This is a genomic window from Simplicispira sp. GW247-4R2A (assembly GCF_059424465.1).
This window is the reverse complement of sequence record NZ_JBWKZM010000017.1, coordinates 54895-100902: the sequence shown is the minus strand read 5'-3', so window position 1 is coordinate 100902 and position 46008 is coordinate 54895. Positions and strand designations below refer to the sequence as shown.

General features: G+C 59.9%; 56 protein-coding genes. 35 read left to right on the top strand and 21 right to left on the bottom strand.

All coding sequences use genetic code 11. The features are described 5' to 3' along the window. The 11 genes from AC07ZH_RS12880 to AC07ZH_RS12830 form a co-directional block, all read left to right on the top strand. On the top strand, positions 1 to 214 hold a 214-nt coding region (locus AC07ZH_RS12880), incomplete at its 5' end, for a hypothetical protein (RefSeq protein WP_495200094.1). A gap of 22 nt (positions 215 to 236) precedes the next feature. Beyond that, positions 237 to 770 carry a thermonuclease family protein gene (locus AC07ZH_RS12875; protein WP_495200093.1) on the top strand — a complete coding sequence of 178 codons (534 nt, stop codon included), beginning with the start codon at positions 237 to 239 and terminating at the stop codon, positions 768 to 770. An 81-nt stretch (positions 771 to 851) separates the two neighbouring features. Further along, positions 852 to 1163, top strand: a complete 312-nt coding sequence (locus AC07ZH_RS12870; RefSeq protein ID WP_495200092.1) for a hypothetical protein — start codon at positions 852 to 854, stop codon at positions 1161 to 1163. Between the two features lie 85 nt (positions 1164 to 1248). Further along, complete coding sequence (locus AC07ZH_RS12865) at positions 1249 to 1413, top strand: hypothetical protein (protein ID WP_495200091.1); 165 nt, start codon at positions 1249 to 1251, stop codon at positions 1411 to 1413. 37 nt (positions 1414 to 1450) lie between these two features. Continuing rightward, entirely contained in the window at positions 1451 to 1951 is a 501-nt protein-coding gene (locus AC07ZH_RS12860) for a hypothetical protein (protein ID WP_495200090.1), read from the top strand. Continuing rightward, positions 1948 to 2502 (top strand): hypothetical protein, encoded by a 555-nt coding sequence (locus AC07ZH_RS12855; RefSeq protein ID WP_495200089.1) that lies wholly within the window; start codon positions 1948 to 1950, stop codon positions 2500 to 2502. Before AC07ZH_RS12860 ends, AC07ZH_RS12855 begins: the two co-directional genes overlap by 4 nt. A gap of 1 nt (position 2503) precedes the next feature. Continuing rightward, positions 2504 to 2929, top strand: a complete 426-nt coding sequence (locus tag AC07ZH_RS12850; protein ID WP_495200088.1) for a glycine zipper 2TM domain-containing protein — start codon at positions 2504 to 2506, stop codon at positions 2927 to 2929. Between the two features lie 13 nt (positions 2930 to 2942). Then, positions 2943 to 3155 carry a DUF3717 domain-containing protein gene (locus tag AC07ZH_RS12845; RefSeq protein ID WP_495200087.1) on the top strand — a complete coding sequence of 71 codons (213 nt, stop codon included), beginning with the start codon at positions 2943 to 2945 and terminating at the stop codon, positions 3153 to 3155. Further along, complete coding sequence (locus tag AC07ZH_RS12840; RefSeq protein WP_495200086.1) at positions 3146 to 3553, top strand: DUF6283 family protein; 408 nt, start codon at positions 3146 to 3148, stop codon at positions 3551 to 3553. The genes AC07ZH_RS12845 and AC07ZH_RS12840 overlap by 10 nt, the downstream gene beginning before the upstream one ends. Then, on the top strand, positions 3474 to 3731 hold the full coding sequence (locus AC07ZH_RS12835; protein WP_495200085.1) for a WGR domain-containing protein: 258 nt from the start codon (positions 3474 to 3476) through the stop codon (positions 3729 to 3731). Before AC07ZH_RS12840 ends, AC07ZH_RS12835 begins: the two co-directional genes overlap by 80 nt. Beyond that, a complete protein-coding gene (locus tag AC07ZH_RS12830) occupies positions 3724 to 3954 on the top strand; it encodes a hypothetical protein (protein WP_495200084.1) in 231 nt (76 codons plus the stop codon). The genes AC07ZH_RS12835 and AC07ZH_RS12830 overlap by 8 nt, the downstream gene beginning before the upstream one ends. Before the next feature lie 15 nt (positions 3955 to 3969). Here the strand turns inward: AC07ZH_RS12830 and AC07ZH_RS12825 are convergent, their stop codons facing one another. Genes AC07ZH_RS12825 through AC07ZH_RS12815 form a run of 3 tightly spaced genes read right to left on the bottom strand, consistent with a single transcriptional unit; the run spans position 3970 to position 5618 of the window. Continuing rightward, on the bottom strand, positions 3970 to 4371 hold the full coding sequence (locus AC07ZH_RS12825; protein WP_495200083.1) for a type II toxin-antitoxin system MqsA family antitoxin: 402 nt from the start codon (positions 4369 to 4371) through the stop codon (positions 3970 to 3972). Positions 4372 to 4373: 2 nt separating this feature from the next. Further along, positions 4374 to 4676: a type II toxin-antitoxin system MqsR family toxin gene (locus tag AC07ZH_RS12820; protein ID WP_495200082.1), complete on the bottom strand. Its 303-nt coding sequence runs from the start codon at positions 4674 to 4676 to the stop codon at positions 4374 to 4376. A gap of 21 nt (positions 4677 to 4697) precedes the next feature. Then, positions 4698 to 5618, bottom strand: a complete 921-nt coding sequence (locus AC07ZH_RS12815; RefSeq protein ID WP_495200081.1) for a DUF6685 family protein — start codon at positions 5616 to 5618, stop codon at positions 4698 to 4700. A gap of 195 nt (positions 5619 to 5813) precedes the next feature. Here AC07ZH_RS12815 and AC07ZH_RS12810 point away from each other — a divergent pair, with 195 nt between their 5' ends. Beyond that, on the top strand, positions 5814 to 7178 hold the full coding sequence (locus tag AC07ZH_RS12810; RefSeq protein WP_144817099.1) for an IS1380 family transposase: 1365 nt from the start codon (positions 5814 to 5816) through the stop codon (positions 7176 to 7178). A 32-nt stretch (positions 7179 to 7210) separates the two neighbouring features. On the opposite strand, the gene AC07ZH_RS12805 is transcribed toward AC07ZH_RS12810, so the two are convergent. The 6 genes from AC07ZH_RS12805 to AC07ZH_RS12780 form a co-directional block, all read right to left on the bottom strand. Continuing rightward, complete coding sequence (locus AC07ZH_RS12805) at positions 7211 to 7801, bottom strand: hypothetical protein (RefSeq protein ID WP_495200080.1); 591 nt, start codon at positions 7799 to 7801, stop codon at positions 7211 to 7213. A 2-nt stretch (positions 7802 to 7803) separates the two neighbouring features. After that, positions 7804 to 8418 (bottom strand): YkgJ family cysteine cluster protein, encoded by a 615-nt coding sequence (locus tag AC07ZH_RS12800; protein WP_495200079.1) that lies wholly within the window; start codon positions 8416 to 8418, stop codon positions 7804 to 7806. Between the two features lie 4 nt (positions 8419 to 8422). Next, entirely contained in the window at positions 8423 to 9688 is a 1266-nt protein-coding gene (locus AC07ZH_RS12795; protein WP_495200078.1) for a hypothetical protein, read from the bottom strand. A 12-nt stretch (positions 9689 to 9700) separates the two neighbouring features. Further along, complete coding sequence (locus tag AC07ZH_RS12790) at positions 9701 to 10045, bottom strand: DUF7673 family protein (protein ID WP_495200077.1); 345 nt, start codon at positions 10043 to 10045, stop codon at positions 9701 to 9703. Positions 10046 to 10166: 121 nt separating this feature from the next. Beyond that, on the bottom strand, positions 10167 to 10721 hold the full coding sequence (locus tag AC07ZH_RS12785; protein ID WP_495200076.1) for a hypothetical protein: 555 nt from the start codon (positions 10719 to 10721) through the stop codon (positions 10167 to 10169). Between the two features lie 62 nt (positions 10722 to 10783). Then, positions 10784 to 13639 (bottom strand): DotA/TraY family protein, encoded by a 2856-nt coding sequence (locus AC07ZH_RS12780; protein WP_495200075.1) that lies wholly within the window; start codon positions 13637 to 13639, stop codon positions 10784 to 10786. Positions 13640 to 13763: 124 nt separating this feature from the next. On the opposite strand from AC07ZH_RS12780, the gene AC07ZH_RS12775 reads away from it, so the two are divergent. The 4 genes from AC07ZH_RS12775 to AC07ZH_RS12760 are packed head-to-tail and all read left to right on the top strand — an operon-like array spanning position 13764 to position 16038. After that, positions 13764 to 14171 (top strand): hypothetical protein, encoded by a 408-nt coding sequence (locus AC07ZH_RS12775; RefSeq protein WP_495200074.1) that lies wholly within the window; start codon positions 13764 to 13766, stop codon positions 14169 to 14171. Positions 14172 to 14182: 11 nt separating this feature from the next. Next, positions 14183 to 15043 (top strand): hypothetical protein, encoded by an 861-nt coding sequence (locus AC07ZH_RS12770; protein WP_495200073.1) that lies wholly within the window; start codon positions 14183 to 14185, stop codon positions 15041 to 15043. A 17-nt stretch (positions 15044 to 15060) separates the two neighbouring features. Continuing rightward, the gene (locus AC07ZH_RS12765; RefSeq protein WP_495200072.1) at positions 15061 to 15666 is read left to right on the top strand and encodes a hypothetical protein; all 606 of its coding nucleotides are present in this window, start codon (positions 15061 to 15063) and stop codon (positions 15664 to 15666) included. Between the two features lie 12 nt (positions 15667 to 15678). Continuing rightward, the gene (locus tag AC07ZH_RS12760; RefSeq protein WP_495200071.1) at positions 15679 to 16038 is read left to right on the top strand and encodes a hypothetical protein; all 360 of its coding nucleotides are present in this window, start codon (positions 15679 to 15681) and stop codon (positions 16036 to 16038) included. A 136-nt stretch (positions 16039 to 16174) separates the two neighbouring features. Here AC07ZH_RS12760 and AC07ZH_RS12755 read toward each other — a convergent pair whose 3' ends face one another. From AC07ZH_RS12755 to AC07ZH_RS12700, 12 genes are all read right to left on the bottom strand, one after another. Next, positions 16175 to 16744, bottom strand: coding sequence for a hypothetical protein (locus tag AC07ZH_RS12755; protein ID WP_495200070.1), 570 nt, complete (start codon positions 16742 to 16744; stop codon positions 16175 to 16177). Next, the gene (locus AC07ZH_RS12750; protein WP_495200069.1) at positions 16713 to 17756 is read right to left on the bottom strand and encodes a hypothetical protein; all 1044 of its coding nucleotides are present in this window, start codon (positions 17754 to 17756) and stop codon (positions 16713 to 16715) included. Before AC07ZH_RS12750 ends, AC07ZH_RS12755 begins: the two co-directional genes overlap by 32 nt. 315 nt (positions 17757 to 18071) lie before the next feature. After that, positions 18072 to 18854: a hypothetical protein gene (locus tag AC07ZH_RS12745; protein ID WP_495200068.1), complete on the bottom strand. Its 783-nt coding sequence runs from the start codon at positions 18852 to 18854 to the stop codon at positions 18072 to 18074. A 5-nt stretch (positions 18855 to 18859) separates the two neighbouring features. Further along, on the bottom strand, positions 18860 to 20119 hold the full coding sequence (locus tag AC07ZH_RS12740; RefSeq protein ID WP_495200067.1) for a thioredoxin domain-containing protein: 1260 nt from the start codon (positions 20117 to 20119) through the stop codon (positions 18860 to 18862). Between the two features lie 94 nt (positions 20120 to 20213). After that, positions 20214 to 21581: a secretion/conjugation apparatus DotM-related subunit gene (locus AC07ZH_RS12735; protein ID WP_495200066.1), complete on the bottom strand. Its 1368-nt coding sequence runs from the start codon at positions 21579 to 21581 to the stop codon at positions 20214 to 20216. Beyond that, entirely contained in the window at positions 21581 to 22048 is a 468-nt protein-coding gene (locus AC07ZH_RS12730; RefSeq protein WP_495200065.1) for a hypothetical protein, read from the bottom strand. The genes AC07ZH_RS12735 and AC07ZH_RS12730 overlap by 1 nt, the downstream gene beginning before the upstream one ends. Further along, a complete protein-coding gene (locus AC07ZH_RS12725) occupies positions 22035 to 22256 on the bottom strand; it encodes a hypothetical protein (RefSeq protein WP_495200064.1) in 222 nt (73 codons plus the stop codon). The genes AC07ZH_RS12730 and AC07ZH_RS12725 overlap by 14 nt, the downstream gene beginning before the upstream one ends. After that, positions 22253 to 23269 (bottom strand): plasmid segregation protein ParM domain-containing protein, encoded by a 1017-nt coding sequence (parM, locus tag AC07ZH_RS12720; protein ID WP_495200063.1) that lies wholly within the window; start codon positions 23267 to 23269, stop codon positions 22253 to 22255. Before parM ends, AC07ZH_RS12725 begins: the two co-directional genes overlap by 4 nt. Positions 23270 to 23305: 36 nt before the next feature. Continuing rightward, on the bottom strand, positions 23306 to 23560 hold the full coding sequence (icmT, locus tag AC07ZH_RS12715) for an IcmT/TraK family protein (RefSeq protein ID WP_495200062.1): 255 nt from the start codon (positions 23558 to 23560) through the stop codon (positions 23306 to 23308). Positions 23561 to 23811: 251 nt separating this feature from the next. Next, positions 23812 to 25044: an ATPase, T2SS/T4P/T4SS family gene (locus tag AC07ZH_RS12710; RefSeq protein WP_495200061.1), complete on the bottom strand. Its 1233-nt coding sequence runs from the start codon at positions 25042 to 25044 to the stop codon at positions 23812 to 23814. 1 nt (position 25045) lies between these two features. Continuing rightward, positions 25046 to 26005, bottom strand: a complete 960-nt coding sequence (locus AC07ZH_RS12705) for a type IV secretory system conjugative DNA transfer family protein (RefSeq protein ID WP_495200060.1) — start codon at positions 26003 to 26005, stop codon at positions 25046 to 25048. Positions 26006 to 26007: 2 nt separating this feature from the next. After that, positions 26008 to 26490, bottom strand: coding sequence for a DotD/TraH family lipoprotein (locus AC07ZH_RS12700; protein WP_495200059.1), 483 nt, complete (start codon positions 26488 to 26490; stop codon positions 26008 to 26010). Positions 26491 to 27390: 900 nt separating this feature from the next. Here AC07ZH_RS12700 and AC07ZH_RS12695 point away from each other — a divergent pair. The 19 genes from AC07ZH_RS12695 to AC07ZH_RS12605 all read left to right on the top strand — a co-directional run bounded on the left by AC07ZH_RS12695 (position 27391) and on the right by AC07ZH_RS12605 (position 45990). Further along, complete coding sequence (locus AC07ZH_RS12695) at positions 27391 to 27570, top strand: hypothetical protein (RefSeq protein ID WP_495200058.1); 180 nt, start codon at positions 27391 to 27393, stop codon at positions 27568 to 27570. A gap of 13 nt (positions 27571 to 27583) precedes the next feature. Next, positions 27584 to 28717 (top strand): site-specific integrase, encoded by a 1134-nt coding sequence (locus AC07ZH_RS12690; protein ID WP_495200057.1) that lies wholly within the window; start codon positions 27584 to 27586, stop codon positions 28715 to 28717. Positions 28718 to 29118: 401 nt separating this feature from the next. Next, positions 29119 to 29403 (top strand): hypothetical protein, encoded by a 285-nt coding sequence (locus AC07ZH_RS12685; protein WP_495200056.1) that lies wholly within the window; start codon positions 29119 to 29121, stop codon positions 29401 to 29403. Continuing rightward, a complete protein-coding gene (locus tag AC07ZH_RS12680; protein WP_495200055.1) occupies positions 29387 to 30175 on the top strand; it encodes a DotI/IcmL family type IV secretion protein in 789 nt (262 codons plus the stop codon). The genes AC07ZH_RS12685 and AC07ZH_RS12680 overlap by 17 nt, the downstream gene beginning before the upstream one ends. Positions 30176 to 30246: 71 nt before the next feature. Beyond that, the gene (locus tag AC07ZH_RS12675; protein ID WP_495200054.1) at positions 30247 to 31347 is read left to right on the top strand and encodes a DotH/IcmK family type IV secretion protein; all 1101 of its coding nucleotides are present in this window, start codon (positions 30247 to 30249) and stop codon (positions 31345 to 31347) included. 8 nt (positions 31348 to 31355) lie between these two features. Continuing rightward, positions 31356 to 33020, top strand: a complete 1665-nt coding sequence (locus AC07ZH_RS12670) for a DotG/IcmE/VirB10 family type IV secretion system protein (protein WP_495200053.1) — start codon at positions 31356 to 31358, stop codon at positions 33018 to 33020. A 20-nt stretch (positions 33021 to 33040) separates the two neighbouring features. After that, positions 33041 to 33697 (top strand): hypothetical protein, encoded by a 657-nt coding sequence (locus tag AC07ZH_RS12665; protein ID WP_495200052.1) that lies wholly within the window; start codon positions 33041 to 33043, stop codon positions 33695 to 33697. Positions 33698 to 33730: 33 nt separating this feature from the next. Further along, positions 33731 to 34321 carry a hypothetical protein gene (locus tag AC07ZH_RS12660; protein ID WP_495200051.1) on the top strand — a complete coding sequence of 197 codons (591 nt, stop codon included), beginning with the start codon at positions 33731 to 33733 and terminating at the stop codon, positions 34319 to 34321. Positions 34322 to 34357: 36 nt separating this feature from the next. Next, entirely contained in the window at positions 34358 to 34750 is a 393-nt protein-coding gene (locus tag AC07ZH_RS12655) for a hypothetical protein (RefSeq protein WP_495200050.1), read from the top strand. A 76-nt stretch (positions 34751 to 34826) separates the two neighbouring features. Next, entirely contained in the window at positions 34827 to 35555 is a 729-nt protein-coding gene (locus AC07ZH_RS12650; protein WP_495200049.1) for a hypothetical protein, read from the top strand. Positions 35556 to 35763: 208 nt separating this feature from the next. Next, positions 35764 to 36759 carry a hypothetical protein gene (locus AC07ZH_RS12645; protein ID WP_495200048.1) on the top strand — a complete coding sequence of 332 codons (996 nt, stop codon included), beginning with the start codon at positions 35764 to 35766 and terminating at the stop codon, positions 36757 to 36759. After that, complete coding sequence (locus tag AC07ZH_RS12640; RefSeq protein ID WP_495200047.1) at positions 36756 to 36953, top strand: hypothetical protein; 198 nt, start codon at positions 36756 to 36758, stop codon at positions 36951 to 36953. The genes AC07ZH_RS12645 and AC07ZH_RS12640 overlap by 4 nt, the downstream gene beginning before the upstream one ends. Further along, positions 36937 to 39999 carry a putative type IV secretion/conjugal transfer ATPase gene (locus tag AC07ZH_RS12635; RefSeq protein WP_495200046.1) on the top strand — a complete coding sequence of 1021 codons (3063 nt, stop codon included), beginning with the start codon at positions 36937 to 36939 and terminating at the stop codon, positions 39997 to 39999. Before AC07ZH_RS12640 ends, AC07ZH_RS12635 begins: the two co-directional genes overlap by 17 nt. Positions 40000 to 40026: 27 nt before the next feature. Next, positions 40027 to 42780, top strand: coding sequence for a TraM recognition domain-containing protein (locus tag AC07ZH_RS12630; protein WP_495200045.1), 2754 nt, complete (start codon positions 40027 to 40029; stop codon positions 42778 to 42780). Positions 42781 to 42850: 70 nt separating this feature from the next. Then, the gene (locus tag AC07ZH_RS12625) at positions 42851 to 43456 is read left to right on the top strand and encodes a hypothetical protein (protein WP_495200044.1); all 606 of its coding nucleotides are present in this window, start codon (positions 42851 to 42853) and stop codon (positions 43454 to 43456) included. Next, a complete protein-coding gene (locus tag AC07ZH_RS12620; protein WP_495200043.1) occupies positions 43437 to 43979 on the top strand; it encodes a transglycosylase SLT domain-containing protein in 543 nt (180 codons plus the stop codon). Before AC07ZH_RS12625 ends, AC07ZH_RS12620 begins: the two co-directional genes overlap by 20 nt. 17 nt (positions 43980 to 43996) lie before the next feature. After that, positions 43997 to 44446: a single-stranded DNA-binding protein gene (locus AC07ZH_RS12615; RefSeq protein ID WP_495200042.1), complete on the top strand. Its 450-nt coding sequence runs from the start codon at positions 43997 to 43999 to the stop codon at positions 44444 to 44446. 91 nt (positions 44447 to 44537) lie between these two features. Next, positions 44538 to 45179 (top strand): fused MFS/spermidine synthase, encoded by a 642-nt coding sequence (locus tag AC07ZH_RS12610; protein WP_495200041.1) that lies wholly within the window; start codon positions 44538 to 44540, stop codon positions 45177 to 45179. Then, on the top strand, positions 45172 to 45990 hold the full coding sequence (locus tag AC07ZH_RS12605; protein ID WP_495200040.1) for a spermidine synthase: 819 nt from the start codon (positions 45172 to 45174) through the stop codon (positions 45988 to 45990). Before AC07ZH_RS12610 ends, AC07ZH_RS12605 begins: the two co-directional genes overlap by 8 nt. The last annotated feature ends 18 nt before the right edge of the window (positions 45991 to 46008 follow it).

Sequence of the window (46008 nt, the reverse complement as noted above, 5' to 3'; positions counted from 1 at the left end):
AGATGAGGGGACTGTCGGAATGAGTATGGAGTGGGTGCGCAAGAACTACAGAGTCCCAGCCAAGCGCGGCGGCAGGATTGAGTACACCGGGGACGGTAAGAAGGAACTTGGCACGATTCGATCAGCCAGCGGGGCATACCTGATGATCCAGCTTGATGGTGTGAAGCACACGATGCCGTTCCACCCAACATGGGAGCTTCGCTTTGTCTCTTGACTTCTACCATGGAGTCAGAGCCGTGGGATGGATTGCTGCCCTGCTCCTGTGCTCCCAGCTCGCGCTTGCCGCGCAGCCCTGGCCCATGACAGGCAAGGTGATCCATGTTGAAGACGGGGACACCTTGACGATCCTGCAAAGCGATTTCTCCAAAGTGTCCGTGCGGCTGAGCGACATTGATGCCCCCGAAACCTCGCATGGACGCGGCAGGCCAGGACAACCGTATAGCCAAGCGTCCAAGCAGTCCCTTGCAGCGCTGGCCAGGGGCCAGCAGGCCACGGCGAATTGCTACGAACGCGACCGCTGGGAGCGGCCTGTCTGCACGGTGTTCGTCAACGGCCAGGACGTGAACGCTGAGCAGTTGCGGCGCGGCATGGCCTGGGTGAACCGGGTCAACCGCGCCTACGTGCGCAACGCCCAGTCTGTTGCAACCGAAGCCCAGGCGCAAGCCGCAGGCGTTGGCCTCTGGTCGGCTCATGGCCCAAAGCCGGTGCCGCCTTGGCAGTGGCGCCGGGATTGCTGGAAGAACCAGGCCTGCGAGGGTGCGGGTGAGTGAGGTTGAAATCATGCTCAATGTATGCCTTGAAACCGCTCAATTAGTGTGTATCATTAAGCGAGCAAAAGGAGCGTCCCTCGCATGGAAAAAGACCAAGTGATTCTCGATGATGGTGAATTCTTCATCGACCTGAACTGCAACTACGAGGCCAGCAATGCTCCGGGATTCTTGGAGCGGCGCTGTGCGTACAGCGCAACGACTCCTGGCGGTTTCGAGTGCATCGGTAGCTTCGACAAGGCGCCTGACGGGACGTGGAAGGCGGATGTGAATGCTCCCTATGATCCTGACACGGACGGGGATTGCCGCATCGTCGCCAAAGGCGTCTCTCGGATGGACGCGATTGCCGCGCTCTGGCGCGAGCGCCGCACCGCCCACGTCAAAACCTGGGTTTGAAATGGTAGAAAAAATCAGGCAACGCGCCCCAGGCGCTGGGAAACCAACAACCGATGGCGTTACGGTGGTCGAACGCCGGAACGTCATGATCGACCCCCCAGGCCTGGAGGTCTTGGAGAAGATTGGTGGCGGCAACTTGTCGCTGGGCGTGCGCGAGGCCGCGCGGCGACTGAAAGAGAGCGGCGACACGGCGAAGTTCTCCAAGAAGCGACACGATGGACGGCAAAAGGGCTTGCAAACCTCTAATTAGTGTGTATTATTAAGCCATGGACAAACAGGAGAACTCCATGGCTATCGAGCTTCCGACCATCACGATTGCCGAGCTGCACAAGCAGCTCCAGGCGTACATTGACCAAGGCTTGGGCGACGTGCCGGTGGTTGCGACTGACTGCCGTGGCCGCTATCCGTTTCAGGCCTACACGGTGCTCAACCAATCGGGCTACACGGATGCCTTCCTGCTCTATGTGCGCCCTGACGCGCATTTTGCGCAACGCGATCCGCTCCCCCTGAACTGGGGGCCGAGTCGCGTTGCGGAGTGGAACGCCGAAGCCGACCGCGTGAAAAGCGTCTGCGGTGCGTTCTATGGCATGGCTGGCCCCAAGCCCGCAGAAATCCGGCAGGCGCTGTCGCACTTGGCGGATGTGACGGAAGCACGCGAGCGTGCAGGCGATGACAGTGTGCCGGAGTGCTTGCGCAACCTGTCGAGCACCGAGGTGGCCGATACCGTTCTGCGCGCCCGCGCTGCGCTCGCGTTCGAGGCAACCGAGACAGCAGGAGCCGCCTCGTGAAGCCCTGGCGCGATCTGGATGCGGTGCTGATGCCCACGCGCATCTCACGCCTGCCGCGCGATCCACGCGGCTACCCCATCCCTGTCAACGTGCTCAACAGCAAAGGGGTACTGGACTTCCGAGCTACCGACCCCGCCAAGATGGCGCGGGTCATCGAGCTGCGCTGCTGTGCGCTGTGCGGCGAACCGCTGGGTGCCCGCATGGCGTTCGTGGGTGGCCCCAAGTCGATGGCAAGCCGCTATTTCACAGATGCTCCCATGCACCGCGACTGCGCGATCTACGCATTGCAAGTCTGCCCCTTCCTGGCCGCGCCCTCCTTCGGGTATCGCAAGAGTGTGCCCGAAGGGATGGGGGTGAATGAAGCGGTGTCCACCGAGCGGCCAGAGGTGTTTGGCCTGGGCATCTGCCGTGGCTACACGACTGGACTGATGGGCGGCGTGCATCTGGTGCTCCGCGCTGCCCCGTTCGAGAGCATTTCGTGGTGGACGGCGGGCGAGGAAACGACCGCGCCTGCTTCTGCCAACCAAAAAGCAATCCATGAAGGGAGTTGATATGCTGACCAAAATCCGTGCATGTGCATCCACACTGCTACTGGCCGCGTTCCTGGCGGGCTGTGCCTCGCCCTACCAGAACCTCCCGGTGCGCACTGGGACTGTCACCGAGACGCAGCAGTCGCTGCGCAAGGTATTCCAGCCCAGCGCGGGCGGTGCCGCAGCCGGTGCCGCCGTGGGTGGCGTGGTCGGCAACCAGATCGGCAAGGGCAGTGGGCGCAAGGTCGCCACGGCCCTGGGCGTGCTGGGCGGCGCGGCGGTAGGTGCTGCCGCCGCAGGCACGGAGAAGATGGTGCCCTATTCCATCGTTTCGTTCCGGGACAACGAGACGGGCCAGATGTTCGAGGCCGCGATTGACGGCCCCTGGCGTCCTGGCATGGCGATCCGCTATTCGCTGACCGAGGACGGCAAGCTGGTACTGCGCTGATCGGGAGGCCCGCATGGTGACATTCGAGACGGTCGATCAAGCGCTCAAACGCTGCATGGAGAGGCACCCGCCCTGCCCGCCCGAGTACCGGATGCACAGCGATGCCAACGCCATCGCTGACGTGTGGGCTGCCATGGTATGCGGGAGCGCCGAGACGATCCCGGCAGCAGAAGTCAGCGCGAAATCCCTTGAAGCCATCGAGCGCTGGAACAACCCATGCCAATAACGAAACGCCCTTGCTCGAATTGCCCGTTCCGATGTGACGATGACGCCATCGAGCTGCGCCCTGGGCGCCTGGAGGGCATCATCGCAGGCCTGCTGCGAAACGATATGAGCACGTTCGTGTGCCACAAGACGCTGGACACCCAGCGCATGACCTGTGCTGGTGCCGTAGCGGTGATGGCGAAGCTGGGCCGTCTCCCCGTGATAGCACGCCTTGGGCTGGTGCATGAGGTTATTACCAAGGCCGATATTGAAGCCAGCAAGCAGCTCGTGATCGAGCCGAGTGATTTGAACCTCAAGCTCGAACAGGGGAAAATCAGCCATGGTCAATCTCAGGCTAAAGGACGAGCGTTGGGAAAACCCCCTCAATGGCCGGTACTACGAGGCCAGGATCATGTGTAACCTATTTGGCGAGTGGGAATTACAGCGAGTTTGGGGCCGGATGGGAAGCAGGCTGGGGCGGATTCAGTATGAACAACACGCCTCTTTTGATGCCTGCGCATTGGCGCTGGAGAAAGTTCGCGCACGCCGACTGGCACGCGGATACTCCCCCCGCAATGAAGGCATCCTTCATGATTGAAACGTGGTTCCAATGGACGTGCAACGGCTGCGGGGAAGCCGAGAACTACCCGATGCCAAGCGTCCCGAAATCAGAGGTGCGCGAATACCTCGAAAAGCGCGGCTGGCAGCACTTCCCCGGCGACTTGGACTACTGCCCGCGCTGCGTGAAGAACGGCACCGCAAAGCGCCGCGACACCAGTATGGGCCTGGACATGCCCAATCCCGCCGCCCCTCGCTCTTGAAAGACGGCCAGGGGATCAGGCGGTCTTGACCTCATTGAGCAAGTCCGGGTGCCGATCCAACAACCTGAACAGCTTGACCAATGCCAGCGGTGGCTTGGTCTTGCCATTCTCGTAGCGTGAGAACGCATTGACGCCACCGCCGAACAGTTCAGCGGCTTGCCGCTGATCGAGGTCGAGCTTTCGGCGCACCTTGGCGATGTAGGCGGGATCGACGTAGGCGGCATTTACCTGACGTTGGAACAAACCGACCAACTCGCCGTAGCGGTCGCCGTCCTCACGGCTCAAGACGACTTCACCGCAGGCAGGGCAAAAATCACCTGTTACCGCTGGAATGGTGGTGGTTTCTCCCTTGTAGGTGTAGGGCATATCGCGCGTGTCGTGGATCAATTCCGCCGCGCCGCAGCATGGGCATTTCATGGTCACAGCTCCTTGAAGGAAACGATCAACACGTCATCAATGACGGTTAGTTTCAGGTACACCTCGTCGCCGCTTGCCGTCTTGGTGCGGTACACGTCCTGCCAGACACGGTGATCGGCATGCGTCGTCATGCTCTTGTAGAAATCGGCGGGTGTGAGCGCCAAGACAACGGCGCACATCCCGTCCAAGTCATTGATGCCCAGCTCAAGCGCCCCGTTGTAGGCCGTGGCTGTAGCCTTGACCTTCCCCGCTTCCACCAAGGCTTTGACGACTGGCAGCTTGCAATGAGGGGTGCCTTTTTCCATGCCCTATTTTAACCTAATACGTTAATTTGTCAAATAGGTTAATTGCCGAACGCACAGGGCCGCGAGGTGCGCGCCCAGGTCGGCAAAGCCTGCGCTGCGCAGCTCGGCGGCTACCCGCATCGAGCGGGCCTCGCTCCTGGGCAGCAAAACCACCCTGGCGCCCTCGTAGGGACGCGGCAGCGGGTGCCATAGCCACGTCGCCCGGAAGGCGCGCATGGCCTCGAAAAAGGCCTGTGCGCTCCCGGCATCTTCGTCGCTGATGACGAACATCTCGAAGTCGCGGCGCAAGGAGGCGACGGCGAGCGCGTTGAGCGAGTAGGTGTAGCGAGTGCCCTCCAGCGGCACGCGCTGGCCCAGGCGGGCCGAGAGGTACTTGGCGGCTGCGGTGTGGTGCGAGCCACCATCGTTCATGAGCCAGAGGCGCCCATCCCACAGGTATCTGGTGAAGTGGTCGCTGGTTCCAGGGGAATGGATGATGCGAATTTCGCTGTGTGCAAGGCTCTTGGCCAGCCGCTCCGGCGTGATCTCGGAGATCAGCCACTGGCACCGGGCTTCGGCCATGGCGTCAGTGCTGGAGAAGGCCCACAGGTCTGCTTTCGAGGCCGAGAAGCCGTCTATGTCGGCCACATCGCAGCACCAACCCTGCTCGATCTCGCAGTGGGCGATCTGCGCGTATTCGGTGCGGACGAGGTGGAAGCTCTGCCACCCCCCATCCGTGGCGTGCCAGCCCAGCAGAAAGCCGCGCTGGCGGCGCGGCCCGCCCAATGGGGGGTACGCCCCCAGCTCGTGCCAGCGAGGCACGCTGGCGGCGTGAATGCAGGGCGCAGCAACCTCCAGTGCGACCCGCATCTGCGGATGCGCGGCCAGCGCGCGGCAGAGACTGACCGGCTGGCCGCAGTCCTCGCGGATACTTTCAATAACGCGCTTGAGCAGTGCCTGCATATCTTCACCGCCCAAGTAGGGAGTAATGCTCTTTTTTATCGTGCAACTCCAATTTGAATTCCTCCTGAATCCGTGAGCCCAAGAGTGAAAGGGGCTCACCCTGCGGGTGCGTTCGATTTGAGGTAGTTTGGTAAACGCGAGACAGGTGTGGGGCGTTGATTGGCCTGTTGCAAACGCAGTACATGAGTTCTTCCAATGCGCCCCTTCATCGTCAAGCAGCTCGACTACGACCTCACCCCGGTAGCCGGTCTGGCGCTGGTCGGACATCACCTGAATCGACTCGCGCCAGTGTTCAAGCAACTCGATGCCGCCTTGCCCGTGAGAAATGGCGTTGCCAACAGCGACATCCTGCGCAGCTACCTGGGCCTGCTGGTGCAGGGCAAGAGCGACTTCGATGCGATTGAGAACTTCCGCGGCGATGCCTTCTTCAAGCAGGCGCTGGGCATCCAGCTGTTGCCCTCCAGCCCGACGCTGCGCCAGCGCATGGACACGCGCGCGGACGAGCTGTTTGACTTCCTGGCGACGCTGATCGAGAAGCTGCTGGACAGCACGCGGGTCGACTATGGCGTCTTGCCTTGTGGCTGGCTGCCGCTGGATGTCGACACGTTCGCCATGGACAACGGCGGCACCGCCAAGGACGGCGTAGGACGCACCTACACCGGCGTCGATGGCTACTGCCCGCTGGCCGCGTACCTGGGCTCGAACGGGTTCTGCCTGGAGTTGGCGCTGCGCCCTGGCGTGCAGCATTCGGCACGGGAGACGCAATTCAACTTCGAGCGGGTGATCCCGATGGCGCAGCGCCTGAGCGCGGCGGGTCCGAAGGCGCCGATCCTGGCACGCCTGGACTCTGGCTTCGACTCCACGGAGCTGGTGTGCGAGATGGAGTCGTATAACGCTGCAGGCGTGCCGCAACTGGACTGGCTGATCAAGTGGAACCCGCGCACGACCAACGTGGCGGCGCTGGCCGAGCGCCTTGATGGTGACACCGCCACGATCTGGGAGCATCCCCGCGCGGGCAAGCGCGTGACGCTGTGGGAAGAGGCGCTGCACATCGAAGGCATCGAGCGGCCACTGCGCCGCGTGCTGCGCCTGACTGAACGCACCATCGACGCGAAGGGCCAGTTGCTGATCGAGCCCAAGCTCACGCTGGACGGCTGGAGCACGAGCCTGAGCGCCAAACAGTTCGATGCTAAAGCCATCGTCGCGCTGTACGCCGACCACGGCACGCACGAGCAGTTCCACTCCGAGTTCAAGACCGACCTCGATCTGGAGCGGCTGCCCTCGGGCAAGTTCGATACCAATTACCTGGTGTGCGAGCTCGCGGCGCTGGCCATGAACATCCTTCGCCTGATGGGACAGGCCGGACTGCTGGGGCCCGATGCGCCGGTACGCCATGCGGCCAAGCGCCGGCGCATCAAGACCGTGATGCAGGAACTCATCTACCGCGCCGGGCGCCTCATCGAGCATGGCCGGCGCGTCATCCTCGGACTGGGCGCCAATGATCGCTCGGCCAAGGCCTTCCAGCGGCTGCACGGAGAACTCTTCGCTGCCTGCGGCTAAGCGCAGCTGGCCGATCACCGGCCTCACGAAACTCACGGATCCATAAAAATCGCCTGCCCGCGAGGTTGCGGCGTGGGGCAATTGCACGCCAACCCGAACAAGTCGCCCACCAACTCGCGATTCCGACGATCCAGTGCCATCGAGTTGGGTGATGTCATCTCCCAGGCTGTCAAATTGAACGGGCACGACGCAACAAAACAGACCAACCCGAGCATGCGTGCGCCTGGGCTCACGGATTCAGGTTCCTGCCCTTCCTCAAGTCTTCTAAGAGCGCCGCGCCTGACTGGCTCCGGCCCTATTTTCAGCCGCACCGTGTCCGCCTGAACCTCCACCTCCATCAAAGGCAGTCCAGCAGGCGTATATAGGCCCACAACTCTGGATTGGGCTTCGGCTTCGATCTGCTTTGCGATCCGCATGGCCGTCAGCGCGCCAGGATCATTCTGGTGCGCCTCAATCTTGTTGATGAGTTCCTTGGTCGCGGGAACATGCGGAAGCCTGCTCAAATAATCCGACACCTCGGCAAGCAACTCCAGTGTGTCACCAAGAACTGCCGCGAGATGATCCATGGTCTGGATCGGGTTTGGTGGGGTAAATGGAGCGATTCCATTCCAGGCTTCTTTCATTTTCATGCTCCCCGAGGAAACCATTCACGAATATCGGCGATGGGCTGGCCCATCCCGAGCGCGACAACGGCGGCGACATGGTGCGCCGTCAGATTCAGGTAGGGGACGCGGATGCCCTCCCCCTCGACCAACTGGCACAGCAGGTCATCGTCATCCATGTTGAGCTGGAGGCGACATGCGAGAGGCCTGTTGCGATAGATGCTGCAACGCCCTTCCTTGAGGAATGAGCACGGCACCCCTTGCCAATGAGCGGCGTTGCCGTCCTTGGCGTCTTCGGGGGGCAGCGGCGGCGGCTTTCCTGCCTCGCTGTTCACGTAGCAGCCCGTCTCTGCCGCGATTTGCAAGGCCTCGGCCTTTGTCACCACCACGGCGATGTGGCAGCAATGGGCGCATCCCTGGCGGCAAGCCGCGTGCGGCAGCGCCTGGGAGGCGACGGCATCGGCGGCACGGCGCAGCCACATGATTTTTTTGGCCTTGGTGCCGGATCGGATGGCCTGGGTCAGCAGTCGCTCTACGGCTCGCCCATCCAGGCCCAGGCTGGCAATCTTGCTGCCGATGCGCTGCTCCAGGCCTTCCCAGCGCTGAGCTACGCGCTCTGCATGGCTGGCACAGGCCATGGCCTTATGCCTCCCCTCTCGGCCATTCATCACCGAAACGAGCGAACGGCCCGAAGGGCAGCGGAAAACCTTCGGGAAGCACTACAAGGCCGAGGATCGGGATCAGGTCATCGCGGCCCAGCTCACGCTTCTCCAGCAGTGTGTCGGCAAGCTGCTTGAAGACCACTGCGTTGAGGTCAAAGAGGTTGCGCAGCAACGTCAACTGCTCGGCCTGCAACGCCTCCAGCTTGGCCTCGTTCTGCTCCTGCTCGAACTTGTTTTGCGGTTCGAGATAGAACATGCCGCGATAGTGGCTGGCGAGGTAGTTTCGGGCGGTGGCAAGCCATCGCATATGGTCGTTGGAACTTCCCAGCGTCGAGCTACCTTGCAAGGTCGCCTCGGCCAGCTTTCCGGCCAGGAGGACAAGCATGTACCACTCCGCGAACGACTTTTCTTCCAGGCGGTGCGGATTGCTGATGCCCGTCACGAATCCGAGAGCGCCCCGCTCATCGGCCTGCTCGTTGACGACCAGCCTCACGTCCGCAGGAAGACCGCCCAGGGCGGCATAGACCAGCGCATGTCCAGCCTCATGCGCGGCGATGTACCGGGTGTCGCGTGCCGTCGCTTTGCGGTGAATCGAGACGCCGGCAGCGGAGGTGCCCTCAAAGGCGATCACCTGGGTGGTTGCCGGGGGTGCGCCGAAGCGCAGGATGGCCCAGCAGATCACGGCAGAGACGATCACCACCATGGCCCCATTCGGATCGGCCATGGCGTAACGGTAGGCGTCGTCGCCCCACTCACCAATCAGCCACAGCGCGAGGGCATAGCCAGTGAAGCTCGCCACAGACCGGGAGATCGAGCTGCTGAGTGCATATTCGCTGCCCATGGAGAACACGGCGCTGAACACGGGAATCGCCACGATGACCAGCAAGCCCAGCGTCTCCACCAGCAGCAGCACCTGCTGTACGAACGGTTCGCCGGGGGCCTTGCGAGTGCTGTAGGCGAACACCATGACCACCAGCAGACACGCCATTCGGGTCGCTGCCGCCAGATTCATCGCCAGCCAGTTCTTCAACTGCTCGCGGTAGAGCTTGCGCGTTGTCTGATCGCTCAAGATCAAGGTGGCAACGGTGTACGAAACCACGCCCATGAGCACGCCCACAAAGACGGACTGCTCATGGCCGAGCCATAGCCGCACGAGGCTGATGCAGCCAACGATAGCCAGGGTCACGCTCACGCGCTTTGCCAGCGGGTGACGCACCCAGCGCCTCATCCATTCCATGATTGCCATAGAGAGCCACTTTCAGTTATCAGGCCATTCAAGGCCCCATGTTTTGCAGACAGCCAGGATGCGCCTCTCACCTTCCGGCACGAGTTTGTAGAGGTCAGCTCTCCCCCACCGCAGCGCATCGAGGCAGACCAGCATGTCGTCGCTGATCTCCACGTCCACGGTGCGGAGGTCGAAAGGATCGAGCGGGAAGGCTTGGCCGTTGAATGTGGATGCTATGAAGTACGCGACACGCCTGATCTGGCCGCTGTCGCGCGTTTCGGCAAGGCACAAAAGCCGTTCAAGTGCATGAGCGGCCTTGGCCTGGGCAAGCGTTGCACGTTCGGCCCACTCCCATGCCGTCTGATCCTGGTCTGTCATGTTCATCTCCATCTTGCGATGGCTTAATGATACACACTAATTAGACCAACTCCAAGCCAAACAACAGGCAAAAAAAACCAGCGGACGCGCCGCTGGTCAATGGGAGGGAGGCGAGGATTTCTTAGGTAGCAGGCTCGGCCTTGGACTCGGCTTCTTGGCGACGAAGTTGCTCGTAGGTCTGGCTAAAGACCTGATTGGCGATAGGCAGGTACTGCTGAACCAGCGGCTGGTTGTGCGGGAACCGATTGGCAGTCACGTACTCCCGAGACTGCAACTTGATCGCTTCCTCGCCATACTGGTAGAAAACTTGGCCGCGTTCATGCAGAGGCAGCTTTGCGACGGCCTTCATTGCGGGCCGAGCGATGGCGACGGCACCTTGGAACGCCTTGAACATCGCCTCGTACTCGGCTCGCAAGCTCTGCGCTTGCTCTTGCTGCAACTGGATGTGCTGTTTCAGTTGCGCGTTCTCCGCGCCAAGACGCTCGTTCGCGCCGTACAGTCGGTCGATGAGCTGGTCACGCTCTGCCAGCACGCGATTGCCATGCTCTGTGGCCTCGTTCCAACCGTGGGTATAACCTTCTTCTTGCCCAACAGCTAGGCCGTTTGCATAGCCGTTGTTGAGCCCGCTGGCGTACCCAACGGACTCTGCGAGATAGCTGCTCTCAAATCGGGACATGGCGTACTCCTTTCCACACGCTTATTAGTATGCACTAATTATCGCGCTTGTCTATAGGTAGCTCAGGCAGCAGCCGCACCCGGTTCCCCGGCGCTCCCTGACGGATTCGCCATATCGGCGTTCAAAAGGGCTTCGTCCGTCGATCCCGCTCCGATGCCGAGGTCTTGAGCGCGTCGCGCTGGACCGACTTCTTCCAGCCATTTGGCATGTGTTTCCTTCCATTGGGCCATCGTGTCGTCCAAACTGGGCGCCTGGACATTGGCCTCATTGTGCATCGGGCGATCATCGGTGTTTGTCGGTTCATACCCAGTGTCGTCGTCGCCGTTCTTCTTGGCGAGAGTGGCAGATGGAGTCTCAATCGCCTCGTCCTGGCCCTGCCCTGCGACAGCGCCGCTGGACATGACCGCAGCACCGGCGCCAACTGCTGCGCCCGCTGCCGCAGCAGCTCCAAAGCGCCGAGAACCTGCCTGAGCTGCTGGCCCACCACTTTTGACAGTGTTTCCAGGCACATGATCTGGGGTCTGGCTTACACCGGCTTGGCCCGTGTCGGAGAGTAGCCTATTGTCTGCTGCGGAGTCGCCCGACGCTCCGCCAGCTCGTCCACCTCCGCTACCTATAGCGGGGGATCGACCCGCCAATGCCGCATTGGTTCTCCGCCTTCCGTCTCCGGCTATTCCTTGCGCCGCACCGTGGCGCTCCATGCCACCGCGCATTTCCGAAAGGGCTTGCGTCTCACCAAGCGGTTTGATGCCAGCGCCAATCCACGTCAGGATCGCATCCGGGAGCGTATTCGTGAGGCCATAAATCATGTAAACCACGGGCAGCAAAATCATGCCGTACATGATGAGCCAATTCTTCCAAGTCAGGAATTGGACGTAAAACCCGATGGATTCTGCGCTCGACACGTTTGCGGTGCGCATAGCCCAAAATGCCTTGGAGACATACAGAATAATCGGATTCGCCAAAAGCATCGCCGCGAACAGCGCCGCGATGATAAGCACTGGCCGCATGAACAGCGAGAGGAACATCAGGTAGCCTTGGGTCTGGCTACCGACGAATGTGCGATCAGGCGTCATGTGCATGACCGCCCACAGCGGAGCTGCAAACACGGTCTGCAATACCGCCAGGAACCACCCAACAACTGCAATTATGAAAATCGTGTACGGAAGACTAGGCAGGAAGACACCGAAATAGAATGCAAGCAGATCAAGCCAGGGAACCATTGAGGCGATGGGCTCAATAATCAGAGACTCAACGAGCTTGATAACCGAGTCCACCACTTTTGACACCCCTCCAATTATTGGCACTCCAGACAACGCCCCTGCGCCTGCACTGACGGCACCAGAAGTCTTTTTCAGAAGATTGCTGATCGTGTGAAGCTGTGAATTGGCAACAGCAAGAATATCGCCAGTGGTCTTAATTCGGGCCATCGCATCCACATTACCATCGGCGCCAATGGCTGTATTAGTGACACTTTCGAGAAGATTCCCGATAAACGAGTTCATCACCTTGTTGCCACGGGAGCCCATCTGGTCAATGTCAACATCGTCAAAGTCAGTGGGAATGATGCTCGCCACGTTCGACGTGTCCGTGATCGACGTGGGGGTATGACCGGACGTATCAATCGCCTTGCGCGCGATGACGGACGGCATCGTTGTACTTTGCCTGACAAGGTTCCCCTTGGCATCGTCCGGCAACCAGCCGAGCGCTGGCTGAGTGACCTCGCCAGGGGATTCCGCATAGATTTTCCGCAGTTCTTCCCGGATGCCACTCAACCGCTGGTAATAGCCGCCAGCCATTGCCCAGCCGTCCTTTGTAATGTCGGTGGTGAATCTCTCCATCAAGGCTTTCAGCGTATTGTCCGAATTCAGCCGCGCCTTGAGATCAGAAAGCATCGTGGCCTGGGCATTATCGACAATGGTATTGAATTGGCCGACGCTAACCGCGCTCCAATCCTTATTCACGTCTGTAGGCCATGTATTCACCCAGCTATCAATGGATTGCATCATTGATTTGGTTGCGGTCAGCTTGGATGCGAGAATCGCATCGCGCAAAGCGCTAATGGCCTGATTGTTCGCATCGCGTGCAGCATCGTCGTAAACCGCAGAAAGCAGTCCACCAGTCCCCGGAGTGGGAATTGGGGTTATGTGCTGATATTCGTAGAGATTGACCGTGCCGCAAACCGCATTACCACCGGCCAGGGGTGCAACTGCATTCCGATCTTTGAATTCATAGGTGTAAACGGTTTTGACACCGGCTTCTGTCGCCGAACGGTCTGGCGTCCCGCCGACGCTTAGGGCGACGTTAGGCGGATTCAGGCCAGCAACAACTCCGTCGCCATACACGCTATTCAACGTCCTGGCGCAATACGCCGAATTCATGTATCCCGAAGCCATTTCCCGCATGTTGTAAAGCGGGAAATCCTTGTTCACGGTAGCGCCTGCACCAACCCCGATCTGCTGGCTGACGTTCTGCAATGAACCGGCAATGATCCCGTTCTCCACGCCAATTTTGAACGTGCCGTTGGCAAACCCTACGGCCCACAGCGAGAACATCATCACCACGAGCTGGATGAAGGAGTAGCCCGTGCCAGTCGGCAGCAGCACCGCAGCTCCCGAGACGATCCGCACCGGCGTCCAGAGGCTCGACCAGTTCCGTCCGAAGGCCTCCCCGTCGTTAGCGGTGTTGATGACGCCCACTACCGTCACGAAGCTGACGATCAGCGTGGCCACCGTCAACACGCCGCTATTGAAATAGCCCATCATGGTGGCAATGACGTTCACGACCGGATCGACCCCCGAGGGGTCGGTGCCAAGCGTGAGGTTCCGAATCACTGGCCCAAAGACCGTCTGCAAGATGTTTACCGTTACGTCTGTGCAGGGGTCAGAGGAACAGGGGGTGAAGGGCATGGTTGCCATGTAGTCCGTCCCGAAGTGTGTAGCCGAGTCCTGTTGATTCTCTCAGGATGCGCGTGTCTTTTCAATCTTAGCTGCACAATATAAACTGTCTGCTAGTCGCACCAACTAAGGAATCCTCAAAAATATGTCATTACGAGAATTGAATTACTCCCAGGGTGCTCAGTGGGTGCAGGCCCGGTGTACTGAGAAAACAACAGACAGTGAGGTATCCACTGCCCTCCAGGCGCTGGCTCACGCGGCAGCGCGTGCCGACGCCGACTGTGCCGTGGAGGGCCTGTTTCCAGGCTCTACGCTGGAGGTTCTGCTGTCGCGCGATCTGGACAGCAAAGACCCGAACATTCCTCCCCTGCCCGTCAAAGTTGAGCTGACGGCCATGCGCGCCATTGGCGAGGCCATCATGAAAGAGATGCAGGCGACCGCCACCAAGCTCCTCACGCTGCGCGTGGACGGCTGTGGTGAGATTGTTGTTTTCCTGCCGGAGATGCGCGAAACCGTTCTCTTGGGTACTCGAACCACCCTCTTGGACGCATAAGGGAGGACGCCATGACGCCCGACAAGCAGCCCGATGCCAGGTTCACGACCGCAACCGACTTCCTGAGTCAGCGATTGGCGCAAGAGCAAGAGCGCCCTGCCCGCTTGGCCGTGCGCACGGTGCTGAACTTGGCCCAGGCCCCAGGCAACATCGCCCAAATGCTGAGCGAAGCAGCGGCGGCTGTCGGCGAGAGGATGCAAGCCGCTTTCAAGCGACACGTCGCCAACATGACGGACGAATCACAGGCTATAGCCACCCGATTGACCTTTGCCGAGATCAACCGGGTTCCGCCCACGAAACAAGCCGAGATGATCCGGGACGGCAAGGACGCCACCGTCGTGTCAGAGGCCGCTGTGCGGCAGCGCCGATGCGCACCAGAAGTACAGGCCGCATTGGTTGAGCACTGCAAAGACCACTCGGCAAGCATGCGGATTCTGGCAGGCAGGCCTGATGCGACTCTGGACACACTGGCAGCGCTCACGGACAGCAAGGACTGGAGAACGCAGATGTATGTTGCGGAGGGTATCGGGGGCCGAATGAAGATCGAAGAAGCCAATGCTGCGGTCGCACACAAAAAAGCAGCTATTTTTGATGATCTAATCAAAGGTTATAAGAGCGATTACGCGCCCTACCTAGTACCAGTGTGCCGATCTTCGGAGCAAATTAGCGAGATGTTCGACAAGACCTCGAAGACCCTTGGAATGATTGAGGTCTTCGTGGAAAACCCTTACACGCCCGACAGCGTGCTCATAGAAATTGCATCGTCGCCGACAATGCAACTTGTGCGGCACGATGTTGCCCGTAGTGCAAGGGAAATTTTGCAGAACAGAGCTGAACTGCGCGAATCTTCCGACGATATGGCACCATCGTGAACACGAGCCCACACTTTATGTCGAATTTGTCAGTTCGCAAAGCCAGCGAAGCCGCGATTGGCATCGCCACTCTGCGCCATTTTGCATCCACGCCAGATGACAGCCCTCGGCTGGACAGCATGGCTGGGGAGATTCTTGGCGCGCACAGTGCTGCGCGAACGATCCGTACCACCATCAACTCCCTGGCCGAACGAGAGCACGAGTGGATCAAGGAGCGAGCCACCCATGCCACGATTTCGTCGCGGGTGAACGAGCGCCGCGAACGCGAGTTGTCCTCCATGATCGCAGTGTACGCCGCAGCGCTCTCTACCCTGCAACTGAGCCCTGCCCTGCGTAGCGGCACGGAGGTGCCACAAGCGAGTCAGTTGAGTGCCATGGAGGTGCTGCAAGAGAGCTATGTGAGTGCCATGGAGGGGATTGACCAGTTCCCGATGGGCACCAACGCCAAGCAGGCGCTGCGCTCGCAACTGCTTAGCGAGGCAGAGCTGGCCGTGCCGGAATCCAGCCGCGCCCAGGTAGGCACGCTGATGGTGCAGGCCGAGCAGACCTACTTGAAGCGGTACGCTGAATCTGTGTACGCCCATTACGACGAACCCGATAACGACGCATCGCCGTCGATGTAAAGCGAGGCAGCTATGACCACTCCCGCATCCTTCCAGAGCATGTCATCCTCCGTCTTGCCATCGCAAGAGCGTGAGGTGCTGATCGCCAAGCAGTCCGCGTTGACCAACCATGGCCAACAGACTCGGGTTGCGCTGAGCAAACTCCCTCCTTCGGTGGTGGACACACTCATGGCGGACTACAAGGCCCCCAACCGGGATGCGCTCGATGAGGTCTTCATCGCCATGGCCGAGCGCGAGCGCATCATCGAGTCGGCGGAGAAGGGCCAAAACCTCGACGTGGAATGGCTCCAGAACGGTGCCGAGACGCGCCGCCGCATGGACGAGGTGGGCCTGGGCGCGGACGACCCCTGGAACGATGGGCCGTCCATCTAGCCCTCCCGACACTGAAACCGCCTATTTGGCGGTTTTTTATTACCTGGGCGTTGCGTGCGCAAGCCCAAAGAAGGACGCCGCCCCCGAAGGGGCGGCGTCCAGAAGAAGAAGAAAAAAATAGTGCTTACATCATAGCTCAGAAGAAACGCGCCAGATCGCGGCGGTTCATTGCCTCCCTCGCGGCCTCGTTGAGCGCTGCCACCACGTCGCCCTGCTTGATGGGGATGCCCAGGCCCTGGGGCCTTCCCACATCGGTCACAGCGCCCTCGGAGACGGTGATCTCCACCGGCACCACGTAGCTGCACTTGGCCATCTGCTCACGCTTGGCCTTTTGGTCACAGAAGAAGCCTACCGTGAGGGGCGGCAGCGTCACATCCATGCACTGCGCGCCCGTGGTGGACAGATAGAGCCTGTCGGAGACGTAGGCCGACTCGAAAGGCATGACGGTCAACCACGCCATCTCGAAGCGCTGCGCGCCCAGCAGAAGGGTGCTCCCTTCCGTCGAGAACGCGAACCTGCTGGACTGCAAGGGACTGAGCATCACCACAGACCCGTGACGCGGGTGCCGCTTGATCTCATCGCGCCGGAAGTTGCCCGCCCAGCGCATGAAGTTCGTGTAAGCCGCCAGAAGCGTGGTGGCCTTCTGGATGCGCTTCTTGTCTTCTTCGGAAATCTCAGGTGCGTCGTTTTCTTCCTGCTTCGCCATGACGCGCTCCCTTCTTGGTGCTGGCCTTGCTGGCCGGTTTCTCTGCTTTGGTGTCCTGCTTCGCCTTCTTGATCGCCTCGGCACGGTGCCGCGCGTCGATGAGCATGAAGAAATCCGACAGCAGGACGTTCAGCACGCGGTTCGGCGTGTACCCCCGGCGCTCGGCCTCGGCCAGCACGCGCTCCTCGACCTTCTGGTTCAGCGTGTACTTGTTCGAGCTGCCAGACTTGCGGGACTTGATGACGGAAAGGCCCATCTGGCGAGCCATGACCATGATGGTGTCGTAGTCGCGCAGCGTCAGGTTGAAGTGCGCTCGCACGTCCACCATGCGGCGCGGCTTCGCCAGATGCTCGCCCTCCTTGATCCACTGGATGACCAGGGGCATCTTGACAAAGAGCTGGTACAGCTTCGCAAGCAGGTTGAACCCATAGGCGATCTGCGTCTTCTCGACGGCACCGAGCACGGCGTCCGGGCGAGCAAGATTGCTGGCCAGCGTCTTCAACGTGACCTCGTTATCCATGGGGATCGGGTCGCGGTTCTTCTTCGTCTCCAAGAACTCGGGTGATTCGCCCCGGATGTAGTAGATCGAACCGCGCCGGGAGACTTCCAGTTGCAGGAAGGCGCAGGCCGCGCAGAACACGTCCTCGGTGCAAAGCTGGTGCCGCACCATGGCCGCGATCTTCTCGCCCTCGATCTGGCCTGCCGGATGGGCAGCAAGCGAGGCGCGAAACTGGGCGTCGTACTGCTCGTAGGCAGCACGCTTTTTCTCTGCCTGTTCGGGTGTTGCATCGGGCATGTGCTGGGTCTTTTCAGAGGCCAGCACAGCCGAGGTCATCGCGATCCTTTGCAGGTCGCGCAGCAGGTTGAAGTAGCTCTTGATCGGCAGGACTTTGTGAGAGATGAGCACAAGCCGCCGCAGCAGGATGACCGCATCAGTCAAATGCTCCGTCGATGGGATCAGGAGATAGCGCGCGTGGGTAGCGAAATCCACAATTTCTGCACTGAGCGCCATCAGTGCATTGGGGTCGTTCTCGATGTTACTGAGTTCGCGCATATGTTGTACGTTGCTCTGTAATTAATGTGTAAGCTGAGACTATGGCAGACAAATCATTCACCCCCAACTCCATCAGCAACTTTATGTAGAGGCGAGCTGGGCCAAGCTGCTCGTCTTCCTTCCACTTCGGTATAAGTTTGTCCTCCCTGTCCCGTGCAACGCTCGTCAGATGGCGCGCAGCAGCGTCCCTCCATGCCTGACGCTGAGGCACCGGAACAAGGCTGAAATCGCCGCACAGGACAGGCTCTCTACTACTCATGCTCTACCAACCGCTCACGGGGCGGCAAGGCACCCCAGGTCGCCGTTTTTGCCAGGATCGAGGCCCATTTCGCGCAACGTCTGGCGCGTGATCTCGATCTGCTCGTCGCGGGCGCGCGGATCGTTTGCAAGCGCCTTGTTGACTGCCGCCTGAACGGGATCGGCAGGCGCCGCCATGATCTTGAGGGCCGCAGCCAGGAGCAGCACGGCCAGGAGGCCGATGAAGGCGATCATCTTCTTGCTCAGACGCGGCTTCACTGCCGCGCTGGCACGCATCGAGAGGGCAGGCCCAGCACTGGCGTATGCAGGAGCTGGCCGTGGCGTCCAGTGCTGACGCTCGAAGGAGTCTTGGCCGCGATATTCCCCAACGGCCACAGGCTCGCTGGTCATCTCCAGGCTGGCATCGGTAAAGGCGTCCGCCACGCCTTGGCGGATGATCTGCTCGATCTCGCCCTGGGGCGGGTAGCTGAGCTTGCCATCTTTGCCGCTCTTGCCACCTTCGATCTGCAATTGGAACTCGGCCAGCAGGTACTTGACGGACTCGGCACCGTCCTTTTGCGTCAGCAGGTTGATCTTGCCGCTCACGAGCTGGTGGATCACACGGTCATCCGCCGTGATCTCATCGACGCTCGTGGTGATGCTGGTCACGCCCTCGGTGTCGATCATCACGATGCGCGGCGAGCGCTTGAGATCAATATCGGTGGCCGTATCGAACACGATCACGAGGCGGTTGCTCGCTGTACCGCGAGCAACAACGCGAAGCTCGGGAGCGAAATCGGGCAGGGTGTATTTAGCCATTGGTGTCACTTCTTCGTCGGTTTGCCAAGAATGTCTTCGATCACGACCTGCTCCGAGACGCCCATCATCATGCGGGCCTTGCCAGAGCGGCGGTCGATGAAGAACGCCACGGGGACGCCAGGATTCGGTTCGTTGTTCTGCTTGAAGGCCTCGAACATGAAGTCCAAGCTGTTATCGAGCTGCTTCAACTCGAAGTCGGTGGGCGGTGTGCCGATCTGCTCGTGGTTCCCCAGGACGCGCGCCACAACGTCCGGGTTGTTGGCACGCAGGATGGTCGCGGCCAGAGGCAGGCCTTGCTCGGGGCGCCCAAGCGCCGCTGTAGGAATCCATTTGATGGTCGCGCCGTTTTTCACATACTCGCGCGTGTTGAGATAGGCGCGACGGCAGTACGGACAGCGAGGGTCGATGATGACGTAGAGCGTGTCAGCAGGCCCGCCCTTCCCTTCCTTGTATCCGGCCAGACCATCCACCAGTCGGATCGCCTCGGGAATCTGCGTTGGCGCCTTGCCATCAAAGGCGGATGGCAGAGCATTGGGGCCACTCACGAGGTTGCTCTTAGGTGTCGCGGGCGCAACGACCTGGGGAAGCCGCGCAGCGAAATTGGGATCGCTGCCCGAGGGCGGCACCATGAGAGAGTCGGTGACATTCTGGCCCGTCTCCAGATTCCAGACCACGCCGGAGAAAAGCGCCTTTCCGTCTGCGGTGGTGTAGAGCTGCACTGGCTTGCCCGATTTGCTGATTACCGTCCACAGCGTCACGCCGCCCACGGGCAGGAGCTGCTTGGTCACAGGCGTACCGTACCGGGCCAAGTGAGCCATCACAGGATCATCTTGCACCGCCTGGGCGTGTGCGTGTGCATCAGGTGTCATGGCCGCTTTGCCGTCCGCTTGGGCCTGCTTCAACGCGGCTTGCGTCTGCGCCGCCAGCTCTGCGGTGCTCGGGCCTTCGCCTTGCTGGACACCAGCCACCTGCGCTGCTGGCAGACCCGGCATCGGCAGCGAGGCGGGCGGCTGCAACCCAGTAGGTGCCGGAGGCGGCGGCAGGACGATTTCAGGCCGTCCGCCCGTAGGCGCTTGAGCCGTAGCGAGCTTGTCCATGATCTCGCCGCTGAAATCTGGCGAGCGCGGTTGGGCCTTGAACTCGGCCATTCCGTCTGCGGACAAGGTTGGCTGAGACGGAGTGCGGCCAACGATCAGCCACCCCCCCACGAGTATCGCCACCGCGACAGCGGAAGCGATGGCGATATTTTTGCGAGTCAATTCCATGAGGCATCCAGTTGTTGCTATTCAAAATAGTACCATTTATTTTCAAAAAGCGTTACGACCGATTTTTGTCACTCCTGCAATTTCGATAGTCGTTTCACGTTTTTGAAGTTGGCTCTGTGACGGTCAACTCAGCAGGAACCGCCTCATGTATCGTCCGAAGGCCCTTGCGATATGCGTCACGATCCGAGGGCTTGTATTTGAAGGCGACCAATGCGGCCTCCAGTGCGTTGATAGCCTTGTCGAGCTGCGGCTCGATCAGAGGCTCGCACGACTTGATCTCGTAGAGATAGTGGACGTGAACCGCACCGCCCTCGGCGAAGGCGCCTTGACGCCCGAAGTTCTGGAGGACATACCAGAGGGTGCGGTCGTAGAAACGCATCCAGCGCATGTCGGCAGGAGGCAGCACACCCAGGCTGCGTGCGGCTGTGAACATGGCAAACAGAATGGTGCGCACGTAGGCGTGCTTGGACAGGATTGCCTGCATCGGCTTGCTGTTGATGTGTCGCTTGATGGTTTCACGCGGCACGGTCAGGTCGATCTCGGGCTTGAGCCACGCCAGGGGATCGGCAGGTTCTTCCTTGTCCTGCCCCTTCTTGCTTCCCTTTTTCTGCGCTTTGGGCGGCTTGAATTGATCCCAGCACCAATTGACCATTTGGTTGGATTCCTCCACGCATTTCTTGAATGCCTTGTCGTCCAGGGCACCATCGGTTGCGGCAACGCGAGGGATGGCAATCGCCAAGAGAAGCGTTTCCCCAGGTGTCAGGTTGCCAACTCCCGTCCAGACCGCGCCAAGCTGCTCACGGAATACCCGCTCGGTCTTGGCGCGGTCGAGAACGGGAGTACATGATCCATCGGCCTCGTCGATCCACCCGTCTCCAGGCTCGCCTGTATCAACGATCAGTCGGTGATGGAACACGAATTGCCGCGACGTGCGGGACATGCCCAGCACGGGGTCATCCAGCGGCGTCTCGATCAGGTTCAGGGCATCGAACATCCGCAGATGACGGTACAGCGGCTTCTTGGCGCGGACGAAGCTGTCCACGTTGAAGGTCTTTGTGAACAGCAGATTCGGGTGAGAGGACTGGATGCGCGCAAAAATCTTGAACGCAAACAGGAGGATGAAGGGCAGCAGCATCACGTTGACATAGAAGGCGAGATTGCTGATCTCCTTCCAGCTCATCGTGCTGAAATCGCGTGTGCAGCGCTCCAACAAGCCGCTTGCGGCACACCCCTTATCGAACCACCGAGCCACCGCTGCCGCCCCCGGCAGGCCCAATGAACCAATGAGGTCTAGCCACCAAAGTTCTACGCGACGGACATAGGTGTACGCCGTGGAGAACTCGGTGTGAAAGACGATCCAGGCGATCCAGATGCCGATCATCGTCCCGACCACGAGGGCCGCGATCATCGTGAAGTCATCGACGGTACGCCCGCCCCCATTTCCGCTGCCGCTGGTCGCCATCAGCTACCCCCTTGATCCCTGTCCTTGCTGCTGCCGCTGACCAACCCCTGTAGGCCCGCGAACTGAGTCTTGGGCCTTGGCTTGGGCGCCACCGCTTCCGCTTCGCTTGCGGGCGCGGCCTCCTGGGGAGGCTTTGCCACAGGCGAAGGAATCGGCGCGGGCGGCGCCTCTTGCCGCGTCCTGCCCTGCCCTGCCCCGCGTGCCTTGATGAACTCGGCTGCCGACCTGAAATCGGGCGGCGTGTCGTCAGGAGCGAACAACTCGGCGAGGGCCTGCGTCAACTCCGAGTGATCCTTGGTCAGATCGGCGCTGGCACACAGGCCCAGGGCTCGCTGATACCCGAGAAGTGCATAGTTGCGCAGCAAATCCGACTTGCGCCCCCTTACCGTGCAACGCTCCAGCTCCTGCACGAGCTGGGCGTCGTCTGTTGGTGAGAGGTACATGCCTTGGCGCTTACGATTGCCCATGTCCGTCTCCTGTCTGCGCCGCCTGGGCCGAGGCGGCGTTGGCGTTGTTGCGACTTGCCTTGAAGCCCGCGCGCACCAATGCGCGCAGCAACTTGCCGCGATTCGACTCATCGGTTTTTTCGAGATCGCGCAACAAGCTGCTTTCAGCCTCATAGCTGGAGTCGAGGGCTGTTGAGGCCCGCACCCAGCCCTTGCTTTCCCCCGTCATGCGCCGCCCACCACATGCTTTGCGAACTTGAGCATGCCGCGCGCGTTCGCAAACTCGGGTTGATCGGGGACGCGGGCATGCGGGTAGTGCTTGAGCAACTGATCCTTGAGCACGATGGCGCCGCCGCCGACAAAAAGCACATGGTCAAGATCAACACCGCTGCCCACTTTCGTGCGCACAGCGCTCATGATCTGGTCGGCCAGACGCTCTTTTTCCTCGTCCACGATCTCCTTGACGGACTGATCCTTGCCGAAGATTTTCACGGTGCCGGTGCGCAGCGCGCGCTCGATGGCATGCGCGGGGAGCGCGGTGTCGAGGTCGAGATGGGCGCGCAGCTTCGCGGAGACAGACTCTACGAGTGCCAGGACGCCAACATCATTCGAGCCCGAACGCGACGAGTCCACCATCATTCCTGGCAGCAGCACCGCGCAGTCCGTGGTCTTGCCACCTACGTCTATGACGCCCACCGGCACCTGGGTCAGTTCCTCGTAATCATCCGAGGGCGTGCCGTCAATGTCCATGAGCTGATCCACGAAGGATGCGACGGCCTCGGTCGTGACGGTGTTCTCCACGATGTTGGCCAGCGGCAGATCGCCGCAGGTTACACGCTTGCGCAGGTTGGCCACCTTGGCGTCGATCAGGGCCTGGTTTCTCTCGCCGTTGGGCATGTAGTAGTAGCTCACCGGGAGGCCCGTGGTGATGCGCACGTTGCGGCCACCGTACCCGGCGCGGCGCAGCGCGTCATGCACAAGCACGCGGTTGAGTTGCGAGCGCGGATATTCCAGAAAGCGGGTGTCCTCGAACTTCGGCAGGAACTCGCTTGCCGTGTAGGTCTGGCTTTCCTCCGTCTCATAGAAGATGCCTTCATCTTCGCCCTTGAGCGTGATGAGGTGCTTCCCGATGGCGCCGCGTGACGGCACGGTGAAGGTTTCCCCGTTTTCAGCAACGATCTTGATGGCGTAATGGCCGTCATCAACGCCAATGAAAAAATCGCCGGTATTGCTTGCGCTCATTTTGGACTCTCTACCTTTCTTTACGCTTGACATCATTTAGTCTTTCAAAGGACGTTCGACACGTATCGAATGACCCAGGAAAACCGTTTTCTTCGACTTGAGAAACGTCCTGAAAGTCATTTTCTTGAACTGGACGTAGAGAAGGAAAGCCGTCAGCACGATGGCAATTGCGAGCGTGCTCCAGCGCGGAAACAAAATCAACACGAGCCACGGCACGCTGGCGGAAGCATTGATAACGAAAAACTTTGCTTCCGGCGCGATGTTGCTCCAGTGATAACGACCCGTGGACATAAATCCTCCTTCGCCTTGTCACAGACAAGAGTTGATACAAAACCATGATGGTGCCGGTTGGGCGCCATCATGGCACCTCGATGGCGCTACGCTCCATCGTGGCGCGATTGTAGCACCATCAGAGCACGCATCCATCACCAACCAGCACGCAACCAACACTTTATTGACGCATTAACGTACACACACAACCCAAAACGGCACGCATCAACGCCTTAACGACACGCTAGTAGCACCTTGGCGGCACACTAAGACTAGATGCTTTCCGCCAAAATCTCCTGCAACTGGGCTTCTTTCTGGGGCGGCCAGATGCTGTGGGCAACCTGCTCCGTGATGCGCCCCTGCTCCAGTAGCGTGGCGGCTTCCCTGCGGAAAGAGTGACCTTTCTGCTCCACGATCCGGGCAATCACACCTGTGACTTTCCCCATTTGATCGAGAGCAGCCAGTTCTTCCCGAATTTCATCGGTGAATTTTAGATATTCACGGACGGCAATCAATTTGCCATCGACGCCTTTAACAAGGCGCTGGGCCATAATCATTCTTGCCGTATCCACAATATCGTAGATAGCGGTTGCCCGGTCATTCACCGGGAAGCGAGAAATAAGGCGGCGCATGACGGAAGGCACGTCTGTGGCATGCACGGTCGCATAAACCGGGTGTCCAGTCAGCGAAGCCTCGACCCCAGCTCGAATAGTCGCTTCATCCCGCATTTCTCCAATGAGAATGAGGCCCGGTTTACGGCGCATCGCCTCGCGGTTCGCCGCATAGAAATCGCGGAAGTGGTGCGGAATCTCCGACTGCACCAAGATCGAGTGCCGACTGTTGATCGTGTCGTATGTGAACTCGATGGGTTCCTCGTGTGTCAACAGGTTCCCCTTGATGGGAGTGTCGTTTTCGAGGATGTAGCGAATGATCGCCGCGAAGGTCGTTGTCTTGCCCGATCCCGTCGCACCGGCCACGTACACGATGCCATCACGCGGGATACAGTCGCGCACCAGTTGCTCGGACAGGCCGAGCTTGTGATAAGGAATCGGCTCGTTCGGGATCGCACGCAAGACGATCTGGCCCGAGGTGCCGCCGAAGTAGAGGATCGGGGAGATGTTGACGCGGTAGCCATGGCGCACCTTGGCACCGCGTGCGTCCAGCTTCGTTGGCGAAAACAGCTCGTAGCGGGCATTGACCGGCACGCCCGAGAGAATGTCCGTCTCGGCTGTGTCGCGGCCACTTGTCCACTTGACCATGTACTTGACCTCGCTCTCATCGAGCGTGCTGTTGGTCAAGGCCATGAGGTCGCCGTTGATGCGAGCGCAGATGGGTAGCCCAGGCTGGATATACACGTCGCTCGCGTCGTGCGCCAGGGCCTCCAGCATGACCCCCTTGAACTGCTCGATCAGGATGAACCGCTGAGGCGGGACAAACCCCGTCTTGATCTCGGCGCGGGGAAGCAGTCCACCCGCGTCGATGCCCACATGGGGAAGATCGCTCATGTCAGACACCGGCAGCACCCTTCTCCCCGTCCTGGGCCTGGGCAGGAGTTGCGCCGGAGGCCGGGTTGGCGGAACTAGCGCCCTGCCCTTGCACCTGGGCGGGTGCTGCTGGAGCGAGGTCTGGAATAGCCTTGGGGTCGAACCTGGGCGAAACACGCCGCATGGATTGCGTGGGTTGCGCCTGGATCGGTGGAACCATGTCGGATGTTTTCACCGAGGCACGCCATTTATCCATGGCCGAGTTGAATTCCGGCAGCGTGGTGATACGCAGCAGCGTTTCATCAACAGCAATGGAATCCGTATGCTGCGACGAATATGCCCACGATTGCGAAGCAATGGCTGGCATCGTGATTTTGTTCTGGAGCACGAAGGTGTGAAAGCGGATCATGCCAAGCAGATCACGATTCAGACGATCAAGCCCGTATTGCAGCATGACATTGGCCTGATCGACACCTTGAACCCAGCCCTTGGCGATGTATTCACGCCAGATTTGACGTTCATAATCGGTTTTCGGTCGCATGTTTCCGAATATCGGCTCGTCTTCACTGTCGCCCTTGCCGAAATATAGGTAATCACGCCAGTTCGGCGGGACTGGCGAGAAGCGAGGCTGCTGCTCGATTTTGTAATAAGCACCAGACAGGCGCAACGCATACGCGCCATCTTGATTATACAGATCACGGGCCTCGGTAATTACTGCGGGAACCACACGATCTTTAATCATGAGATTGCCGAAGTCGTAAATGGTATCAAGCTCTCGTTGCTTGCCATCGACCACACCATTGATATGGTGGAGTTGCTTGCGCAAACCGGCTTTCACGCCGATTCCCAAAGCCGCCTCTTTGAGAGCTTCGATTTTCACGCTGGAAGCGCCGGAACCAGAATCATCCGCAAAGCGCACGATTGCAGGCCGCTCGTAATAGGCCTGAACCTGATCCAGATTCATTGGAATGTCAGCAGCCATTATTAGCTCCCCTTGCGCTCGCCTTGATCCGAAATATCGCGGTTCTTGTATTCGATGATGAGAGCCTTGGCAGGCCGATCAAGAACAACGTCCGCCGCAGCGTGCATTTGATTACCGAGATTGCGCAGCAACGCATCCGGCGTGACGCCCTTCATTCGGATATTAACGGGCCGAAGGTCGATTTGCCTTCCGGTTTCACTGAAACTCATTCCATAACGAGAAGCGATGGATTGAACCAGTTCCTTGGGATTACCAATGTAGTCCACGTCAATGGTATCCGTCTCGAAAGCGGCCCACCGCTTTTGAACCGTGGTGTAGTCCTCAGCCAGCAACGAGGCGTAATCGCGCTGTGCTCCGGCTGCAATCGCTGCCTTCTCCGCAATCAGCTTGGAGGCGAAATCCTCATCCTGGGGCACGTTCGTAGCGCAGCCACCCAGCAAGAGCGCCATCGCCAGACCTGCACAAACATTCAATTTCAGTCCCATTGCTTTCTCCTTAAAAAAGTGAAACGACGCTAAACCTACAAACCTTGATGTGACGGCGTGCTTCGGACGCACTTTCGCACCCGGAGATCATAGCGCCTCGGAGGGGAAGGCGCACCCCTCGGCACCGTCAAATTCGCCTCAACGGGCACCATTGCAACACTTTTATGGCTCATTCACAACCCCAACATGGCACCTTCATGCCTCGTTCGCGGCACCTAAAAAACCGTGCGTCGCCCTTGGTAGCACGCTCACGACCCGCATAAGGCACCGTTACAACCCCTTTACATCTCCTTCTAGGCACCGACACAGCACGCAACCCCGCCTAGCTGGCACCGCGCGCACTCACCCCTGTTCGCCCACTGGCTTCACCCCCTGGTCACAAGGCCCGTGTGTAGCGTTACTCCCCCACTTTTGCCGCCTCACCAGAGGGCCAGAAGGGGCCGCAACACTCATGCTGCGATACGTACACATCTATGCTGCTTTTTGGCACAAACACGCAATACTGGCAGTGTAGCAAGCCCTTTTCGTGCTGCGATACGTACCCCTTTTGGCGGCGATACGTACACTTTTTGGGGGAGTAACGCTACACTGTGACCAGAACAACCACCCCTGCGAACGAGACGATCCGCTCTTGAGTCCGAAACAAGCAACTTTTGGAACCCTGCCCTGATGCCACAGTAGCTCGTTGCAAGCATGCTCGAAGGGCCTTTTTGGTTCCGATGCGACGCTCTTGGTCACTGGAACGGAATTGCCCTGCGCCCTGTGGGCGGTTTTGGTGCCGCATATTGGATTGACGTGCGCCCATTCGGCGATTGGTGCCGTAAATGCGTTTCTTTCATGCGCCTTTTCGGCGTGGTGGTGCCGATGAAGTAGCATCCATAATGATGCCCAGGAAATTGTATGATTATTGTGATTACCACAAAAGAGCGAAGCGAGCAAACCGGGGCAATTGAAATAATTGCGTCTCACGGGGTTGACTCTGAAACCAATAAGACTGTGATCCTTCCCTGCTCAACACCTGAGCGCTTAGGCGCCGTATTCGACAAAGAACTCGGCGAATACGTTTTGCCGTCAAATTAATTACCTCATCGCCATGTACGAACAATCTTTCGACGGTTCCCGCCGTGCGCTCGATCTTCTTTCTCGAATAGGAGCAGAAGAACGGGTTGGTGATTCACTGTCACCCGACACCATCAGCTTATATGGGCGAAAAATGAGGCACGTTGCCGCCCGAATCTCGGGCGGCAAAATTTCCGAATTGACGCCCGAGATGGTTGTACGCGATCTGATTGATCGCGTGGACAGTCAGAAGATTACGCAGGCGACAGCGCGTGTAGAAAAATCAGCGGCCCTTTTCTGGATTGCGGAGCAAGCCCAAGCATTAATGGATTCTGGCTCCCAAGAATTCGGGCGTTATGAATCTGCTTACCGTGATATTCTGACTTTAGGAACTAAGGGATTGCCTAAGAAGTCCAAGAATACTTCTGCCAGGAAATTGAAGGCGTTTCCTGATGAGGCCGTTGACCTATTGATGGAAACAGCTCTTACCGACAGGTCAACCGCCCTATTCCGTGCCCTTCTTTTTATCAGGGCCAATCTTCATGTTGGTTTACGCCCAGTCGAATGGTTCAATGCCAGTTTGATTTCATACCAGCATAGAAACGCATTCAGTGAACCCAAGTTCAGAGCGGACGGTTCAGCAGAGATTTCTCCAGCGCTGGAGGTGACGAATGCCAAGCATTCGTCTGTTCGCGGGAACGGCGATAAACGCATCATCCTTCTCGATAATCTCGATGCGCAGCAAATCGAGCATTTACGCCAATGGATTCAACTTGTCGCCGAGCTTAAAACCGAGGAACTTATGCGCCTGCCGGAAGCCGCGATAAATCGGAAGATTTATGGCAGCTTGCAGCGTGCGATTCGCAGCGTCCTGGTAGATCACGAGTGGGATGGGGAAATGCCGACGATTTACAGCACGCGGCATCAGGCGGTAGCGAATGCGCGAGCTGACGGCCAGACACAACAGGAGATCGCAGCCTTGTTCGGCCACAGCAGCACGAACACCGCACGCAGGCACTACGGCAAGAAGTATGCGGGTTACTCAGGCCGGAGCATGCGCGCAGCGCCTGAGTCAATTCTGGCGGTGCGAAGCACTGTGGCCTCGCCGCTGCCAGATGTTACGTGGCACGAGCTACCTACCGGCACAGGCCACCCGGAACGCAAGTGATGTTGCAAGATTGCGCCATCCTCTTGCACAAGGCTGTGACCGCTCTCCGGTCACGGCTCGGATAGCCATCACAACACCATTGCAGTGCGTTGGCGGCGCACTACAAACCACTTGCGGCGCATTTCCGACACCCATACAGCACGCATACAACACTCTTATGGCACTCTTTCGGCTCGTTCTACGCAATTTCACTTATCTTGCATCGTGGGAACGGCAGGGGGCAACCGAAAAAGCTGCTTAGTATCACCAGTCCGCCTCTCTGGATGCTTCAGAATGTGTACCTGGAGCCGTCTTAAAGTCACAATGTTTTGTGCTACAACGCCAACATCACGATAAATCTCAAAATTGCGTGATTGCGGATTCTTAAATGTTTTGTAGAATGCGGCCATCGAGGGGTTTTCATGCAACTGCACAGCGTTCTCGGCTGGCTCTCAAGCCGGTCAACCTGGGGGGTCGCGGACAGCAGTTCAGACGTGCGCACACTGCGCCGTCTGAACAGGCTGTACGACCGCCTCTCCGTCATTGGTGAGATCACGGTCGCGGTCATGCTCGTGGGCTTGGTTTGCTCATGCGCATGGCTGCTCACGCGCACCTCGTATGAGGACGTGATCTTTTGGGATTCAACCGACCACATCTGCGTACTGGACAGCCGAACCGGGGAAATTCGTTATGCCACAGGCAACTGACAAGCAACAAGGCGGCGAAGAAGCCTCCAAGAGCAACACTTCGGCAGAGCAACAGCTCTCCGGCAAGCAGCTTGATGAGGCCTTGCTGGAAAAGATCGTGTCGGATGACAGTCCTGGCGAGGCCGCAGCAGTGCTGCGCGAAGTCGCCCGACTGCACCAAGAAAATTCGACCCTCAAGAGGCGCAATTTGCGCGTCTGGTCGCTGGCCCTGTTCATGGGCGCTTCGTTCACGGTTGCCGCCAGCTCTGCGCTATTCCTGTTCCCCAAGTACCGCTATATCCCGACCACAGACAACCGCGCGCTGTGCGCGGTCAGCAGCGACGCACAGGTGCGGGTGACGCCCGCAGCGCTGACCGAGTACGCCAAAGACACCGTGGTGGAGTCGTACACCTACGACTACGTGAATTTCCGCTCTGCGATCAACGATGTGGCCACCAAGCGCTTCACCGATTCTGGCCGCAGACAGTACCTGGCCTCTCTGCAAGACAGCGGCAACTTGGAGCGCGTCATCAAGGGCCGTTTGATCTTGCGAACGATGGCGACGCGCACCCCCCAGGTGGAAGAAGAAGGCCGTCGCGGCACGCGCCGCTATTGGGTAGTGATCGTGCCTGTTGCCATCGAGTTTTACTCGGGTGGCGAGAGCCAGCCGCGCTCCCGCCAGGACTTCCTGGCGCATGTGACCATTCTTGAGCAGGAGGCATCTGCCGTGAACCTCAAGGGCATCGCCGTCGATTCTCTGGTTCTGTCTCCAACATCTTCAAATCAACGATGAGAGCGAGTAGGGCAATGATGATGAAAGCAGCTTTTTCTCCAAGCCATGTGGCAGCCGCTGCCGCAGCTCTCTTGCTGCATAGCATCGCAGCAGCGCAGGTGATCCAGACTGGGCCAACGGCACCGCCACCGCCACCGCAGTTGCAAGCTCCCGCCGCCGTGGGCGCCGTCCGCTCCATGGCTCCTGCACCGCAGGAGGGCGCTGCGGCGCCCGCGCCTGCGGCCAGCGGGAGCGCTCCAGGCCACCCAGTCGGCGAAGCGGCGCCGCCGCCGAACCGGCTGGGTCAGCAAGTCAACACACCCGTGCCCGTAGTGATGCCCTCGGTCAGCTCGAACGCTGATGGCCCCACAGTGGTGTATCCGCCCGCCGATGCCATCGTGGAAAAGGCGGTTCGCCAGATCGAGGACATGCAGCTCACACCTCAGCAGTACGAGCGCTTGAAAGGCATCTTCATGGAGCGTCAGCAGCAACGCGCCATGCCGTATGTGAACCCACCCAAGCCCGTGACCAGAACACTGCTTGTCAACCTCGACCCTGGTGTATCCCCTCCTACGCTGCGCCTCTCGCGCGGCCAGCAAACCAGCCTTGTTTTCAGCGACGTTTCCGGGCAACCGTGGTTCATCGAGAAGGTGAGCATGAACCGCCAGCTTTTCAGCGACGGCAGGGCCACGGGCGTAGGGCAGGGCGGCGGCGCGGCAGGGCAGGGCGAGCCGCCCACGAACGTGCTCAGCATCGAAGCCCTGACCCCCGCCGCCTATGGCAATGTGACCGTGACGCTGCGCGGCCAATCGACGCCGCTGATTTTCGTCCTGACGACAGGGCAGGCGGAAGTCGATATGCGTGTGGACGCCAAGGTTCCTGGCAAGAACCCTGATGCCGAGGCGGAAGTGACGTTGCAGGCCGCGCCGAGTCTGGACAACGCACTGCCGTACTTCCTCGACGGCGTGCCGCCGCCGAGCGCGAAGCGCCTGCGCGTGACGGGCCTGGAGGGTGCAGAGGCATGGGTCTATGACAAGAACCTGTACGTGAAGGCCCGCGCCAACGCCCAGTACCCCGCGTACTTCTCTGCTGCACGCAGCACGAGCGGCATTTCCGTGTACCGCTATGTCGGCGTGCCCAAAGCGGCCACGTTCACCATGGGCGGTCGGGCACTGACAGCTTTCTTTGAGTGAGGTAGCAGATGAGCGACACCAATTCGACCCCTCCCAACGGCGATTTCGCATCCATCGCCGAAGACCAGGGCTTTGCTGCCGAACCCGCAGCACCAACAACGCCCGCCGCCGATGCGGCTGCGCGCCGGAAAGCCGACGCTGACGTGAAGCGCCGGAACCTGATGGCGACGTTCGGCTCGGGGCCAGGGAAACTGGCCCTGATTGCCGTCGCCGTCATCGTCGTGGTTTTCGGCGTTCTCGGCGTGAGCAACCTGCGCAATCCACCCACGGTTTCCAGCAAGGCCCAGGTCGATGCACCCACGTCTCCACCCAACCGCGTCACGACCAGCGCCGTGTCACCAGAAGAAGCCGCGCGCCGCGCGGAGCAGTCCCGCAAGGAAGCCGAGGCAGCACAAAACGCTGGCAGTTCTTACCAACCCGGCTTCGACTACAACATCGGGGAGGCCAGCAAGCAGCAACGGCCCGAGGCATCGGCCAAGTTCTCCGGCTTTGAAACGCCCGAGGAAGCTGCGGCACGCACTCAGACGAGCGGCAGCGCCCGGTCGATGCAGACGCAGGCTCAAGGAGGCAACGGGGTGCATCAGCAGCTCACGCCTCAACAGCAGGCCGAGCAGCAGCGCCGCGAACAGGAGATGCAACGCGCCGCCGACAAGCTGGCGACCGAACAAAAGACCGCCGAAGGCGAACGAGACAAGTACGTCGAGTCGGTCAGCCAGGAGATCGTCAAGCAGATCGGCGGAATGTTCTCGTCGCAGGGTGGCGACAGCCTGAACAACCTGGGCTCGTACTCACAGACCACCTACTACAACGCACCGGCCTGGGGCAATGCCGCCGCTGAACGCGCGGTTGCAGCGCATCAGCGTGCAGCAGCTCGCAAGGCCGTCATCAAGGCCGGGAGCACTGCGTATGCCACGCTGGACTCCGAGGCCAACACGGACGATGGCCGCACGGTGCTGGCTACGGTACGAAGCGGCAAGTGGAAAGGCGCAAAGTTGATCGGCCAGATCGAGCAGGCCTACAACAATATGTCGCTGACGTTCACGATCCTGGCACCCCAGGATGAGCGGCCCACGATGCGCGTGCGTGCCGTGGCCTTGCGCGAGGTCGATGCGAAACTGGGTATGGCCGAGAAGATTGACCACCACACCTTGAGCCGCTACACGGCCTTGGCCGCAGCAGCCTTGCTGCAAGGCGCTGGCCGGGTGTATCAGCAGCCCACTGGCACCACTGTCGTGACAAACGGGGGCGTTGTCACCACGACCGAACAACCGCGTGATCGTCAGGTGATCGGCTCTGCTGTTGGCGAGATGGGGATGGCCATCGGCTCCGAAATCCGCCGCCGTGGCTTCAACCAGCCGAGCACCTACTCGACGCCCGCAGAAACGGGCTTCATCTTGTACTTCCTTGAGGACGTGCTGCCCCAGGCCGGGGACGATCAACAACAGCCGCAGCAACAGCCGCAGCAACAGAACGCCCAGGCCAACCCGGTCAACACACCAACGACCGTGGTATTCCCCGCTGCGCCGTTCCCGGCAGGCGGCACAGCCACCCCCGGCTACAACCCAGGCTACGGTTCCACCCCCTACGGCTACAGCCCTGGCGGGTATGGCGGGAATCAATACCCAGGCGCCTACGACAACAGGTATCGCGGCCCCCTGAATACCAACTATTGAGCACAAAGGAGCGTTCCAAAATGGCGTTTGATCTCAAGAAAATGTCCTTCGGCCAACTCGCGGCCCTTGGAGGCGCGGCCTTTGTCGTCGTGCTGATTATTGCGGGCTTCGTGATCTCGGCGACTTCCAAGCCGCCGCAGAAAGTCGTCAGCAAGCGTGCGCCCGTCCAGTTCGAGGCATCTGCAAGCGATGTGGCGATGGAGCAACTACGCGCTGAAATCAAGCAGTTGCGCGAGCGGGTGGAATCGAACGCCCAGTCCTCGCAAGCTGCTTTCGCCCAAACCGCCGCCGCCATCGACCAGCAGGCCAAGAACATCGGGACGCTGGACAGCAACATTCAAGTCACGGCCAACCGCGTGACCAATCTGGAGAAGGCCAGGATCGGCACGCGGGTCAATGTCGTGAAGCCCGAAGATCAGGCCGCACGTCCGTCGCGTGCCGAACGTCTCGCAGCAGCAGAGCGCAAGTCCAGCGGCACCAAGCCCATGACGCTCTCCAACGATGGTGACTACAAGGCGCTTGCAACCGTGGGCAATCGCGCCTGGGTTCGCAGCGGCGATGAGGAATACAGCGTGACGGCGGGCGAGGCCATCCCCATTCCCACATCCGGGCAGCTCGTGGTCAAGAAAGTGGCCCCCAACGGTCAGGTATCCGTGGCCGTGGAAACTGCTCGCTGAGCACCGGCCACATCGTAGTTTTAGGAGTTAAACATGGGCACCGGCTTTCCCGATCTTATCGAACTGCTCATCAACGCGGGGCAGGTCGCCCCCGCGCTGCTGATGATGTTGCAGGGCATTGTGGCCGTAATGGGCCTGTATCTCGTGGGCTCGGCGCTGGTCGAATTGTGGGGGGTATCGCATGACAACGCTCTGAAATATGTAGCTGGTCGCCAGCGTTTTTCTACTGGCTCGGCACTCGTCTCGCTGATGATCGGCGCGCTCCTGAGTGCCATGTCCACCTTGAACCTCATGGGGATCATGTCCCGCACGCTGTCGGACGACTACGCAGCCGCGCGGATCATGCCCTCGGACATGGCGTACAGCGCCGGGGGTTCGTTGGCCGACAAAGGTGCTGTCGCCACCATTGCGCTGCTTTCGATCATGCAGATCGTCGGCTTCGTCGCAATGGTCAAGGCACTGATGACCGTCAATCGCTACTACAACAACCAGCAGGCCCACCTCGGCTCGGCTGCGGGCTGGCTGCTGGGCGGCGTGCTGTGCTGGAACTTCAAATGGTTCTCGGATGTAGTCAACAACACGTTGGGGTTCAGCATCATCTCGATGTTCACCCCGTTCTCCTGATCTCAACTTTCTCTTTTTCAACCACCGGAGGTATCCATGAAAGCAACTATCCTGAAACTCGCCGACACCGCACGCTACAAGGCACTGATGGCCTATTCGTTCGTCGTCGCACTCCTGAGCGGCGCGCTGGCAACGCCTGCTCACGCCATCAGCAAAACCGATCTGACCCAGGACATTTCGGGCGGCAAGAAGTTCGATGACATTGCAGGAAACATTGACGATGCGGCACAAACCGGCGCGTCTCTGCTGATCCAGTTGGTGTCCATCGGCGGCTTCGTGGTCGTTGCGATCTCGCTCTACACGCTCTGGAAAGCATCCAAGGACGAGCGTGAAAAGCCGCTGTCGGCCATCGTCGGCCTGTTCATTGGCGGTGCAATGGCCGCTGTCGGCACCATCATGTGGATGATGCGCAATACCGTCACGGGCTAAAAGCAGCACGTTTGCGGTCTAAGGGGTTCGCCCCTTAGACCGCAAACCACCACACCAGCTCAAACCGGACGTAGCTATGGGAAGCATGGAACTGATACCGCCAACACGGCCCGAGGCCTTTCTACAGCGGTTCACAAATCTGCCGGTGCTGAGCGTCAAACGTAAGCAGTGGCGAATGGAGCAATCTGAACACGACCGCAATGAGGCGGATGCCGTGTTTCAGGAAGTGCGCAAAAAAGTGCTCGACCGCGATGGTCGGCGCTGCTGGTTTTGCGGTTTCACCAGCACGGCTCATCAAGAGGTGCATCACCTCGATGATGACCATACCAACAACCGCCCGGACAACCTTGTCACCATCTGCAATATCGACCACCTCTGCTTCCACCTGGGGTTGGCCGCGATGCGTGGCTCGATTTTCTTGGCTGTCGTCCCCGAACTTACCCAGGCCGAGATCACGAATCTAATGCGCATCTACCACTGCGCGATGGCCACAGGAAACGAGGATGTGCAGTCACGGCTAAAGGGTCTGTATGCGATCTTTGAAAGCCGCTCTGTGGACATTTTCAAGCGCGTCTTTGAAGCCGATTTCTCGAACGGCCACGAGATCGCAGTGGCCCTATCCAAGCTGGATGACGCGGCATTTGCCATGCGCAACAAGACGCTTGATGGCCTTCGCGTGATCCCAACGGAATCGGCTTTCCGCAGCGGCCAGATCGCGGGCTACCTCACCCGCACCCACTCCCAGTATTTGGACATGAATCACTGGCCCGCGCTGCTGGACACGTTGCGCGGCCAGCACGCTTGACTGAGGTTTTATGCGCATCGGAGCCATTGTTTTTGACCCCAGCAGTGTTATCGGCGGAAGTGATCGGTCTGTTGTTTCTCTGACAGGCGGGTGGGCCTCCATCGGTGGCACCCCCGCACGCCGCATCCAGGGCATCGCGGACTTGCCGAACGATGTGATTTGGCTGACAAACCTGGGGTATTCGGCTTTCCTGGCTGCAAAGCTGAACATGCACGCCAATTTCCGCAACGAGGGTTGGCTGCGCACTGCGTTCGAGCAGATCGCTACCGAGTTCGGCCTGGGCCGGAACACCGGCAAAGCCAAGGAAACCGCCGAGGTGCTGTCTCTGATCGCTCACCGGGTCGTGGCCTATTCCTGCAAGGAACTGAACATTCAGGTGCAAAGCCATGCACGTCTGAACGACGACTACGCTACGGCAATGGGCCTGGATCGCTGCCGCATCCCGGAGATGCACTACTCGACGTTCGAGACGATTGCAGGGCACCCCAACGTGTCCGTGATCCAGAGCGTTAGCTTCGGGCGCGGAACGGCCAGCAGCATGACGCTGCGCTGCAACCGACTGGCCTACGCTCGCCGCATGCTATCCAACAAGGTGCCGCCCGACACGGGCTGGGAGCTTGTGAAGCAGAAGCTCACGGACGCCGACCTTGAGCGAATGGAAAAGCCATTCCTCGTGCGCTGCCGCATCACGAATGTGAAACCGATCATGGCCGAGGCCTTGTCCTGGGGTAGCGGCTCCAAACTCATCCGCGAATGGCTCACCGATGTGGAGTGGCGCATCGTGCGCCAGTACGCGGACGTGGAGCTGCGTGCGGCCATGGTGTGCGAGCAGGGCTACGAGAGCCTGGACAGCTACGCCGCAATGCTGCCACAGGGCACCGTGGACGAGCTTTCCTACAGCCTGGGTCTTGTCGCGGAACAGGTTTGGACAGCCCTGATGAACAAGCAGCCGCGTGCTGGCCGGATCACCGGCTACCCAGCGCGCGCCGCGTGGCTCAGGGCCATCGACCGGATGCAGATGTTCGACTACGCACAACGCATGCAGTCGCGCCGTGGCGTGACGCTGATCTCTTACGGCATGGGAAACGTGGTGGTGCGCGTTCCAGAGGGCGGCGCCAAGCACATCCTCGATATGGCCGTGGACGTTGGCTTGATGCCGCCCATGGCCGGATTCATCGAAGCCAGGACAGGGGTTGCCGCATGAGCGAAAACGAGTCGAAAAAGAGTGGGCTGTTCCAGATCGAGGCGGTACTTCGCGCGCACGCCAGCGTGCCGCAGTTGCTTGAACTGGACGGCATTTTGGTGAACCGGGAAATTGATGAGCCAACGCGCACCGCGCAGGCTCACGCCTTTATCGAGCAGTTTGTGGAAAGGGTAAGTCATGCTGGGAAAATTTGAATCGGTGCTCGTCTCCGTGCTTTCTTCGGTGAAGATGAGCGTGCAGGACTACTGCGACATTGAAACCGTGGACGAGGGCCGCAACATCGTTGCGGCGGATGGCAGCTTTGCATCCATCGTCAGGTTCCACGGCAGCAAGGGCATCCTTGGTGAAGGCCAGTTCAAGCGCCTTCTGGAACTGGTGACGGGCTCGCTGTCCATCTTCTTGGATCACCGGGGACACCAGTTGCAGGCCGTTTTCCGGCGCGATCTCGATGGCCGCGAAGCGCTGGTGCAGAACGCCGATCAACAGCATGCGACGGCCAAACGCCTTTCGCTCGCCGTGCATGACCTCATTGATGAAACCGTGGATCGCTACGGCGACTACGTGTACGACGAGGAATGCTATCTCGTGTTTTGGTCGCGCCCCTCGCTGCTCGACCCGATTGAGGGCAAGATTTTTCAGGAGCAGGTGAACGACTTCCGCAGAACGAGCAACTGGCCTGCCACCCGCGACGCGCAGAACCTGCTGCGCCCGATCACGTTCTTGCGGGATCGGCACAACGCCTTTGTGACCAAGGTTGTCACCGACCTCTGCTCGCCCGAGTTCAACTGCTTTGCCGAGATTCTTGACGTGTCCGATGCGCTGCGCGCAGTGCGCGCGAGCGTCTATCCCGACTTGGTGGGGCCAGGGTGGACTCCGGCGATTCCTGGCACCCACATCCCGCTGCGGTGGAAGAACAATGGCCGCAGCGAGGACTACAGCGAGTTCTTCTACCCCCGCATTGCCGAGCAAATCATGACGGCTTCGGCGGACATTGGCTCCATCAACAACCCGCAAATCCCCGACCCGACAACGATTCGTGTTGGCACGCGGGTGTACGCCCCCCTTTTCGTGAGCGCGCCGCCGCGCGAGCCGAAGTTCTTCAATCACCTGTTCTCGGCACTCAACCGCTCCGATACCCAGGAAAATGGGCGCTCGCGCTCGATGCCGTTCACGCTGAGCGTGATGATCGAGGGCGATGGGCTGCAAGGAACTGGCTTCAAGCAGCTTTTTGCGAGCTTGCTGGGTTTCACCTCGGAAATCAACCGCAACATCAACCTTGCGATCAAGGACTTGGCCGAGCGCAAGCGCGACGGCGAGACGATTGTGAAGCTGCGGATTGCCGCGATGACCTGGGCCGACTACTCGCCCGAGGGCGTGCGCGAGCTGCGACTGCGCAAGTCCAAGGTGCTGCGCGCCGTGGAAGGGTGGGGCAAGTCGTCAGTGACCGAGCGCACGGGCTACGTCATGGATGCTTTCCAGTCGTGCTGTGTGGGCCTTTCACCAAAGCACTTCGCGCCTGCATGCCCAGCGCCGCTGCACGACGCGCTCGGCCTGCTGCCGCTGACAAGGCCTGCGTCCCCGTTCCAGCGTGGCTCCATCATCTTCCGCAGCCGTGACGGCAAGATTCTGAACTACCAGCGCTTTGCCTCCGAGCAAACGACCTGGATCACGCTGATCGCAGGCCGCCCTGGCTACGGCAAGTCCGTGCTCATGAACAGCAACAACTTCGAGTCCTGCCTGCTGCCGGGGATCACGCGACTGCCCTTCGTCGGGATCATCGACATTGGCATCTCGTCGTCTGGCTTCATTGATCTGGTACATGACTCGCTGCCAGAGAACATGCGCCATCAGGCGGTTTACAAACGGCTCCAGAACAGCGAGCGGGACTGCATCAACCCCATGGACACGCCGCTGACCAAGCGCGATCCGCTGCCGCGTGGACGGGAATTCCTCAAGAACTTCCTGACCGCACTGGTGACTCCCCCGGAACGCGAAGGCAAGCCCTTCGAGGGCATGTCCACTTTCGTGGGCCGGATCATCGACCTTGCCTACATCAACAAGTCGGACAAGGTGGAAAAGGCGCAACCGAACCGCTACAAGCCTGGGCACAACAAGCTCATTGATGACGCCGTGACAACGCTGGGCCTGCGGATCATGCCCGCCACCCAGTATTGGGAGCTGGTGGACGCCTTTTTCAAGGCCGAGATGTACTACGAGGCCGAGGTGGCGCAGCGCTATGCCGTCCCCACGCTGTCCGACCTCGCAGCCATCGCATCGAGCGAGGAAGTGAAGTCCGAGTACGGTGACACGAAAGCCGAGGGTGGCCGCGAGATCATCCCCACGTTCATCACCGGCGTGCGTGAAGCCGTTGGCGACTTCCCGATCTTCGCAAGCACGACGCGGTTCGACCTGGGCTCGTCCCGCGTTGTCTCGCTGGACTTGCAGGACGTGGCCGTGCTGGGCTCGCCTGCGGCCCAAAAGCAGACCTCGCTCATGTTCATGATCGCGCGCGAGAGCTTCATGAAGAAGGTGGCTTATTCCCGCGAAGACTTGCCTTTCTTCGACGCCATGGCTCGCCCGTACTTCACGAAGATGGTCAACGAGATCGTGGACGAGAACAAGGTGCTTTGCATGGACGAGTTCCACAAGACGGGCGGACACCCGATCCTGCGGCAGCAGGTTCTCACCGATGGCCGCGAAGCGCGGAAGTGGAACATGGAGATCGTGCTGGCCTCCCAGCTCATGGAAGACTTCGGCGACCTGTGCAAGATTGCCACCACGAAGTTCATCATGGACTCGGGCACGGTGGAAACCCGCCGCTGGATGCGCGAGAACATCGGCCTGACCCCCGTGGAAGAACAGGGCCTCATGAACTTCGTTCACGGCCCGAACGCCGATGGGGCCACGTTCCTTGCCCAGTTCGAGACGAAAAGCTCGCCGTTCAGCCAGCTTTTCACGCTCACGCCTGGGCCGATGCGCCTGTGGGCGCTCTCGACCACGGCGGAAGACCGGAAGCTGCGCATGATGCTCTACGACGCGATGCCGCGCGATGCCGCACGCAGGCTGCTCGCCAAGCGCTTCCCCAGCGGCTCTTGCAAGAAGCTGGTGGAACGGCGCAAGCAAGAGCAGTTCGCGGATGTGGAATTCGTGGACGAGGCAATGGAGAGTTCTGTGATCGAGAAGATCGCCAAGGACTTGATTGAAGAATACTTCGAGCAGCCTGAACACGCGCTGAGCTAAAGCACGCGAAAAGGGAAGGGAAGGCGCATGGCGCAGTACAAGGGTTCCTCACGGAAACACGAGGTCAGAGCATCCAGGCGCCGCAAGGACACGCGCCTTGCGGGCCAGAAGTTCTCTGATTTCCTGTCGTCGCCGGACGGCAGCGTGATCTTCCTGATCGTGATCGTCGGGCTGGCCGTGGCCTTCTCCATCATCAAGCCGATCCCGTTTGCCGGTGAATTCGCGCTGCTGATCCTCTGGATTTTCTGGAGGTCGTATGGCGACGTTAAGCGCAGAGCGTTCGACTTCCCCTACCGGATGCCCGTGGAGTCAAAGCTGCGCGACGGCTCAACGCCCAAGGGCAAAGGCCTTGGCAACGGCATCACGATGCTAGGCAACGATCTGGAGACGCGCGAGCAAATCTACGCGGGCGACTCCGATCTGCGCACTCACCAGCTCGTGCTAGGCACCACGGGCTCGGGCAAGACCGAGTACCTGCTGGGCCTCGTGTTCAATGCCCTCGTGCAGAACACGGGGTTCATCTACACAGACGGCAAGGGCGACCCCGCCTTACAGAAGAACATCTTCAAGCTGGCCCGCCGCGTGGGCCGCGAGGACGATCTGCTCATCATCAACTTCATCACCTCGGGCCGCGACTTCGTGGAGAAGCAGTACGACAAGGTGACGAACAACATGAACATGATGGGCAACACCTCGTCAGGCATGCTGATCGAGCTGATCGTCGCCCTCATGGACGATTCCGGCGGCGGCGGCGATATGTGGAAGGGCCGTGCCATCTCTTTCGTGGCCGCGCTGACGCGCCCACTGGTGTACCTGCGGGACAAGGGCTACATCAATCTGGCACCGGAAAGCTACCTCGAATACTTTGAACTCAACGCCATCGAGGAACTGGTGTGGGAGCACAAGGGCAAGTATGGCGAGATGTTCGACGTGGTGTGCGCACCGCTGCGCTCCTACCTGCTCACCCTTCCTGGCTACCAGAAGAACAAGATCAAGAAGCAGGAAACCAAGACGCTCGAACAGCATGGCTTCATCGTCATGCAGCTCACCCGCATCTTCAATGACCTGACATTCAACTACGGGCACATCTTCAAGACGAAGGTGGGCGATGTTGATTTCTATGACGTGGTGATTAACCGGCGCCTGCTGGTGGTACTGCTGCCCGCACTGGAGCGCGCGCCAGACTCCATGCGCATGCTCGGCAAGATGATCGTGGGCTCCATCAAGCAGATGATGGCCGGATGCCTGGGCAACCGCGTGGAGGGTCTGGTGCGAGAGATCATCGACTCGCGCCCGACGAACGCTGCGGTGCCGTTCTACACGATCTTGGACGAGTACGGCTACTACGCGGTGATCGGCTTCGCCGTGGCCCCTGCGCAGGCCCGTTCGCTGGGCTTCTCGGTCATCTTCGCGGCTCAGGATTTTTCCTCACTCAAGAAGTCCTCTGCGGAGGAAGCTGACGCGACCTGGGAGAACACGAACATCCGCGCCATCGGGCGCATCACGTCCGGCCAGAAGTCCGAGACGTGGGAGCGCGTGCAAGGCGCGGCGGGCGAATCCGAGGAAGCGCGCATGGTTGGCTTTGAGCGCAAGTCGGGCGCGGTGAACGAGGTGTTCCGGCAGCAAGACAACATCACCATCGAACGGCGCAACCGTCTGGACTACGACGATCTCGCCATGCAGGAGAACGGCGAGTTCACGTTCCTGATCGGCAAGAAGGAGCGCGGCGGGCAAAGCGGTGGCGTGCGCGTGATCCGTGGCATGGGCTTCTATACGGGCGGCGGTGCCACCCCGAAGGAGATGCGGATCAACGACTTCCTGCCCATTCAAGCACCCGAGCCCGCTGATCTGCCGCAGAACCGCAAAGCGGTGAAGATGCTGCAAACCGCCGTGGGCGATGGGTCGTTGGGCGTCATGCTGATCCAGGCCATCGAGGCCGATCCGATCCTGACCTCGATGAAGCACCTTTTTGAGCACAACTACGCAACCGAGGGAACCACTCGGTTGAGCCGCCCCGACGCAGCGGCAGCGGTGATGCACTGGTTCCTCTCCCGCAAGGGCAACGAGCTGGTGCCGCCCGTGGGCACCAAGCTGCCGCCTGTTGCCATCCCTGCGCAGGTTTCCGCCCATCAAGTGGTGGGTGAACTGCCGGAAACCCCCGAATTGCCTGACGAAGTACCCGAGATTCCCGAGGTGCTAGAGGACACGCCCGAGTTCCCGGAAGACGTTGCAGCGCCCGCCACGAGCGGCGAGGCAGGGGAGGGCGCCGACACCCTGCGCAGCCGCCTTTTGGGCGTCTGTGCGGCCTTCAACAGCGATCCTGACGCCTTTCCGACTGGCTCCAGCACTTCGGCAAGCACAGGAGCTGACGACGACGAGATCAGCCTGGGCGATTACCAGTCCACCAGCATCGTGCTCACCGCGAGCGAGCAGGACGCATTCAAGCGACGAGCGCTGCCGCTGCTGCGGCAGCACCTCATGCTTTCCGGTGTGCAAGACGCACCGGAAACCGAGGACGATTTCGACGCCGAGCTGTCGGTCGGCGACGAGGCGCTGCTCAAGGACATTGAGATGCTGGGCCGTGGTCAGCCCTTCGAGAGCCTGGACGCGAAGTGGGAAGCCGAAAAGCAGGTTCTTGAGACGCGCAAGGCCATCGTGAAGCAAACCACGTACATCGACCCGCCGATGCCCGAGAAGATGAACGTGGACGAGGCCTCGCAGCGGCTATCGAAGATCAACGCCTTCTGCGAAGGGCTCATCAAGAAAACCCTGAAAGAATGACACGCCCGGTTTTTTCTGTTCAAATACCGCAATCACACGTTTTTGAACAATCATCAACTTTGGCGTCAATATGAGCATTTGGGGGAAATCAAAAAGCGCTGCGAAGTTCGTTTTCGTCAAGATTCCGGCAGGCATCCTGGGCGTCAACACACTGCGCAGCAACCACCAGACGATCAAGGCGCTCTACGAGACGCTGAGCAACCCCGCCTGCCCGAAGTGCGCCGGTGGGGTGTTGACCATTCGGGGAGGTGTCCAGGCCAGCGACAGCGACAATCCGAACTTGACGTACACATGGGCTTGCAACCGCTGTGACTTCATGATCCTGGGCAGCGCCGACAAGCGCTCGATCATCCCGACGCTGACCGCGATCCGCCAGGAGCAATCGCTGGCCCTGTTTGACGGCCTGGAGCCCGATGAGCGGCAGAAGTTCGTCAAGGCGCACACGCTGCACTCTCGCATCTTTTTCTCGGCATCCCTGGCGTTCTTCCTGGGCTTCTGCTGGATGCTGTTGCGCGGAGACGGCCTGCTACTGTCGATCAACTGGATCGCCCTGGCCCTGTGCATGTTCATCTTCGGGCTCAAGAAAAGCTACAGGGCATGGCAAGTAGAGAACGGGGTTCTCTACGTCCAAGGCGCTTTCAAGTCGTGGTTCAACAATGAAAAGTGGTTCCGCTAAGACGCTGGCTGCGCTCCTGTTCGCCGCAGTGCTCGCTCCCGTTTGCACGCACGCCCAGGCCATCGCCATCAACCCCGCCGATCCGCTGCACCGGGTCGGCCCAGCAGATATTCCCTGCGTGATCCAGGCCGCGATGCGCCATGGTGTTCCTGCCAACGTCCTGCTGGCCCTGGCCAGCGTGGAAGGCGGGAAGAACGGCCAGCTCGTGCGCAACACGAACGGCACCTATGACGTAGGCCACTTCCAGATCAACACCATGCACTTCGCCGAGAACGGTGTGTTCCAGCACATCCGCAAGGACGATGCGGCATGGCGCGGCTGCTACAACGCCGAGCTGGCCGCATGGTTTCTGCGGCAGCGCCTGGATGCCCCAGGCGGCGGCGACTACTGGACGCGCGTGGCGACTTATCACTCGGCCACGCCGAAATTCAACGCGATCTATCGCAGCAAGCTGATCCCGCTGGCCGCGCGCTGGGGACGTTGGCTGCAAGCCAACTACAAAACTTCGATTTCCTACCACTGACCTTAAAGGAGCTGACCGTGAGCCGTATCAACAATGAGTTTCGCCTGTCGGGCCGCATGGGCGGCCCCGTGGATAAATCTTTCAATCCCAACAATGGCAATCCCATTGGCCGCGTCTCGCTCGCGGTGGACAACAGCTACACCAACCGGGAAAGCGGCGAGATCGTGGAACGCACGGTCTGGTGCGACCTGACGTTCTACAACGCCAGCCACATTGAACGCCTGGAGAAATTCGGCGGCAAGGGCCGCGAGATCCACGTCATGGGCACCATCGGCAAGGACGTATGGGACTCCAAGACCCGCAAGCAGGAAGACGGGGTGACACCCGCCAAGGACTCTCGCATGACGCTGCTCGTGAACGGCTTGCTGCTGGGCCGCGAGCCCTCGGGCCAAGGCCAGCAAGGTGAGCAAGCCTCCGGCGCGGCCTCGGGCGGTTTCAATGACATGGATGACGACATCCCCTATTAGTTCTGAGATCGAATTTTCAGGATCGGGCGAAGCCCGAAGATCACGAGGGGCACGCTGGTGCCCCTTTTTTTTGGCACACCAAGGGGTAGGCATGGGTATCGCAGAGAAAAGGGCGCCTGGAGGCGCTGTGGCGCGTCTAGCGACGTATCTGGTGGCAGGCTGGAGCGGGTTTTTCGTCATGTCGGTCGAGCTGCTGAGCAGCCGCATCCTGGCACCGTATTTCGGCTCCAGCATCTTCGTGTGGGGAGGCATCCTCACGGTGTTCATGACGTTCTTGTCGGCGGGCTATCTCCTGGGCGGCATGCTGTCCACCCAGCGGCCTCGCCTGTGGAAGCTGGCATGTCTGCTGGCCGCTGAGGCACTGCTGACGCTGCCGGTGATCGGCGCCGAGCCACTGCTGGAACAACTCTCCCTGGCCGTGCCCGATCCGCGCTACGGCTCGCTGCTGGGCAGCTTGATGCTGTTCGCCATACCGACCACTCTCACCGGCATGATCTCGCCGTATGCAATCCGCCTGCTGGTGCGCGGAATCGGCAGCAGTGGGCGCGAGGCTGGGCTGGTTTACTTCGTCTCCACGCTGGGATCAGCCGCAGGCACCATTGCCACCGGGTTCTATCTCGTCCTGATCTTGGACATTTACAAGATCGTCACCTCGCTGACGATTATTTCCCTGCTGATCGCCATCGCAGCCGCGTCAGTCTCCTACCAGCTCAAGGCGCAAGAAAATGAATAAGGTTCTTACTGCATTGGCACTGGCATTTGTGACGGCCACCGTCCAGGCGCAAACCTTTGGCGCGACAAAGCCGATTTGGAAACAACGATCCATGTACCGCAACATCATCGTTCTGGAAGGTAACGGTCATCGCTGCCTGACATTCGGTGCGCGAAGCGACCGGCAAAGCTGCATTGAACTATCCAACCCAAACAAGCTCGTTTTCGGCTACACGCAAAGAATCTTCGATGCTCTCCAGCATATCCCAAGGGTGAATCGGATACTGATTATCGGAATAGGCGGTGGCTCACTCCCGATGGCGATTCGCACCACATACCCCGAAGCGCATGTTGATGCGGTCGAGCTGGATCAAGAGGTTGTCAATGTCGCGCTCCGGTATTTCCAATTCAAGCCTGATGAAAAACTGGCCGTTTTCGCAGAAGACGGACGTGTTTTTATCAGGAAAATGATACGTCAAAATATACGATACGACGCGATTATCCTAGACGCCTTCGATAAAGACTATATACCAGAGCACATGACCTCAGCAGAATTTCTCGGGCAAGTCAAAAAATCACTACAGCCAGACGGCATTATTCTTGCAAACACATTCAAAACAACGAATTTTGCAAAATACGAAGAAGCCACATATCAATATGTTTTTGGGGTGATATATGAATCAAATATCCCAAGCGGAAACAGGATCATTATTGCTGGGCAGCAAGCCAGGGCGCTCGCGTCCAAGTTGCCGGACTCGCATCAGATTCCACCCTCTGATGCCCCCGTGATGACCGACAAATTCTCTCCGGCGAACGCTCTACTTATCCACTGACTCTGTGGATTGTCCTGT

What these genes read in the sequence shown, in the direction of transcription:
- AC07ZH_RS12605 (WP_495200040.1), top strand. Translation starts at nt 45,172, where the DNA reads ATGAATAAGGTTCTTACTGCATTGGCACTGGCATTTGTGACGGCCACC.
- AC07ZH_RS12845 (WP_495200087.1), top strand. Translation starts at nt 2,943, where the DNA reads ATGGTGACATTCGAGACGGTCGATCAAGCGCTCAAACGCTGCATGGAG.
- AC07ZH_RS12745 (WP_495200068.1), bottom strand. Translation starts at nt 18,854, where the DNA reads ATGGCTAAATACACCCTGCCCGATTTCGCTCCCGAGCTTCGCGTTGTT.
- AC07ZH_RS12790 (WP_495200077.1), bottom strand. Translation starts at nt 10,045, where the DNA reads ATGACAGACCAGGATCAGACGGCATGGGAGTGGGCCGAACGTGCAACG.
- AC07ZH_RS12650 (WP_495200049.1), top strand. Translation starts at nt 34,827, where the DNA reads ATGGGAAGCATGGAACTGATACCGCCAACACGGCCCGAGGCCTTTCTA.
- AC07ZH_RS12655 (WP_495200050.1), top strand. Translation starts at nt 34,358, where the DNA reads ATGAAAGCAACTATCCTGAAACTCGCCGACACCGCACGCTACAAGGCA.
- AC07ZH_RS12670 (WP_495200053.1), top strand. Translation starts at nt 31,356, where the DNA reads ATGAGCGACACCAATTCGACCCCTCCCAACGGCGATTTCGCATCCATC.
- AC07ZH_RS12800 (WP_495200079.1), bottom strand. Translation starts at nt 8,418, where the DNA reads ATGGCCTGTGCCAGCCATGCAGAGCGCGTAGCTCAGCGCTGGGAAGGC.
- AC07ZH_RS12760 (WP_495200071.1), top strand. Translation starts at nt 15,679, where the DNA reads ATGACCACTCCCGCATCCTTCCAGAGCATGTCATCCTCCGTCTTGCCA.
- AC07ZH_RS12860 (WP_495200090.1), top strand. Translation starts at nt 1,451, where the DNA reads ATGGCTATCGAGCTTCCGACCATCACGATTGCCGAGCTGCACAAGCAG.
- AC07ZH_RS12755 (WP_495200070.1), bottom strand. Translation starts at nt 16,744, where the DNA reads ATGGCGAAGCAGGAAGAAAACGACGCACCTGAGATTTCCGAAGAAGAC.
- AC07ZH_RS12660 (WP_495200051.1), top strand. Translation starts at nt 33,731, where the DNA reads ATGGGCACCGGCTTTCCCGATCTTATCGAACTGCTCATCAACGCGGGG.
- AC07ZH_RS12865 (WP_495200091.1), top strand. Translation starts at nt 1,249, where the DNA reads ATGATCGACCCCCCAGGCCTGGAGGTCTTGGAGAAGATTGGTGGCGGC.
- AC07ZH_RS12835 (WP_495200085.1), top strand. Translation starts at nt 3,474, where the DNA reads ATGGTCAATCTCAGGCTAAAGGACGAGCGTTGGGAAAACCCCCTCAAT.
- AC07ZH_RS12730 (WP_495200065.1), bottom strand. Translation starts at nt 22,048, where the DNA reads ATGGGCAATCGTAAGCGCCAAGGCATGTACCTCTCACCAACAGACGAC.
- AC07ZH_RS12610 (WP_495200041.1), top strand. Translation starts at nt 44,538, where the DNA reads ATGGGTATCGCAGAGAAAAGGGCGCCTGGAGGCGCTGTGGCGCGTCTA.
- AC07ZH_RS12775 (WP_495200074.1), top strand. Translation starts at nt 13,764, where the DNA reads ATGTCATTACGAGAATTGAATTACTCCCAGGGTGCTCAGTGGGTGCAG.
- AC07ZH_RS12700 (WP_495200059.1), bottom strand. Translation starts at nt 26,490, where the DNA reads ATGGGACTGAAATTGAATGTTTGTGCAGGTCTGGCGATGGCGCTCTTG.
- AC07ZH_RS12625 (WP_495200044.1), top strand. Translation starts at nt 42,851, where the DNA reads ATGAGCATTTGGGGGAAATCAAAAAGCGCTGCGAAGTTCGTTTTCGTC.
- AC07ZH_RS12805 (WP_495200080.1), bottom strand. Translation starts at nt 7,801, where the DNA reads ATGAAAGAAGCCTGGAATGGAATCGCTCCATTTACCCCACCAAACCCG.
- icmT (WP_495200062.1), bottom strand. Translation starts at nt 23,560, where the DNA reads ATGTCCACGGGTCGTTATCACTGGAGCAACATCGCGCCGGAAGCAAAG.
- AC07ZH_RS12765 (WP_495200072.1), top strand. Translation starts at nt 15,061, where the DNA reads ATGTCGAATTTGTCAGTTCGCAAAGCCAGCGAAGCCGCGATTGGCATC.
- AC07ZH_RS12690 (WP_495200057.1), top strand. Translation starts at nt 27,584, where the DNA reads ATGTACGAACAATCTTTCGACGGTTCCCGCCGTGCGCTCGATCTTCTT.
- AC07ZH_RS12825 (WP_495200083.1), bottom strand. Translation starts at nt 4,371, where the DNA reads ATGAAATGCCCATGCTGCGGCGCGGCGGAATTGATCCACGACACGCGC.
- AC07ZH_RS12740 (WP_495200067.1), bottom strand. Translation starts at nt 20,119, where the DNA reads ATGGAATTGACTCGCAAAAATATCGCCATCGCTTCCGCTGTCGCGGTG.
- AC07ZH_RS12630 (WP_495200045.1), top strand. Translation starts at nt 40,027, where the DNA reads ATGGCGCAGTACAAGGGTTCCTCACGGAAACACGAGGTCAGAGCATCC.
- AC07ZH_RS12735 (WP_495200066.1), bottom strand. Translation starts at nt 21,581, where the DNA reads ATGGCGACCAGCGGCAGCGGAAATGGGGGCGGGCGTACCGTCGATGAC.
- AC07ZH_RS12780 (WP_495200075.1), bottom strand. Translation starts at nt 13,639, where the DNA reads ATGGCAACCATGCCCTTCACCCCCTGTTCCTCTGACCCCTGCACAGAC.
- AC07ZH_RS12815 (WP_495200081.1), bottom strand. Translation starts at nt 5,618, where the DNA reads ATGCAGGCACTGCTCAAGCGCGTTATTGAAAGTATCCGCGAGGACTGC.
- AC07ZH_RS12870 (WP_495200092.1), top strand. Translation starts at nt 852, where the DNA reads ATGGAAAAAGACCAAGTGATTCTCGATGATGGTGAATTCTTCATCGAC.
- AC07ZH_RS12665 (WP_495200052.1), top strand. Translation starts at nt 33,041, where the DNA reads ATGGCGTTTGATCTCAAGAAAATGTCCTTCGGCCAACTCGCGGCCCTT.
- AC07ZH_RS12620 (WP_495200043.1), top strand. Translation starts at nt 43,437, where the DNA reads ATGAAAAGTGGTTCCGCTAAGACGCTGGCTGCGCTCCTGTTCGCCGCA.
- AC07ZH_RS12645 (WP_495200048.1), top strand. Translation starts at nt 35,764, where the DNA reads ATGCACGCCAATTTCCGCAACGAGGGTTGGCTGCGCACTGCGTTCGAG.
- AC07ZH_RS12810 (WP_144817099.1), top strand. Translation starts at nt 5,814, where the DNA reads ATGCGCCCCTTCATCGTCAAGCAGCTCGACTACGACCTCACCCCGGTA.
- AC07ZH_RS12635 (WP_495200046.1), top strand. Translation starts at nt 36,937, where the DNA reads ATGCTGGGAAAATTTGAATCGGTGCTCGTCTCCGTGCTTTCTTCGGTG.
- AC07ZH_RS12640 (WP_495200047.1), top strand. Translation starts at nt 36,756, where the DNA reads ATGAGCGAAAACGAGTCGAAAAAGAGTGGGCTGTTCCAGATCGAGGCG.
- AC07ZH_RS12840 (WP_495200086.1), top strand. Translation starts at nt 3,146, where the DNA reads ATGCCAATAACGAAACGCCCTTGCTCGAATTGCCCGTTCCGATGTGAC.
- AC07ZH_RS12695 (WP_495200058.1), top strand. Translation starts at nt 27,391, where the DNA reads ATGATTATTGTGATTACCACAAAAGAGCGAAGCGAGCAAACCGGGGCA.
- parM (WP_495200063.1), bottom strand. Translation starts at nt 23,269, where the DNA reads ATGAGCGCAAGCAATACCGGCGATTTTTTCATTGGCGTTGATGACGGC.
- AC07ZH_RS12680 (WP_495200055.1), top strand. Translation starts at nt 29,387, where the DNA reads ATGCCACAGGCAACTGACAAGCAACAAGGCGGCGAAGAAGCCTCCAAG.
- AC07ZH_RS12795 (WP_495200078.1), bottom strand. Translation starts at nt 9,688, where the DNA reads ATGGCAATCATGGAATGGATGAGGCGCTGGGTGCGTCACCCGCTGGCA.
- AC07ZH_RS12750 (WP_495200069.1), bottom strand. Translation starts at nt 17,756, where the DNA reads ATGGCGCTCAGTGCAGAAATTGTGGATTTCGCTACCCACGCGCGCTAT.
- AC07ZH_RS12830 (WP_495200084.1), top strand. Translation starts at nt 3,724, where the DNA reads ATGATTGAAACGTGGTTCCAATGGACGTGCAACGGCTGCGGGGAAGCC.
- AC07ZH_RS12820 (WP_495200082.1), bottom strand. Translation starts at nt 4,676, where the DNA reads ATGGAAAAAGGCACCCCTCATTGCAAGCTGCCAGTCGTCAAAGCCTTG.
- AC07ZH_RS12785 (WP_495200076.1), bottom strand. Translation starts at nt 10,721, where the DNA reads ATGTCCCGATTTGAGAGCAGCTATCTCGCAGAGTCCGTTGGGTACGCC.
- AC07ZH_RS12850 (WP_495200088.1), top strand. Translation starts at nt 2,504, where the DNA reads ATGCTGACCAAAATCCGTGCATGTGCATCCACACTGCTACTGGCCGCG.
- AC07ZH_RS12685 (WP_495200056.1), top strand. Translation starts at nt 29,119, where the DNA reads ATGCAACTGCACAGCGTTCTCGGCTGGCTCTCAAGCCGGTCAACCTGG.
- AC07ZH_RS12770 (WP_495200073.1), top strand. Translation starts at nt 14,183, where the DNA reads ATGACGCCCGACAAGCAGCCCGATGCCAGGTTCACGACCGCAACCGAC.
- AC07ZH_RS12725 (WP_495200064.1), bottom strand. Translation starts at nt 22,256, where the DNA reads ATGACGGGGGAAAGCAAGGGCTGGGTGCGGGCCTCAACAGCCCTCGAC.
- AC07ZH_RS12710 (WP_495200061.1), bottom strand. Translation starts at nt 25,044, where the DNA reads ATGAGCGATCTTCCCCATGTGGGCATCGACGCGGGTGGACTGCTTCCC.
- AC07ZH_RS12705 (WP_495200060.1), bottom strand. Translation starts at nt 26,005, where the DNA reads ATGGCTGCTGACATTCCAATGAATCTGGATCAGGTTCAGGCCTATTAC.